This window comes from Luteococcus sediminum, assembly GCF_054783495.1.
The window spans coordinates 1-48,887 of the sequence record NZ_BAAGQL010000047.1 but is presented as its reverse complement, the minus strand read 5'-3'; the positions used below and the strand labels follow the sequence as shown (position 1 = coordinate 48,887).

The window sequence follows — 48,887 nt, the reverse complement described above, 5'->3', positions numbered from 1 at the left end:
GTGCCATCATCGGCGTCTACGGACCCCAGACCACCGCCGCGGTCAAGAAGTTCCAGAAGGACAACAAGCTCCCGGTCACCGGCGTGGTCGACAGCCGCACCAACAACCTGATCCTGAGCCGCTACAGGAACCGCAAGCCCGCCACCGGCATCGCCGCCAAGCTCGACCGCCGCTGCCTGACCGGCCGCGCCCTGTGCATCGACAAGGGCGACCGCCGCATGTACTGGGTGATCAACGGCAAGATCCAGAAGAGCTATGACGTGCGCACCGGCCGCCCGGGCCACGTGACCCGCAATGGCTCCTTCAAGGTCTACCTGAAGCACCCCAACTGGTACTCGACGCTGTACCACGTGAACATGCCCTACACGATGTTCTTCGACGGCGGCGAGGCCGTGCACTACTCCGCCGAGTTCGCCCGGATCGGCCATTCCGGCCCGGGCAGCCACGGCTGCGTCAACATGAACAAGCTCAGTGACGCCAAGTGGCTCTACAGCCAGGTGCGCGTGGGTGACAAGGTCATCGTCACCCCCTGACCAGCTTCACGATGACGACGATGCCCGGCCCGGAAGTTCCGGGGCCGGGCATCGTGGCATCCAGGACGGTCAATCGAACAGGTTCGGGACTGCACGGATGGCGCCGACGGGCTCCCCGTGACCCAGCACGGGCGCCTGGGCGAGGGCATCGAGCTGCGGGCCGCCCATCCCCAGCCGGGTCAGCAGTGCGTGGGCGATGGTGAACAGTCCGCGCGCATTGCCGTCGTCGGTCTTGATGGCGATGCCGCGACCATCGGCCAAGCCGATCGCCAGGCAGCCCTCGGCGCCGATCTTGCAGACCAGCCCGGGCACGGCCCGGTGCAGCACCACCTCCTCGCGGCGCGTGCCGGAGACCCATTCGGAATGCGTGCGGTAGGCGTCCGCCACCAGCTTCGCCTCCCCGTCCTCGGCATCGGCGAGCTGGCCGAAGGCGTGTGCCAGCCCGCGCAGGGGCATCGCGAACAACGGAGCGCCGCAGCCGTCCACGGTGTGATGACCGGCCTGCCCGGCCAGCTCGGTGATCGTGGCCGCCACGGCCAGCTGCAGCGGATGGTCCTGTTCCCGGTAGCCCTGGGTCGGCCAGCCAGCCCGCAGGCAGGTCCGCAGCATCGCGGCGTGCTTGCCCGAGCAGTTCATCGCGAGCGGCTCCTTGCCGTGCCCGGCCAGGATCCACTCGGTACGCGCCTGCTCGTCGAGCGGGAAGTCGGGCGTGCACTGAAGGTCGTCCTCGCCCAGCCCCACCTCGGCGAGGATCCTGCGGGCACCGTCCAGATGGAAGGACTCCCCCGAGTGCGAGGCCCCGGCCAGGGCCAGCAGCTCGCCGTCGAGGTCGAGTCCGCTGCGCACCATGGCCAGCGCCTGCATCGGCTTGTTGGCCGAACGCGGATAGAGCAGTGCCTCGGCATCGCCCAGGGCCAGGGCGATGCTCCCGTCGGGATCGGTGAGCACCACCCGGCCGCGGTGGACGCACTCCAGGAAGTCCTGGCGCACCACGTGGACCAGGACGGGCGAGGGTTGGCCGGTGGTCATCGTCTGCCTCCTGGCGATCAGAGCCTGGGACGAACGTGCAGTCCCACCTCGGGGTCCACCAAGGCCTCCTGGCCGGCGCTGATGTCGCCGATGAGCAGGCTGGCCTCGACGGGCACATTCCGCTTGACCAGGCCCAGGGCGATCGGGCCCAGTTCGTGGTGGCGTTGGGAGCCGCCAACGAAGCCGACCTCCCGCTCGCCGTGCACGATTGGCTGCCCCTGGGCCGGGAGCGACTCCATGGAACCGTCCAGGTGGAGCTGTACCAGGCGGCGCGGCGGACGGCCCAGGGTGTGCACCCGCGCGACGGTCTCCTGGCCGCGATAACAACCCTTCTCGAGGTGCGTGCCCAGCAGGCCGAGCTCATTGGGGATGGTCTTGTGGTCGGTGTCGATGCCGATGCGCGGCACCCCCGCCTCGATCCGCAGCGCCTCGTGTGCCCAGACGCCCACCGGGTCCGCGCCCAGGTCGGTGCCGCGCGGGACGAAGAACTCACGGCCCTCGGCGATGTCGCTGGAGCGCACGGCCACTGCCGCTTCAGGGGTGCCCTCGATTGCGGTACGTCCGGTCCAGACCAGTTCGAGGTCCTCGCGCAGGCTGACCTCGACGCGCATCATGAAGCGCATCCGGTCGAGCCAGCCGGCCAGTTCCTCGCCGCGGCCGGGTTCGGTCCAGGCCCAGAAGCTGCCGTCAAGCTCGACCCCGTGCAGCACGTGCTCGATGCGGCCATTGGGGTCCAGCACCAGGGCAGTGGCCGACTCGCCCTCGGCCAGCCCCTCCAGGTGCTGGCTGGTCAGCGAATGCAGCCAGGGCAGCCGGTCCGGTCCGCTGACCTGCAGGACGGGACGGTTGGACAGGTGCAGCTGTCCACCACCAGCCGCCATGGTGCGCTGCTCGCGCATCGGGTCGCCGTGGTGCCAGACGAGTCCCTCGTCGATGCCGGAGTCAACCAGGATGGCGTTCATGCCGGTCTCAGGCGACGCGCTGCAGGCGCGCCCACAGGTAGGGCTGCAGCTTGTGGTTGGTGGTGGCGCGGTCGAAGGTCCACAGCAGGTCGCCCTCCACCTGGCCGTAGAGGCGCGAGCCGCCGGTGTACTCCACCTCGGCGCTCTCGGTGCGCATCACGGCATCGGTGACCAGGTCGATGCGGGCGCCGTCGATGGTGCCCGTCCACACCTCGCTCCAGCCTTCGGGGGCGGTCATCACGACCTCGAGCTTCTTGTCCTCCTGGGGACGCCAGAAGCCGGTCTCCATGCTGATCGGCTCGACGGGCTGGCCAGCGTCGTCCACCTTGTAGGTCTGGCAGACGTAGTGCAGGTAGGGACCGCCATTGGTCTCGAAGTCGATCTGCATGCCGTAGGTGAACTCGCCGTGGCCGGGCCAGGTGCCGTGGCCATTGCCGCGCCAGCGACCGATCATCCAGGCCAGCGGCATCAATGCCGGGTTGAGGTCGGAGGGGATCTGGAAGGCCATCAGCTGTCTCGCTTCGTTCGTCGTGGTCGCCATCCCTCGGGCAGCAAGAGGGTGGCCAGGACTGCCAGGCACGCCAGCACCACCAGGGCGCAGGCGGCCACGAGGATGATCACATTGGTTTGGGCCACCACTGGAGTCTAACGAGCACCACCGACGCTTTCTTCCCGCTGCGCACCCCCCGGCTGCGCACCCCTAGTCTGGGAGGTATGCGAGTCGTCGTGCAGAAAGCCCTGGAGGCACAGGTCAGCGTCGCCGGGGAGGTGGTGGGCAGCCTGCCCTCCCCCGGCCTGGTGCTCCTGGTCGGCATCACCCACGAGGACGACCAGGAGGTAATGCGCCGGATGGCCGAGAAGTTGTGGGGCCTGCGCATCCTGGACGGTGAACGCTCCGCCTCCGACGAGCAGGCGCCGCTGCTGGTGGTGAGCCAGTTCACGCTCTACGCCAACTGCCGCAAGGGCCGTCGCCCGTCGTGGAGCGCCGCTGCCCCCGGTCCGGTCAGCGAGCCGCTGGTGGAGCACTTCGTCGCCTGCCTGCGCGAGCTGGGGGCCCACGTGGAGACCGGACGCTTCGGGGCCGACATGCAGGTGGGCCTGGTCAACGACGGTCCGGTGACGATCCTGCTCGACTCCGAGGAGCTCTTCGGCGCGCGCTGACGCCGGTTCGTCCGTTCACCGGGTGGCGAGGAAGCGATAGCCCACATTGCGCACGGTGACGATGTGGGCGTCGTACTCGGGTCCCAGCTTGGCCCGCAGGCGCCGGATGTGGACATCGACGGTGCGGGTGCCTCCGTAGTAGTCGTAGCCCCAGACCTCGCTGAGCAGGTGCTCGCGGGTCATCACCCGGCCGGGGTGCAGGGCAAGGTACTTCAGCAGCTCGAACTCGGTGTAGGTCAGGTCGAGGGCCTGCCCGCCCAGCGTGGCGGTGTAGGCCTGCTCGTCGATGGACACCGGGCCGCTGCGCACGAGGTGGGATGGCTCACCCTCGCGCAGCGCCATCCGGATCCGCGCCTCGAGCTCCTGGGGCCGGGCCTCGGCCAGCACGAAGTCGTCCGCGCCCCAGGAGGGCCCCAGCAGACCCAGGGCGTCGTCGTCGACCAGCAGCAGAACCGGCGCCGGCTCCTGCAGCAGCTGGAGCTGGGTGCACGCCTCCTTGGCGCCGGCCAGGTCGGCGCGGGCATCGACCAGCACCAGCACGCACCCGGCGGGAAGTTCCACGGTCGGGTCCGCGATCGCGACGACCTCGTGGTCCAACAGCCCGAAGCTGGCCGGCAGCGGAGGTGCCCCGGCGCGGTGCAGGTGGGCGATCCGCATGCTCAGCGACCCGGTTCGGGCGGGGTGGCGCCGTCCCGATCATCCGGTCGGGTGCCCAGCACCACACCATCCGGTCGGGTGCCCAGCACCACACCATCCCTACGGGTGCCCAACACCACGGTCTCGTCCTGGTGGCCATCCCGGCCGGGCGCCTGCCGTCCCCCCGCGATGCGGCTCGGGAGCACCCCGCGGGGCCCGGCAGGGTCGAAGGACTGGATGGCCCCGAAGGCGGTGGCCACGATCGTGCACAGGGCCCCGGACAGGGCCCACCAGTGGGCCTGTTCCTGGCGGGAGGTCTGTTCGATGATGCGCGAGGCCGCCAGCGGGCCGCCCAGCCCACACAGCACGCCGAGCCACCGGCCCGCCGCGGAGGGCGCCAGCAGAACCGCCAGGGACACGTCCTTGCGCCCGGTCCATTCCTTTTGTGCCTGACTCCACACGAAGAGCTGGAGCAGGCAGACCAGCAGCACCAGGATGGCGGCCAGGTTGGCGAGCATCGGCCACAGGCGGGCACTGCCCTCGAAGCGCAGCAGGGTCCGCGAGGCCATCACGTTGGCTCCCAGGCCCAGCACGGAGACGACCACGGCCAGCTGCAGCTGCAGCAACAGGCGACGGGCGCGCGCCGCGATGGCCGGCTGGGCTCGCACGCCGCCGGCCAGTGGCACCTGCTCTGCCTGGTGGCTCATGCACAGCAGACTATCGGTGCCCGACACGACCAGCGCGACAGCACGCGGGTGTGGACCAGGCCGAGGGCCAGGCGGACCACGGGGCTGCACACGGTGGTGGACAGCTGCTGCAGGGCCGCTAGCGTGGAGGATGTGAACACACACATCAGCCGTACCGGGGCATTGACGCCCGCCCAGCGCGAGGCCGTCCTGGATCTGGTCGAGCGGGCCACCACCGAGGATCGGGTCCGCCCCCTCAACGAGGCCGCCGGTTTTGCCCTGGACGGACGGGGCCACGCAGTGCACTGGCTGGCCCACTGCGGCGGGGTGCTGTCCGGCTACGCGCAGTGCGACCGGCCGAACCACCAGGTGCAGATGGTGGTGCACCCCGAGCTCCGGCGCCGCGGGGTGGCAACCTGCCTTGCCGCCGAGGTGGCCAAGGTGGAGAAGCAGCCGGTCTGGTGGGCCTTCGGCGACCTGCCCGCCGCCCGCGCCATGGCCGAGAGCCTGGGCGCGCGCAAGGTGCGCGAGCTGCTGGTGATGGAACGCAATCTCGCCGAGCGCCCGCTGGAGCCCACCGACGCCCCGCAGGGAGTGGTGCTTCGCCCCTTCAGCGAGGCCGATGCCTCCGCGCTGGTGGAGGTCAACGCCGAGGCCTTCGCCCACCACCCCGAACAGGGGCAGATGACACTGGCCGACTTCCGCTTGCGTGCCGACGAGGACTGGTTCGACCCCCAGGGCATCATCGTGGCGGCCGACGAGGAGACCGGCGCCATGCTCGGCTTCCACTGGACCAAGATCGAGCACGGCGACACCGAGCATCCCGATGAGTTGCTGGGCGAGGTCTACGTGATCGGGGTCAGCCCCGGGGCCTCGGGCCGCGGCATCGGGCGTGCCCTGCTCAATGCCGGCCTGGAACACCTTGTGGAGCGGGGCGTGGAACGGGTCCGGCTCTACGTCGAGGCATCGGAACACCGGGTGGTGAAGATGTACGAATCCGCTAGGTTTGTCGTCGTCACCCGTGACGCCAGCTACGCCTCCTGAGGAGACCCGTGAACCCCATGAACGACGCCGACGCTGCCCAGCGCGAGCCCCTGCCGGACCTGCCGTCCGACCGCTACCTCGATCGTGAGATGAGCTGGCTGGCCTTCAACAACCGGGTGCTCGACCTTGCCCGGGACAGCCTGCGCATCCCCCTGCTGGAGCGGGCCAAGTTCCTGGCCATCTTCTCGTCGAACCTGGACGAGTTCTTCATGGTGCGCGTGGCCGGCCTCAAGCGCCGCATCGATGCCGGCGTGGCCGTGCGCACCGTCACCGGGCAGATGCCGCGCGACCTGCACGACGACATCCTGGAGCGCACCCACGAGCTGGTGGCCGAGCAGGCCCGCGTCTTTGCCGAGGACGTGCGCCCGGCCCTGGCCGACAACGGCATCGTCATCCTCACCTGGGAGGAGTTGACCGCCGCCGAGAAGGACGAGATGCGCACGCTGTTCAGCGAACGCATCTTCCCGGTGCTGACCCCCCTCGCGGTGGACCCCAGCCACCCCTTCCCCTACATCAGCGGGCTGAGCATCAACCTGGCGGTGCTGCTGAAGAACCCCCTCACCGGTGCCAAGCAGTTCGCCCGGGTCAAGGTGCCCACGATCCTGGACCGCTTCGTCACCCTGGGCGGCGGGCGTTTCCTGCCGCTCGAGGAGATCATCGGACGTCACCTGGACCAGCTCTTCAGCGGCATGCAGGTGCTGGAGCACACCACCTTCCGCGTCACCCGCAACGAAGACCTCGAGGTGGAGGAGGACGACGCGGAGAACCTGCTCTTCGCGCTGGAGAAGGAGCTGCTGCGCCGCAAGGTGGGTCGTCCGCCGGTGCGCCTGGAGGTGCAGGACGACATCGACGAACCCATGCTCGAGCTCCTGATGAGCGAGCTGGACGTCAAGCCCAAGGAGGTCTTCAAGCTCCCCGCGCCGCTCGACCTGACCGGGCTGTTCAGCCTGGCCGGCGTCGACCGTGATGACCTGAAGTACCCCAACTTCCTGCCCATCACCCACCCCGACCTGGCCGAGGTGGAGACCGCCAAGCCCGCCGACATGTTCGCGGCGCTGAAGAAGCGCGAGGTGCTGCTGCACCACCCCTACGATTCCTTCGCCACCAGCGTGCAGCGCTTCGTCGAGCAGGCCGCCGCGGACCCGAAGGTGCTGGCCATCAAGCAGACGCTCTACCGCACCAGCGGTGACTCCCCCATCGTCGACGCCCTGATCGAGGCCGCCCTGGCCGGCAAGCAGGTGCTCGCGGTGGTGGAGATCAAGGCCCGCTTCGACGAGCAGAACAACATCGCCTGGGCGCGCAAGCTGGAGAAGTACGGCGTGCACGTCGTCTACGGCATGGTGGGCCTCAAGACCCACTGCAAGCTGTGCCTCGTGGTGCGCGACGATGTCGACGGCCTGCGTCGCTATGCGCACATCGGCACCGGCAACTACAACCCGAAGACGGCGCGGATGTATGAGGACATGGGCCTGCTCACGTCCAACCCGATCATCACCGACGACGTGGCGCGCATGTTCAACCACCTCTCGGGCATGACGCAGGAGACCAACTACCGGCGCCTGCTGGTCGCCCCGCACAGCATCCGCAAGGGTCTGCTGGAGCGCATCGACACCGAGATCGAGAATGCCCGCAAGGGGCTTCCGGCCGGCATCCGGATCAAGGTCAACTCCCTGGTCGACGAGAAGATCAGCGATGCCCTGTACCGGGCCAGCCAGGCGGGCGTTCCGGTGGACCTGTGGGTGCGCGGCATCTGCACCATCCGCCCCGGGGTGCCGGGCCTGAGCGAGAACATCCGCGTCCGCTCGGTACTGGGCCGCTTCCTGGAGCACTCGCGCGTCTTCTGGTTCGCCAACGGCGGCAATGCCTCGGTGGGCATCGGGTCGTCCGACCTGATGCACCGCAACCTGGACCGTCGCGTCGAGGTGATCGTGAGCCTGACCAATCCGCGCCACATCGAACAGGTGGAGCAGATGTTCGACGCCTGCTTCGACGACGGCACCGTCAGCTGGCAGCTGGTGGACCGCACCTGGGAGCCGCACACCACCGACGAGCACGGCCAGCCCCTGGTGGACCTGCAGGAGCACTACATCCTGGAGGCCTCCCGACGGCGGCACTGACCCAGGGGACCGGGAGCAGGCACGGCTGAGGAGTGGGACGCGATGGGGAGCAAGGGCAGGATCACCGCGGCAGGAGCCGTGGTGCTGCGCGGTGGCGAGGACCGTCGCGAGGTCCTGGTGGTACGCCGTGCCACCTACAAGGACTGGTCCCTGCCCAAGGGCAAGCCGAAGACCGACGAGGACCTGCCCGCCACTGCCGTGCGCGAGGTCCATGAGGAGACCGGGGTGCGCATCCACCTGGGGATGCCCGCCGGCCGGACGCGCTACCAGGTGGGCAAGAAGACCAAGGTGGTGCGCTGGTGGGTCGGCGTAGTGGACGCCGAACGTCGTCGCCGTCCTGACCGCGAAGTGGAGAAGGCGGTCTGGATGCCCATCGACAAGGCCCTGTCGAAACTCAGCTACGAGGACGAGAAGCAGGTCCTGCGCAATGCCCTGGAGCTGCCGGCCACCAGCACCCTGCTGGTGGTGCGCCACGGCAAGGCGATGTTGCGCAAGCACTGGAATGGTGACGACTGGCACCGTCCGCTGTCCTCCCGCGGCCGCCGCCAGTCCCGCCGGATGGTGGGACTGCTGACGGCCTACGGCACCACCCGCCTGGTCAGCTCCACCTCCACCCGCTGCATGCAGACCCTCATCCCCAAGGCCCGGGCCAGCGCGATGCCGATCGCCGGAGTCAGCCTGCTCAGCGAGGAGGAGGCCGAGGGCAAGAGCCGGGAGGTGCAGGACTTCGTCGCCGAACTGTGCCGCGAGACGGCCCGCAAGAATGAGGTGGTCGCGGTCTGCGGCCACCGTCCCGTACTGCCCGACATGCGTGCCGGGGCGGGGGTCAAGGATGCCGCCATGCTCACCGGCGAGGTCCTGGTGGTCCACCTCGACGACAAGGGCCGCGCCGTCGCCACAGAAACCCACAAATCTTCCGCATGAGGCGCGCTGGCGCAGGCAATTGGCGCAATGCCACGCCAACGTTCACCCTTCGTTAACCAAACCGCTCGGAACAGGACACATGACCTGCCTACCGTGACGCACAGGGAGCACAGGGCTCCCGGCGCGGCTCTGCCGCGACAGCGACACAAGGAATCACGTGACGATGAATCGCACCGGCAAGCTCGCCGCACTGGCCCTCCTCGGAACCCTCAGCCTCACCGCCTGTGGCGGTGCCCAGGAAGCTGGCAAGTCCGCCACCTCCGCAGCCGGCAGCGCTGCGTCGAAGGCGACCGACTCCGGCTCCTCCGACGCCGCTGTCGCTTCGGCCGACCTGGCCTGCTCCGCCGGCAGCCTCAAGGGCGAGGGCTCCTCCGCCCAGAAGACCGCCATGGATGAGCTGAAGAAGTCCTACCAGGACAAGTGCGGCGGCAAGGGCACCATCGAGTACAACCCCACCGGTTCCGGCAAGGGCATCACCAACTTCAACAGCAAGCTCGTCGACTGGGCCGGCTCCGACTCCGCCCTGAAGGACAAGCCGAAGGACGATGGCACCATCGAGGTCGACGCCGCCAAGGAGCGCTGCGGCGGCAACGAGGCCTGGAACCTGCCGATGGTCGTCGGCCCCATCGCCTTCGCCTACAACCTGGACGGCGTCGACGAGCTGGCCCTGACCCCGGCGCTGCTCTCGGACATCTTCGCCGGCAAGATCACCACCTGGAACGACCCGGCCATCGCCAAGGCCAATCCCGAGGCCACGCTGCCCGGTGACAAGATCACCGTCTTCTACCGCTCCGGCGAGTCCGGCACCACCGAGAACGTCACCAAGTACCTGAAGGAGGCCGCCCCGACGGCCTTCACCGCCGAGACCGGCAAGAAGTGGCCGCTGAAGGCCGGCGAGGGCAAGGACGGCTCCTCGGGCGTCGCCGAGGCCGTGAAGTCGACCAAGGGTGCCATCTCCTACATGGAGCTCAGCTACGCCCAGTCCAATGACCTGAGCATGGCCCTGATCGACAACGGTGCCGGCGCCGTCGAGCTGAACCCCGAGACGGTCGGCAAGGCCGTCGAGGGCGCCGAGATCAAGGGCAAGGGCAATGACCTCAAGCTGAGCCTCGACTACGCCATCAAGGAGGCCGACGCCTACCCGGCCATCCTGGTCACCTACGAGATCGTCTGCTCGAAGGGCCTGGCCGCCGACAAGACCGCCCTGCTGAAGGACTACCTGACCTACGCCGCCTCCGACGAGGGCCAGGGCCAGCTGGAGGATGCCGGCTACGCCCCGCTGCCGAAGTCGATGCAGACCAAGGTGCAGGACTCCATCAAGGCCATTGCCTGATCGTCTGCACCCAGCGGTGTCGACCAGCGGTCGTGACCCGAGCAGTTGACTGAGGGAGTGGCCTTCTCGCCCCGGCGAGAGGGTCGCTCCCCTCTCACTGTCCGGGGTCGGGTCCATCCCCACCCCGCCCGCCCGCGCGGACGAACCGCACCAGAGCCTCCAACAGGAACAGGGAAGAGCAATGCCAACACCAGGCAATGACCCCCGTCAGGACGTGACGCCGGCAGATGCCGACGTCTCGCCCGCCGACGTGGTCGCCACCGAACCCCACACCGAACCGCCCACGCCCACGGTGCGCCGCGCCGTGGACACCCAGCACCGGGCCGCGAGCACGCCGGATGTCGAGACCGGGCCGGTCACCCTGGCCCAGGTCAAGCGCGGCACCGACCTCGCCTTCAAGTCCGCCACCGGCATCTCCGCCGGCATGATCGTCGCAGTCGTGGGCTTCATCGCCCTCTTCCTGCTGGCGCTGGCCGTGCCCTCCCTGATGCGCAACAACGCGAACTTCCTCACCTCCAACGAATGGGACCTGGGGCAGAACTTCCGCTTCGGCATCCTGGGCCTGCTGTGGACCACGGTCTTCAGCTCGATCATCGCCATGATGATCGCCGTCCCGATCGCCATCGGCGTCGCCCTGCTGATCACCCACTACGCCCGCGGCCGCCTGGCCAATGTCGTCGGCTTCATGGTCGACCTGTTGGCCGCTGTCCCCTCGGTCGTCTACGGCCTGTGGGGCCTGCGCATCCTTGGACCGACACTGGTGCCGCTGGGCGAATTCCTCACCCGCATCCTGGGATGGATCCCCTTCTTCAAGCCCGGCCTGCTGCCCTCCCCCGGCACCGTCTTCACCGCCTCCACGGTGCTGGCCATCATGATCCTGCCGATCGTCACGTCGATCAGCCGCGACGTCTTCGCGCAGACTCCCCGTGACCACATCGAGGCCGCCTGGGCCCTGGGCGCCACCAAGACCGAGATGATCCGCACCGCCGTCATCCCCTATGGCCGCTCCGGAGTCACCGCCGCGGCCATGCTGGGCCTGGGCCGTGCCCTCGGCGAGACCGTCGCCGTGATGATCATCCTGTCCACCGTGCAGGACCTGAACTTCTCCATCTTCGACGGCGGCGAGACCTTCGCGGCCCGCATCGCCAACGGCGCGGGTGAGCTCGACAGCGCCGACAAGACCGGCGCCTACATCGCCGCCGGCCTGGTGCTGTTCGTCCTCACCTTCGTGGTGAACGCCTTCGCCCGTACCCTCGCCAATGCCGGAAAGGTCAAGGCATGAGCACCGCCGTCAACCACACCGCATCCGCCCCCAACGGGGAGTCGAAGGTGCAGCTGCGCACCCCCAGCGGCAAGCGCCAGCTGATCGACAAGGCAGCCACCGCCTTCGTCTGGCTGGCCGGCGCCCTGGCGATCATCCCGCTGCTGTGGATCCTGTCCACGGTGGCCATCAAGGGCGCCGCGCCGCTGGTCACCGCCCAGCCCGACTACGTCAAGACCTGTGCGACCAAGGACGGCGGCAAGTGGGTCCGCGTCGAGCAGTCCCAGTGCGGCGACAACCCGGCCAAGCCGCTGGACTACCGCTACACCGAGTCGGGCAGCTATGTCGCGGTCGGTGAGAGGCTCAAGGGCCTCAGCAAGTCCACCGAGCCGTCCGCCGTCTCCCGCGAGGTCGTCATCGGCGAGCCGCAGGGCACCGGCGCCGGCACCGCCCGCCACTTCAGCCTCCAGTGGTGGACCCAGGACGAGGGCCAGGCCACCCAGAACTCGTCGGTCGGTGGCGCCAAGCACGCCATCATCGGCACCCTGGAGATCGGCCTGATCACCTCGCTGATCGCGGTCCCGATCGCCGTCCTGGGTGCCATCTGGCTGGTCGAGTACGCCCGCGGCAAGAAGATCGCCAAGGTGGTCAGCTTCGCCATCGACATCCTCTCCGGCGTGCCCTCGATCGTCGCGGCCCTGTTCATCTTCGCCCTGGTGATCACCATCGGTGGCTTCGGACGCTCCACCTTCGCCGCCTCGCTGGCCCTGGTGCTGCTGATGCTGCCCACCGTGCTGCGCTCCACCGAGGAGATGCTGAAGCTGGTGCCCGACAGCCTGCGCGAGGCCTCCTACGCGCTGGGTGTGCCCAAGTGGAAGACGATCCTCAAGGTGGTGCTGCCCACCTGCAGCTCGGGCATCCTGACCGGCATCGTGCTCGGCATGGCCCGCGTGATGGGCGAGACGGCCCCGCTGCTGATCCTGGTGGCCTTCGCCACCGGCACCAATGTGAGCCCCTTCGCCTCCAACATGGGCTCGCTGCCCACGATGATCAACGAGGACCGCCGCTTCGCCGTCGGCTCCACCGGCGAGGTCCGTGCCTGGGGCGCGGCCCTGACCCTGGTGCTGCTGGTGATGATCCTCAACCTCATTGCCCGCGCAATTGCCCGTCGCGGCAAGCTCGCCGAGAAGTAAGCCCGAGAAGGAAAGAAAAGACATGGCAAAGCGCATCGAGGTCAAGGACCTCAACATCTACTACGGCAACTTCCACGCCGTCGACAGTGTCTCGTTGACCGTCGAGCCCCGCACCGTCACCGCCTTCATCGGCCCCTCGGGCTGTGGCAAGTCCACCGTGCTGCGCACCCTGAACCGCATGCACGAGGTCATCCCCGGCGCCTACTCCACCGGCGAGGTGCTGCTGGACGGCGTCAACCTCTACGGCGACGGTGTCGACCCGGTGGCCGTGCGCCGCCTGGTGGGCATGGTCTTCCAGCGCCCCAATCCCTTCCCGTCGATGAGCATCTACAACAATGTCGCGGCCGGCCTGCGCCTCAACGGCGTCACCAACAAGGCCAAGCTCGACGAGGTGGTGGAACGCTCGTTGAAGGGCGCCAACCTGTGGAACGAGGTCAAGGACCGCCTCGACAAGGCCGGTGTCGGCCTGTCCGGTGGCCAGCAGCAGCGCCTGTGCATCGCCCGCGCCATCGCGGTCGAGCCCGAGGTGCTGCTGATGGACGAGCCCTGCTCGGCCCTGGACCCCATCTCCACCCTGGCCATCGAGGACCTGATCCAGGAGCTGAAGGAGAAGTTCACCGTCGTCATCGTGACGCACAACATGCAGCAGGCCGCCCGCGTCTCCGACCAGACGGCCTTCTTCAACCTGGCCGCCACCGGCAAGCCCGGCAAGCTCGTCGAGATCGGCTACACCGACAAGATCTTCTCCAACCCGGACCAGAAGGCCACCGAGGACTACATCACCGGCCGCTTCGGCTGATCCGGTCCACGACCACCCAACCGACGCCCCCGCGAGCGATCGCGGGGGCGTCGCCCGTTCTCCCAGGGGCAACGGACCTGTCTGCTTGCCGCGCCCGCCGCATAGGGTTGGTGCCATGACGTGTTCGGATGCCTGGGTCGATGCCGCACTGCCCGCCCTCGGGACTGCGCCCGATGCCCGCTTCTGGGTGGCCCTGGAACAGCCCGGCCCGTGGGGAGCCAAAGCCTTCACCCAGTCGCATCTGGACCCCGAGCTGGGCGCCCTGTTGGAGCGCACCGCGCAGCTGGCCGGCGGGAGGATGCTGCTGGTGCGAAGCCCTCTGCACCACCCCGACCAGCCGGGCCCCCGCCGCGTGCTCGTCGCCGGCGGGCCCGTCGAGGCCCCATGGCTGGGCCGCTGCACCATTGAGGATGCCGCCGAACTACCCGGTCTGCTGGAGGGCTGGGCTGACCTGTCCGTCGCCACCACTCCCCCGCCCCCCTTGGAGCCGGCGGAGCCCGTGTTGCTGGTGTGCACCAATGGCAAGCGCGATCGCTGCTGTGCCACCAAGGGCGCACCGCTGGCGCGGAGCCTGGCCGCACGCTTCGGGGACCGGGTCTGGGAGGCCACCCACCTGGGCGGGCACCGCTTCGCCACCACCGCCCTGGCCCTGCCCGCACGCCAGATGACCGCCCGCGTGGACGAGGAGCTGGCGGTGCGGGCACTCAGGGGCCAGCTGCTGGCCCTCGACGGGCAGCACGACCGCGGCCGCACCTGCCTTCCGGCGATGGCACGCATCGCGGATGCCTGGCTGCGAGCGGCCACCGGTGAGACCGATCCCGGTGCCGTGGTCTACGAGGTCGACGGCCAGACGGTGCGGGCCAGCCACCGCGACGGGCGCACCTGGACGCTGGCCGTCGAGAAGCGCTCCAGCGACGAAACACAGGTGCCGGAGAGCTGCGGCAAGGCGCCGGTGCCCGCCACCTGGTGGAACGTCACGCAGCTCTGAGGCGCAGCACCCGGGAGCACGGGCGCAGGAATTGCAGCACATACGGCCACGGATGACATTTGAACGTGTCGTGCGCCGCCAGGGGCGCAATTGCAGCAAGCGTCGGCCGCACTGTGCCCCTGGCGGGTCGGGCGGGAATCAGGCGGGCAGCTTCTCCACCAGCCGCCAGACGGCGGCGGCGGAGCGCTCGGCCACGTCATCGATGGAGCCGCGGAAGTCATCGCCGGCGCTGGGGCCGCACAGGTCGCTGATCGCCCGCACGCAGACGAAGGGCACTCCCCTGCTCCACGCCACCTGCGCGATGGCGGTGGACTCCATGTCGGCGGCCAGCGCCTCGGGGAAGCGCTCGCGCAGCACCGGGGTGATCTCGCCGGCCACGAAGGAGTTTCCGCTGATGATCTCGCCGACGTGCACCGAGGCGTCGCTGTCGTCGGCCTCGACCAGGCTGATCAGCTGCTCACCGCCGGGATAGCTGCTCGGCATCGACGGGATCTGCCCGTGCTCATAGCCGAAGGCCGTCGCGTCGGCATCGGCATAGCGGTAGCTGCGGCCGACGATGATGTCTCCGGGCAGCACCGAGGCACCCAGACCGCCGGCCGAGCCCAGCGAGATGACCACGCGCGGCTGGTGCTCGGCGATGGCCAGCGCCGTGGCGGCGGCCGAGTTCACCAGGCCGATGCCGCAGGTGACCAGGACGACGCTGCGGCCCTCGTGCTCCAGGCGCCAGGCCTTGCCATGCGGCACCTCGAGCGCGACGGCCTGGTGGCCGGCCAGCACGGGCGCGGTCTCCTCGGCCATCGCGGCCAGCAGGAGGACGTCGATCACGCCATCACCTGGGACCACTGGTCGCGCTTGGCCAGCATCGTGCGGGCCGCCTCCTGCGCGCCCTCCAGCGTGTGGCTGGCACCCCAGCCGCACTGCACCTCGTTCGCGGCGGGCACCTGGGTGGCCTCCAGCACGTCGGCCAGGGTGGCGGCCACCAGCTCCTCGATCTCGGCCGGCTCGTGGTCGCCGACGGTGATCAGGTAGAAACCGGTCTGGCACCCCATCGGCGAGAAGTCGACGATGTAGTCGGCATGGTTGCGGAAGTTCTCGGCCATGGTGTGCTCCAGCGAGTGGATCACCGGCATCTCCAGATGGGCCTCGTTCGGCTGGCAGAAGCGCACGTCGAACTTGGTCAGCACGTCTCCGGCCGGAAGAACCTTCCGGTCCGCGAGGCGGATGTAGGGGGCGGCGACCTTGCGGTGGTCGAGGTTGAAGCTCTCCACGTTCATCTTGGGCATGGCCCCAAGGCTACCGGCCCCACAGGCACAGGGCCCGCCCCGCGACGCACGGTCACGGGGCGGGCCCGGTCGGCTGGCGGGTCGCCGGCTCAGTTGTCGATGACCACCGGGATCACGACGGGGCTGGTGCGGCGCCCACGGCGGAACCAGCTGCTGACGGTGCGCTCCACCTCCTGCTCCAGGTCCTCCTGCTCGGTGCGGCCGGTCGAGATGGCGCGGTGCAGGGCCTTCTGGATCTTCGGGGTGAGCTCCTCGAACTCGTCGGCCCCCGGCAGCGCACCCTTGCTGATGTACTCGGGGTCCTCGACGATGTCGCCATTCTTCGGGTCGATGAACAGCAGCACCGTCACCACGCCGTCCTCGGCCAGCGCACGACGGTCGGCCAGCGTCTCGTCGTTGACGACGTCCACCTGGCCGCCCTCGACGAAGACCTGACGGGCCGGCACCTGGCCGACCACCTGGATGCGCCCCTTGACCAGGTCCACCACGGCGCCGTCGCGCACCACGAGCACGTGGTCGGCGGGCACGCCGGTCTTCTTGGCGATGGTGGCCTGGGCGTCCAGGTGGCGCCACTCGCCGTGCACCGGCAGCACATTCCTCGGCTTGATGATGTTGTGGCAGTAGGCGAGCTCCCCGGCCGAGGCGTGGCCGGAGGTGTGGACCTTGGCATTGCCCTTGTGGACGACGTTCGCGCCCAGCTCGGCGAGCTGGTTGATGACGTTGTAGATGGAGCTCTCGTTGCCGGGGATCAGCGAGCTTGCCAGCAGCACCGTGTCACCGGGGCCCACCTTGATCTGGTGGTCGTTCTTCGCGATGCGCGACAGGGCGGCCATCGGCTCGCCCTGGGAGCCGGTGCAGATCAGCACCGCCTTGTTGTCGGGCATCTTGGTCAGGTCGCGGTGGTCCACGAGGATCCCCTCGGGGATGTTCAGGTAGCCCAGGTCGCGCGCGATGCCCATGTTGCGCACCATCGAGCGGCCGACGAAGGCCACCTTGCGGTTGTGCTCGTGGGCGGCGTCGATCACCTGCTGGATGCGGTGAACGTGGCTGGCGAAGCTGGAGACGATGATCCGCTTCGGCGAGGTGCGGAAAACCTCGGCGATGGCCGGGGCCAGGTCGCGCTCGCCGGTGGTGAAGCCGGGCACCTCGGCATTGGTCGAGTCGACCATGAAGACGTCCACGCCCTCCTCGCCGAAGCGGGCGAAGGCGCGCAGGTCGGTGATGCGGTCGTCGAGCGGGAACTGGTCCATCTTGAAGTCGCCGGTGTGCAGCACTGTGCCGCCGGGGGTGCGCACGAAGACGGCCAGGCCGTCGGGGATGGAGTGGTTGACGGCCGCGAACTCACAGTCGAAGGCGCCGAGCTGGATCCGGTCGCCCTCGGCCACCTGCTTGGTGACCGGCTTGATGCGGTGCTCCACCAGCTTGGCGGTGATCAGCGCCAGGGTCAGCTGGGAACCGATCAGGGGAATGTCGGGGCGCAGCTTGAGCAGGTAGGGCACGCCGCCGATGTGGTCCTCGTGGCCGTGGGTGAGCACGATGCCCTCGATGGCGTCCAGACGGTCGGCGATGGGCTCGAAGTCGGGCAGGATGACGTCGATGCCGGGCTGGTCGGGATCGGGGAACAGGACGCCGCAGTCGATGACCAGCAGGCGACCGTCGAACTCCAGGACGGCCATGTTGCGGCCGACCTCGCCGAGCCCGCCGAGCGGCAGGATGCGCAGGGTTCCCTGCTGGGCCTGCTCGAGGCCCTTCTTCTGGTTCGAGCGGCCGCGTCCGCGTCCGCGGCTCCGGGTGGGGCTCATGGGTGCTCCTTCGTTCGGGGTTGGTGTGCGGGTCCGTCGGGCATCGCCACAGGGGGGCCGACGGGGAAGTCTCTGTTCCAGATTAGACAGTTGACGGCGATATGGCTTGTCGGCGAGGCCGTCCGGGCTCCCGACCGAGGCACTCAGCCCCAGTCCAGGCGCATTCCGCGGACCTGGTAGCCGGCCACCAGCTCGTCCCAGGCAACCGTGGGCTCGGCCACCAGACGTGGCCCCTGGACGAGGATGCGGCTCACCAGCACCTCGGTCTCGAGCATCGCCAGCGCCTGGCCCGGGCACTTGTGGGCACCGTCACCGAAGGCAAGTCCGGCCGCAGTGACGCCACGGGCCGTGGTGCGTCCGGGGCACAGCCCCAGCGGCTCGTCGCCCACCGCCGCCGGGTCCGCATTGGCCGCCCGCACGTCGATGTCCACCAGGCATCCCGCCTCCAGCACCTGCTCGCGGCCGTCCGCCAGCACGGTGACGGGGGCGGTGGTGCGCCGGTAGAGGTGTCCGACGACGGGTTCCAGCCGGATCACCTCGTACAGCACCGCCAAGCGGTGTTCGCGGTCCCCGGCCAGGTAGTCGTCGCGCAGGTCGTCGTCGCTCAGCAGGTGCCACAGCGCCATGCAGATGAACTCGCGGGTGGTCACCATGCCCGCCGTTCCATAGGTGACGGCCTCCACCAGCAGGTTGGGGGCGCTCCATCCCAGGCCGATCAGGTGGCTCATCACGTCCTCGCGGGGCCGACGGCGACGCTCGGCCAGTGCCGGGCGGACGTCACTCCACCAGAACTTGAGGATCGGCAGCAGTGCCCGCCGTGCCGCCTGCGCCCATTGGCGACGGGTCCGGCCCAGGTCGTCGCGGGTGATGTCGAAGGGCGGCTGGTCGAAGAAGGACTCCAGCCGTGCCGACATCCGCGCCAGGCGCCGCTCGCGTCCGGCCGGATCCTCGCCGGGACGCTCGTGGGTGAGCCCGACCACCTCGGCGGTCACCTCGACGGCGTAGTGCAGGGCCAGTTCGTCGACGGCCAGCCCCCGCGTGCCCATGGCCTGGGCGACGCGGCGCGCAGCCACCCGTTCCATCAGCTCGAGGTAGCGCTCCTGTACGACGGTGGGGGCGAAGAAGCGCGCCACCCCACTGCGCTGCTCGTCGTGCAGGGGGCCGTCGCTGATCAGGATGGGCCGGTGCTCCAGGCCGATCCAGGAGGTGTCAGCGGGGATCTTCTCCGCCGTGAAGCCGGCCTGTGTCGTCTGGTGCCGGGCGCGCAGCACCTGTCTGGCCGCGGACAGCGACCGGATCCGCCACAGCCCGTCGGTCTGCTGAATGGTGGGCCGGCCATCGGTGCCGGTGCCGGCGGCGGGCACCGGGACCTCGCCCGGGTGGCGGGCGCGTCTGCGATCGATGCCCCTTCGTGCTCGATCAGTCATCCATCGCTCCGGGTGGCAGGCCCGGCCCAGGCCTGCCCGGCACGGGAGCGGACACGCGGGCGCAGGCGCCAGGGGCCGAATGCCGTGGCGCGCACCAGGGCAGGCCGCGACGGGCCCATCCGACACCACTGCCCCGCCATGGCCGACAGCACCGCGGAGGTGGGGGCGGCGGGGTCGAGGACGGCTTGCTGGGCACGTCGCGGCAATCGGCTGAATGCCTCGAAGAGGTCGACGGTCTCGTCGCCCGTGAGCCCCAGCACGGCGCCGAGGGCCAGGCGCCGGACCAGGCGGCTGCCCCGCGGGGCTTTGGGAACGGTGCCGTGCTGCAGCAGGTGGCGGGCGGCGGCATCGGCCTGGGCCAGGCTCGCGAACAGGCTGTAGCCGCTGATCGGGTTGAGCTGTGCCCCGGCCGTCCCGAAGCGTGGCAGCCGCTGCCCCGACTGCTGGGGCAGCATGGGGATCCACACCAGCTCCGTCGCGGTCGCATCGTCGGGGGTGATGCCGTGGGCCGCCAACCGCACCCGCAGCCGGCGGGCCAGTTCGTCGACCCCCACCGGGGGGAGGGCCGCCAGGACGGTCTCCTCGACCAGCACCTGGCCGTCGGGCATCGGGATGGTGTAGCAGAAGCTCGCCGGACGGTCCCCCCAGCTCGGGGCACCGTCGAAGCAACGCCAGTCCATCAGGACGGCCCCGTCGCGGGCACCGTCGCTGCCAGTCAGCAGGGCCGTCGCCTGTTCGGGACGCAGCATCATCCCGAAGGCCGTCTGCACCGCAACGTCGGCGTGTGGGCCGTCGAGCAGGGGCCGCGAACCCCTGGCATCGACGACCACTGGCGCCAGTGCCGCCAGCTCCCGGTCGGCAACGCGCTCCCGCCGGATCCTTGCCCCGTCCAGTGAGAGGGCCTGCTGCAGCCGGGCGGTGTCGAGTACCACGTACTCGTCGTGCAGTGGCCGACGGCCGTGGGCCTGGAGCACGGTGCGGGGCGCGCGGGCCCCGACCACGTCCTCGGGAAGCCAGTCGGGCAACTGCCCGGCCCAGCCACCGAAGGTCTGCTGCCAGGCCCGGTCGGGTTCCGGGTCGACCGCCAGCACGCGAGCCCCGTGGGCGAGCAGCCGGTGCGCCAGGGCGCGACCGGCCGGGCCCAGGCCCACCACCGCGACGTCCACCCCGCTGGCAGAGGTATGCCCGCCCGGGCGTGTCGCGGCGCTACGGGCCCGACGCGATGACTGGGCGACCATCACGGCTTCTCGCGCGGGACGCGCACCAGTCCACCCAGGGCCATCGCAGCCTTGCGCCAGGTGGGGATTCGCAGGCGCTCGCCGAACACGTCGTAGTCATTGGCCTCCACCAGGTCGAGGATGCGGGCGTAGAGCACCTGGGCGGTGGCCACGCAGCGCGCCGACGGTCCTGGCAGCAGGGTGATCCCCGCGCGCGCCTGGCGGTAGAGCTCGCGGTTGCGCTCCACCTCGAAGGCCATGAGTGCCTTCCACGGCTCGTCGGCGACCCGACGCCACGGGTCGGCCCCGAAGCGACGCAGGTCCTCCTGAGGGATGTAGACCCGGCCACGGTCCAGGTCCTCGCCGACGTCACGCAGGAAGTTGGTGAGCTGGAAGGCGAAGCCGAGCGCCCGCGCCGGCTCACGTGCCGCCGCCGAGCGGGGCCGCAGCACTGGAAGCATCATCTCGCCGATCACCGCGGCGGAGCCCTCCATGTAGTCCAGCAGGTCCTCCCAGGTCTCATAGCTCTCCGTGTCCAGGTCCATGCTCATGGCGTCGAAGAAGCGGTCGAAGCACTCCATGTCGATCCCCGCCGCCGCAACCGAGGTGGCCACCGCCGCCAAGACCGGTTCGGCGGCGGCGGGATCGTCAGTGGCGGCGTGGAAGCGGGCACGGAATTCCTCGAGCGCGGCGCGGGTGGTGGGCACCCGGTCGGCATCGCTCGTGGCGCGGGGGGCGTCGACGATGTCATCGGCCATTCGGCACAGCGCGTAGACGGCGTAGACATGTCGGCGTTGGGCCCGCGGCAGCAAGACCGCTCCCCAGAAGTAGGTGGTGCCGTGCTCCCAGGTGATCCTGCGGCACTCGCGGTAGCCGACGCGCAGTTTCTGGTCCAGTTCGCTGCTCATCGGCGACCTCCCAGGTAGGTCCCGACGCGCTCGGCGGCGAGCTTGCCGCTGATCAGCACCATGGGCACCCCCACACCGGGAGTCGTCGAGGAGCCTGCGAAGAACAGCCCGGGCACCCGTGGCTCGTGGTTGGCCGGACGGAAGGGGCCCGTCTGGCGGAACAGGTGCGCCAGCGCGAAGGGAGTGCCGCCGCCCATGCCCAGCTCGGCCCACTCCCGCGGGGTGACCAGGCGCTCGGCCACCACGTCGCTCGGGTAGTGGTTGTCCTGCAGGAACTGATGCAGCCGCTCGCGCATCGGCCCCGATTCCGTGGCCCAGTTCACCCGGCCGTCGAGGTTGGGGGTGGGTTCCAGCACGTACAGGGTGTGGGCACCGTCGGGGGCCAGCTGCGGTTCGCCGATGGTCTGGATGGTGACCAGCCGCGCCGGGTCGCTCATCAGTTCACCCCGTGTGACGAGCTCGTCGAAGCAGTCCTCCCAGGCCTCGCCGAAGTGGATGTTGTGGTGGGCGGCTCGCTCGGGCAGTTGTCCCCGCACGCCCACGTGCCAGACCGCCGCCGAGGGCGAGTACACGGGCCGTCGCAGCGAGCGCGGCAGGGACAGCTCGGGCAGCAGCCACCGGTAGGCGACGGGGGTGTCGATGGTGCACACCACGGCATCGGCGGCCACCGGACCGTCGCCGGTGGCAACGCCCGTGACCTTCCCCGCCGAGTCGCGCAACAGGCCGGTGACGGTGGTGCCGTAGCCGATCTCGACGTGTGGGGCCAGCGCCGCGGCCATGCCCTGCGGGATCGCTCCCATGCCGCCCTCGGGCAGGTACACGCCGCGATAGGTGTCCATGTAGGTGATCACCGCGTAGACGCCGAGCGCGTCGGTGGGTGAAAGTCCGGCGTAGAGGGCCTGGAAGGACAGCATCCGCCGCAGGCGTTGGTCGCCGATGCGGGAGTCGATGATGCGCGACAGGGAACCGAAGGCACCCATGCGCACCAGCTTCAGCCCTGCGACGGGATTGTGCAGCAGGCCGAGCACCGAGTCGAAGTTGTGGTCGATGAAGTTGGGCAGTTCGGTGCGGTAGAGCTCGGCCAGGAAGGGCTCCAGCTCGCGAAAGGCACGGGCGTCCTCGGGCCCGCACAGCCTCTCCACCTCGCGGGCGGTGGCCTCGGTGGAGCCGCGCATCAGCAGCTCACTGCCGTCGGCGAAGACCCCCCGGTAGGCGGGGTCCAGACGACGCATCGGCACGGCCCGGGCCTGTGAGGAGCCGATGGCCCGCAACGGCTCGTCGAGCAGTTCGGGCATCGTCATGACGGTGGGGCCCAGGTCGAAGGTGAAGCCGGCCTGTTCCACCCGCAGGCCGCGGCCGCCAGGGGTGTCCTCCCGCTCCAGCACCACCACCCGGTGGCCCTGGCCGGCCAGGTGGCAGGCTGCCGACAGGCCGGACAGGCCGGCCCCGATCACGATGACGGTGCTCATGAACTCCTCCAGGCGATCCTGCGGATCTCGTTGGTCAGGTGGGCAATCCCCTCGGGGCTGACGACCTTGGTGTCCAGTGCTGCGCAGGCCAGCTCCACTTCGCGCACCACCAGCTGTTCGGCCTCCTCACGCACCCCCTGGTCGATCATCATGGCTGCCAGCTCGGACAGTTGCTGCCGATCGAGGCTGCCGGTGCCGGTGGCGCGCAGCAGCATCCGGCCCCTCTCGTCGAGGCGTTGGTCAGCCAGGGCCAGCAGCACGGTTGCCTTGCCGGCCTCAAGGTCGTCGAAGCTCGACTTGCCGGTGGTCTCGGGCTGGCCGAAGGTGCCCAGCAGGTCATCGCGCAGCCCGAAGGCCTTGCCGGCGTGGTCGCCGTAACGCAGCAGGCACTCGACGAGTTCGTCGCCGGCACCTGCGAGCTGGGCGCCCATCTGCAGCGGACGCTGGATGGTGTAGGTGCCGGTCTTGAGCCGGGCCACCTCCATCGCCTGGGTGATGTCTCGGCGTCCCATTGCCGCGCCGGTGAGGTCGAGCCGCTGGCCCAGCACCAGTTCGACGACCATGGTGCGCCAGGTCTCGCACACCGGCGCCGGCAGGCCTGCCACCAGCAGGGTGGCCTCGGAGTGCAGCAGGTCTCCGACCAGTACCGCCATGTTCTTGCCGAATTCCTCGGACGAACCCTGCGCAGGGCTGGCCCGGTGCAGGTCGCGGCTGCGGGCATGGACGCTGGGCTGGCCCCGGCGCAGCTCGGAGTGGTCCATCACGTCGTCCTGCACCAGCGCGAAGACGTGCACCAGCTCGAGTGCCGCACCCAGCTGGACCACCTGTGGATGGGGGCCTGCGGGGGCACCTGCGGCCACCCAGCCCCAGTGCACCATGGCAGGCCGCATCCGCTTGCCGCCGACAGCGGCCTCGCGGGCCAGTCGCGGCAGGTCCTGTTCGCCCAGCACGTCGGCCCGCCGGCCGGCCACGGCGCGCCAGTCGGCATCCAGCCGTTCCAGGGTTTGTTCCAACAGCTCGTCGACGGCCCGCAGCGTGTCGCCCAGTCCCCCACCGTGAGCTGCTGTCAGCCCCGCCTGCACAGGACGCCACGACGTGGCACTGCCAGGGGGGTTCACGGCCGGCCCCACAGCTGGTGGCCGTCGTCCTCGAGTTCGGCCAGGCCCCGGATCTGCAGCACGCTCCACGGGCTGAGCAGCACGGGCATCTGTTCGGCGGTGCGGCGCAGGTCGGCCCATTCCACCCAGGCGTGCTCGGCGACCTCCTCGGGGTCAGGGTCGACGGCCCCGGCATCCACCCAGCCGGTCATCACCGGGCACAGCTCGTTCTCCACCAGGCCCGACGCGTCGACGGCGCGGTAGCGGAAGTCGGGCAGCACCGTCGAGAGCCCGCGGGGTGCCGTGCCCAGCTCCTCGGGCACCCGACGCAGCGCAGCCTGTTCGTGGCTCTCTCCGGGCCTCAGATGGCCACAGGCAGCATTGGTCCACACCCCAGGCCACGTGGCCTTGTGCAGCGCGCGACGGGTGATCAGCACCCGGCCGGTTTCATCACGAAGGTAGGTGGAGAAGGCCCGGTGGCGCGGTGTGGCGTTGCCGTGCACCTCGAGCCTGTGGGCGGTGCCGGTGTCGTGACCGTCCTCGTCGCTGAGCACGACCAGGTCGTCGTCCTGCAGCACTGCCTGACCGTGCAGCCGTCGCAGCAATGAAAGCAACTGCTGGTGCTGTCTTGAGCTGAGCCGGTCCGCACCGACCTGCTGCACCCGCGGCCAGGTGACCGCGAGCAGGTCGACGCCGGCCGGCTCGATCCGGATCCGGGTGCGCAACCCTCGGCCGCGTCGCCCGATGCGGGCGATCAGCCCCCACCCCTCGGCGCGGTCCAGCAGCCCGGCCAGGTGCTGTGCAGAGAAACCGCAGGCCCGGGCGAGTTCGGCCGGGGAACAGTCCGGCTCCTGGTAGACCTGCGCGAGCAGCAGGAAGAGCTCCACCGAGGCGCCGGCCTCGTGCAGTTCGGGAGCGGCCTCGGCCGTCAGACGGCGGGCACTGTGCACCACGGCACAGAAGGTGGAATCGCGGGCCACCTCGAGGGCGCGCTGGTACTGGGCGTCAGCCCGAGACGGGTGTCCTGCCGCCTGCCTACCGATCTGGTCCCCTGTCATGCGTACAAGGTATCAAGATCTTCATTCCACTGGGGCGGAACTCAGAATCCGACGCAATCCCTTGCGCAGCGGGGATGTGATGGCAAAACGTGGCTTCGTCGGAGCGGTCCAGATGTCACTGCCCGCCACACCCCACCCCGCCAGCAACACGTTGGCGGCCAGCACGCCCGTCGTGGCCGCCCGCTCCATCAGTGCCACCGGGTAGTCGCACCGGATCCCGTCCCCAGCCAGCACCACGCGCTCGTCGGGCGTCTCGACCCCCGGACGCTGGCCCCACGGAGAGGTGTCTACCAGGGCGCAGTCGTCGAGCAGCAGCCACTGCTCGGCCAGCTGCTCGGCACCGGCCAGCTCGGGGTGCAGCACGTCCTGCTGCCGGGCCAGTTCGACCTTCAGCTCGTCGGGGTCGGCATCATCGGGCACGGCATAGGCGTGCAACTCCACGACGCTGCCGCCGTGCTCGTCGGTCCACGCCCGTGCGGAGCGCTCGAACTGGTGGACCATCGAGACATTGTCGAGCGGGCCATAGCCGCTGGTGCCCAAGAAGTCGGGGGTGCCGTCGGCGGGGCGGGCCGCCAACCAGCGTCGCCAGACCGCGAAACGTGGTGCCCTGCGCAGCCCCGCCACCCGGGAGCGCCACGGTCCGTCACCCAGGCCGTCGCTGGCCTCGACGATGCGCTGCAGCGGGGCGATGTCGGTGGCGAGCACCACGGCGTCGGCCCGCAGCTCGCCAGCGTCGGTGTGGACCACGACCCCGCTCTGGTCACTGTCGATGCGCTGCGCGCTGCAGCCGGTGTGGATGGTGACGCCCAACCGTCGCAGGTACTGCGCCAGCGGATCCCACAGCACGGTGGTGAAGTCGTCGGCGGCGACGTCGAAGAGCAGCCCTTCGGCGGAGCCGACGAAGTAGGTGTGGAACATCGCGACCAGCTCACCACCGCTGAAGTCCCTGGGATCGGCGAAGAAGCTGCGCGCGAAGACCTCCAACGCCAGGTGCCGCGCGCTGTGAGGGAAGCGCAGCCGGTCCAGCACATCGGCCGCACTCACCCCGTCGTGGTCGGTGTAGGTCTGCGGGAAGCGCACGGCCAGCAGACCCATCGCCTCGTCGATGTCGACCTGGGCCAGCGCCGTGACGGGAAAGCTCGGCGACTGCAGCACGAAGCCCAGCAGGTTGAACGGGGGCGTGCGGGGCACCCGGGCGAAGGAGTCACGCGGACCGTCCTTGAGCACCAGCGGGTAGTCATCGACCGCGCGTAGGCAGCGCAGCTGCGGATCGACGCGTCGCAGCAGGGCACGTAGTTGGTAGTACTGGCGGAAGAAGGCGTGGAAGCCGCGGCTCATGGTGGTGGGGCTGCCCGCCGCCTCCACCGGCCAGGACCCGACGCGGCCACCCAGCTGCCGTTCTCGCTCCACGAGAGTCACCTGCACGCCGCGCTCGGCCAGTTCGGTGGCGGCCGACAGACCCGCGATCCCCCCACCCACAACGACCACGCTGCGGCCGTGCGCGCGAGGAGTTCCCTTGGGACCGGGGTGGCATTGCGCGCGGGTGTCGCGCCCGGGACGCCAGGTCAGTGAATCGCGGTCACGGCTCAGGATGCGCATCATGGTTCGACACTACCCATCCCGGCGACGTCGCGCCGCCCGCGCCCTTTGGCGGTCAGGGGTGGTTCTTGCGGGAGTGGCCGCACCGGGCGCTCAGCTCACGAGCTTCGGCAGGTACTGGGCTGCAGTGGCCAGGCCGACGAGCACGAGCATTGCGATGAAGCCAATCCGCAGTCTCCGCTGGTCGAAATGGCTCGACAGGCGCCCGCCCAGGAGCGTGCCGAGGACCGTGGCCATCGCGAAGGGGCCGATGAGGTCCAGTCGACATCGAGTCCGTGTGCAGCCCTTCCAGCCAGGGCGACGGCGGAGTTGATGGCGATCACCAGCAGCGATGTCCCCACTGCCTGGGACATTGACAGGCCGACCACGTGCGTCAGTGCTGGCACGACGACGAAGCCACCGCCGATCCCGAAGAAACCGGTGAGAAGCCCGACGGCGGTCGCGGCGAGCGTACGCACGGTCCATCCGCGCTCGCCCGCACCAACCGGAGCTGGAGACCGCATCTTGAGCGCCATGATGGTGGCCACGGCCAGCAGCAGCCCCGCAAACAGGGCCATCAGCAGGTCCTCGGGGGGCCCGTGCGGACAGGCGTGACCCGATGAGCGATCCTGCCACGCCCAATGCGGCGAACAGGAGGCCATCGGCCACTCGGACCCGGCCCTGCCGAAGCAGCGGCACGACACCCACGATGGATGCCAGGCCGATGATGACGAGTGATCCCGTGGCCGCCTGGTGGGCGTCCTGGCCGATGAGCGTGGTGGGGACCGGCACGGTGAGGATCGCTCCCCCACCCCCGAGGAGACCGAGCAGGGTGCCGATTGCCAGCGCCAGGGGGAGCAGCCACCATGCCATCACGAAACACACACTGCCACGGGTTCGGGGCCATGATGCCGAGGCGCCCCCTCGCTCCCCGGGAAGTCGACCATGGCCGCCTGATGCCCCAGGGGTATTCATGGTCACGTGTCGCCACCTGACCCGGTCGTCGGTCACAGAAGGGTCACGCTCCGCCACCGCCGGGAACCACGCTGCCCCGTCCGACGACTTCTGACAGGACACAGGGAACTCACCCCAAGGAAACACCATGACCACCCGACGCACCCTCCTCGCCACTCTCGCGCTGCTCCCAGTGGCCGCCTGCGGCACCACGCCGAGCGCTCCCGTCCAGGACGGCAGCAGCTCGCCGTCCACCGCGCCCGAGCTCACCGTCTTCGCCCCCGGGGCACTCGCGGCCCACACCCAGGCCCTGACCGCCGCGTACACGGCGGAGGGTCTGGGCACAGTCGTCTTCGAGGTGGGACACACCCCGGTCCAGCGGGAGCAGCTCGCCAAGGGCGCCGCCCCCGACGTGTGGATCTCCGCAAGCCCGACGGACATGGCTGCCGCGGCCCAGGAGAACCTCGTGGCGGCCCAGGAGAACCTCGTGGCGGCCAAGGCCGTCACCCCCGTGGCCACCACGCGACTCGTGGTGCTCACCGCCCCCGGCAACCCGGCCCGGATCGACTCCGTCGAGGACCTGGCCGGCAAGGACGTCACGGTGCTGCTCGCCGCCGAGACCCTGCCCATCTGGAAGACCACGGCCAAGACCTTTGCCCGCATCGACGCCGCGCACCCAGGTTTCTCCCAGAAGGTCCTGGCCAACACCGTCTCCCGGGAGATGGGGGTCCAGGCCATCGTCAGCAAGGTGCGGATGGGCGAGGCCGATGCGGGCATCGTCTTCGTCACCGACGTCCCCAAGTACTCCACCGACATTGACACCGTAGAGATCCCGGAGAACCTCAACACCTCCCTGGCACTGTCGGCCGCCCCGTGACTGCCGGCCGCCAGCAGGATGCCGCCAAGGCCTTCGTCGACTGGCTCGCCACGGGCCGCGGCCACGCCGTCCTGACCGACGCGGGCTACCAGTCCGCGTGACCTGCCCACGCACCCGACCGGCGGGCACACTGTTCCTGTGGCTCGCCGTCCCCCTGGTCGCCCTGCTCGTCCTGCCCGTGGCCACCCTGGCCTAGGGTAGGACTGACTGACACACCACTGGAGGCCCTGTGCGACCCCGACGTCGGCAGGGCCATCCGGCTGTCCCTGCAGACCAGCACCCTCTCGATGGTCCTGGTCCTCGCCACCGGCACGCCACTGGCCGCACTGGGCATCACGGTGCCCTTCTCCACGACCGTCGTGGTACTCGCCCAGGTCTTCGTGGCAGGCCCCTTCTTCGTGCGCGCCGCCCGCGTCGGCTTCGCCGCGCTCGACCCGGCCGTGCGGGAGGCCGCCTTCGTCGACGGCGCCACGGAGGGGCACCTGTTCCGCCACATCGCACTGCCCTGCACGGCGCGAGCCCTGGGCGCCGGCCTGGTCCTGGCCTGGGCTCGCGCACTGGGCGAGTTCGGCGCCACCATCTTCTTCGCCGGTAACCGCGAGGGCGTCACCCAGACCATGCCCCTGGCCATCTTCGTCGGCTTCGAGAGCAACCTCGACGTGGCCGTGGCGTTGTCACTGGCACTCCTGGGTGCCAGCGTCGTGGTGCTGCTGGCTGTCGGCAGGGTGGGTGCGGAACGTGCCGCCTGACCCGTTGCCGGGCCGCATCGTGTGCAACAGTGGGGCCGACCCCAGGAGGACGTGTGACACCTACCAACCAGCCCCTCACCCGCGACGACCTGTCCGGTGGCTTCGACGAGGCCTCCACCCACTACGACCTGATGGTGGCCCTCAACCCCGGGTACCGCAGGCACCTGCGCGCCGCCGCCGAGGCCTTGCTGGACGGCATCGACGATCCGCTGCCCACCCTGCTGGACCTCGGGTGCGGGTCTGGCCTGTCCACCCGCGCGCTGTTGCGCGCCGCCCGCCGCCGGGGCATCACCCCGCGCATCATCGGCGTCGACGCCTCGGCCGGGATGCTCGCGCGAGCGCGCTCCCGGCGCTGGCCCGAGGGTGTCACCTTCGTCCATGGACGCGGTGAGCGACTCGAGGACCTTGGTCTGCCACCTGCCCACGGGGCACTGACCTGCTATCTGCTGCGCAATGTCACCGACCTGGACGCCACTCTGGTCGGCATCCAGGCGGCACTGCTTCCCGATGGTGTCCTGGTTGCCGAGGACTATTCGGTCCGCGGGTCGGTGGCGGCCCGCCGCCGATGGGGCCTGGTGAACCGTCACATCATCCTGCCGCTGGCCGGCATCATCACCGGCGATCGCAGCCTGTACGAGTATCTTCACGGCTCGGTCGACGACTTCTGCACCATGCCGGAGCTGGCCGAGCACCTGCACCGGGCAGGTTTCCATGACGTGGCCTCCCGCACGGTCGGCGGCTGGCAGCGCGACATCCTGCACCTGGTGCGGGCCCGGGCCTGATCGATGCGCTGCACGCTGGTCTCGATCGGTTCTCGGGGCGACGTGGTCCCCTTCGTCGGACTGGGCCAGGAGCTCGCCTCCCGTGGCAACAGGGTGCGGGTCGTGGTCCTCGAATCCGGTGCTCCGCTGGTGCGCGAGGCCGGGCTGGAAGCCTGCCCGGTGCCTCGCGGCACCGAGGCGCTCTGGCCGGACAGCCCCGGGATGCGGCGCCTGGCCCTGGCCCAGCCAGGGGCGATGTGGGGCCAGATGACCGGCCGGGTCACGCTGGCCGCGGGCGCTATCCTGGACACCCTCACCGACGCCCTGGACGACGCCGACCTGGTGGTCTCGGGCATCCTCACCCACGACGCCACCCGACTGCTTGCGGCCCGCCGCGGCACCACGTCGGCCGGTCTGCTGCTCGGGCCGATCCTTCCTTCCGGCAGCGCCGCCAGCACCGTGCTCGCCCCTGCGTACCTGCCGGCACCGGTGACCCTGGGGGTCTCCACGGTCGGCTGGCAGATGATGCGCTCGATGGGAGCAGCGATCACCGCCCGCGCCTTGGCACGCGTGGGTCGCCAGGCCGCACGAGCATCACGAGCACGCCCTGGCCCACTGCTGCTGGCTACCGAGCCGGTGCTCTGCACACCCGATCCGTCGTGGGCCCACGGTGTCGGCGCACTGGAGGTTCATCAGACCGGACGCATCGCGCCGCGCCTGGACAGCACCGTGCCCGCCTGGCTCGACCAGTGGTTGGAGGCTCACCCCGGCGCGGTACTGATGGGCTTCGGCACCTGCCCGGTGGCCGATGAGCGCGCCGACCTGCACCTCTTCGAGGTCGCCGCGCGTCGCCTCGGCCGACCTCTGCTGGTGCAGACCTCACTGCTGCCCACCGGGCCGGCGGGTTCGACAGTGGCCAATGCCCCCGGCGTCGACCATCGGCTGCTGCTCGCCAGGCTGGCGGCCGTCGTCCACCACGGCGGGGCGGGCACGACGGCCACGGCGCTGTCCTCGGGAAGGCCCCAAGTGGTCATCCCCCACCTGGGCGACCAGGCGTGGCATGCCCGACGGGTCCGGGAGCTCGGTGCCGGCACCAGCCCCGGTCCTCGCTGGCGGCTACGGGAGGACGCCCTCGTCTGGGCCCTGCAGGGGGCGTTGGCCACGCCGACCGTCCGACGAGCGGCACAGGTGGCACAGATGGCATCCAGCCCGGAAGATGATGGCGCCCGACGGGCGGCCGACCACCTGGTGGGCACCCCTGCTCATCCGAGCAGCTCTTGCACCCGCTGCGCCGCTGCCTGACCCGAGGCCGCGGCCCCGTCCAGGGAGGCATTGCCGTACTGGTCACCGCAGGCCACCAGCCGCCCCTTCACCTCGGTGCGGTGACGCGGACGGTAGGGCGCTTCGAGCGCCGGCAGGGTAGCCGGAATGTCATGGCTGGCAAGCAGTCGCCAGCCGACGGCGTCCACCCCGTAGAGGTGGGCGCAGTGCTCACGCACCGACTGCTCGTCGGGCGCGTCGACACTGAGGCACAGCGCGGCCACCAGGTGCTGACCGGCCGGGGCGTACTCCGGCGCGGCGTGGCTCACAACGGTGGTGGTGGCCACCGGACCCCGGCCCGAACCGTCGACATGGATCGCAGCGGTGTCACTGGGGGCGGTGTCGGTGGCAAACCAGAAGGTTCGGGTGCCGTGCACGGAAGGGGCCGGTTCGTCCGCCAGCCTCGGGGTGGACTCCAGACCGGCAGCCACGACGACGGCACCGGCACCGAACTGCCCGCGCGCAGTGCGCACGAGACCTGACTTGGGGTCAACCTCCGCCACGGGGCTGTCGAGGACCACCTGGAGTTCCTCGGACATCACCCGGGGCAGGGTCCGCATGCCACCGCTGGGCAGGCCGGGGGTTCCGGCCGCGAACATGGCCAGCAGCCAGGCCGTGAATCGGGAGGAGGTGCTGCCGTCGCGTTCGCAGACCACACCCGCCAGGAAGGGGTCCACCACCTGGCGACGAAGGCTCGAGGTGAATCCTGCCCGGTCGAAGGCCATGCCGCGAGGTTCATCGGTGAGGGCGGCACGTCCGGCCACGACGGCCAACGAGGCGTCCCGGGGCGTGACGAGTCCGGTGCGCAGCGTGGCGGGTAGCCGGTCGGGGCGGCGGCTCGGATCCACCACCTCCTGGAGGCCATCTTCCGTGCGCACCCGCACCGCCCGCGGGAATCCGCGCAGTCCGAGACGACGCAGGTCGACAGCCTGCGCCAAGTGGGGGTAGGCGGGGTTGAGCACCTGGAAGCCGCGGTCCACCAGGAAGCCGTCCACCTCGTCAGTGGTCACCCGGCCGCCCACCCTGCCGCCGGCCTCCAGCACCAGCACGTCGAGTCCCTGCTGGTGCAGTCGTGCTGCGCAGCTCAGGCCGGTGACTCCCGCTCCGACAACGATCACGTCATGGTTGCTCATCAAGTTCTCCTGGGGTCGAGGTGGTCATTATTGTGCGCGCCTGGGCCTGATTGTGTACGCCTGGGCCTGGGGCACCACCGCGCCCGGGGTGGTGCGTACCTGCACAGGTCAGCGGGCTCGAGAGGCGCTCACCTGTCGCCCGGCGACGGCCACGAAGGCCATGGTCCACAGCAGGCAGTTCATCACGGCCATCCCCAGCTGGTCAGAGGGCTCGCCCAGCAGTGGTGACTGGCCGCCGGTCGCCGGCCACCGGGCCAGCGTGACGTAGCCGTACAGAGGCGTCCAGCGCCCCAGTGACAGCAGCTGGCCGGTCAGCGGAAGGTAGACCCCGCCCATGAAGCTGAACAGCACCAGCCCTCCCGAGGCGATGGCCAGCGCCGACTGGCTGCGACCGGTGAGCCCGACCGCCAGTCCATAGCCCGCCCACATCGCTGAACCGGTGGCCAGCACCAGCGCAGATCCGCACCAGCCCCACCACGGCAGCCGCACCCCGGTGGCGGCACCGGCGGCGAAGGTGAGGCCGATGGGCAGGCAGGCAACGACGCTGGCCACCACCGCCTTGGCCGTCGCATAGCCGGTGTCCCCGGCAGGGGTCAGTGCCAGCTGGCGCCCCCAGCCCTGCAATCGTTCGACCGCCGCCTGGCCGGTGATCGTGGCAGCCGCCGTCGCCGCGCCGTAGCCGGCCAGGCCGACCATCAGGCTGGTGTTCAGCAAGCCGCCGTCGACACCCGGCAGGGAGTCCAGCGGAAGAACTGCACCGAAGCCCAGGTAGCAGACCAGCGGCAGCACCACCACGAAGAAGAGGAGCACCGGGTCGCGCCAAGCCCGTCTCAGCTCAAGACGCACGAGTGGCGCCATCAGTCGGGCGTTCAGGCTCCGCGGTCGGCTCATAGTCACTGCCCCGCGCGTCGGGCGAGTCCGTCGAAGAAGCGCCCGTCCCCGGCGGCGGTCAGCTCGCCCGGGCCGGCGTCGACCACCAGCCGGCCACCCGACAACAGCAGCACCCGGTCGGCAATGGCCTCCACCTCGTCGGCGTAGTGGCTGCTGTAGAGCACCGTGCACCCGCGACGGGTCAGCGCCCGTACCTGTTCCCAGAACTCGTGGCGTCCCAGCCAGTCCATCCCGGCCGTCGGCTCGTCGAGCACCAGAAGGTCTGGGTCCGAGGCGCGGGCGATCGCCCAGCGCAGCCGCTGCTGCTCGCCGCCCGAGCACGCCCCGACCCGCCTGTCTCGCAGGGCCGCGAGCCCCACCTCGTCGAGCAGGCCATCGCGGTCCACCCGGTGGTCGAAGAGTTCGACGAACAGCCCCAAGGTCTCCCCCACGTTCAGGTCTGGCAACAGGCCACCGCTCTGCAGCATCGCACCCACCCGGCCGGTGCGGACGGCAGTGTGGGCATCGGTGCCGTCCACGCGCACCCACCCGGCGCGGGGGCGGGTGAGGCCGCAGACCAGGTCGAGCAGGGTGGACTTGCCTGCTCCATTGGCACCCATCAGGGCGACGGTGCTGCCCCGGGCCACCGTCAGGTCGATCCGGTCCAGGACGGTGCGGTCACCGAAGCCCTGCACGACCCCCACGAGTTCCAGCACTGACCCACTCATGGACGGCCACCAGCCAGGGCGATGATCTGTCTGGCGCTGATCTCCCGAGCATCGAGGACGGCGAAGTCGGCGGCCATCCGTGCCGAGGCCTGCCGACGCTGGGGGTCGTCCAGCACCCTGCGCGCCAGCCGGGCCACCCACCAGTGCGGCGGGCGGGTCAGCCGTAGCGACGCACCAACCCCGGTGTGACGGATCCGGGCGCCGATGTCGGCCTTCTCCTCCGTGGCCCCGCACTGCAGCACGCCCACCCCGGCGGCCAGTGCCAGCGTGACCGTCGTCCACCCGCCGTTTGTCACCAGCAGGTCGGCCTCGCTCAGGGCGTCGGGCAGGTCCACCGCGGCCATGCCGGTCGTCCCAGGAACCCGCTCCGCGACAGTGACGGCCCCACGGCCCAGCACCAGGACGTCGAATCCCTCGCGTCGCAGGGCCGTGGCGGCGGGCAGCGCAAGCTCGGTGGCATCGGGCCGCAGGGTGCCCTGGGTGACCACCGCCAGCGGCTGGGTGCGAGTGGCGCGGCGCAGCGGTTCGGGCAGTGGCGGCGCGAACCCGGGCCCCGGCCCCAGCGCCCCGACGAAGTGGACGAAGCCCGGTCTTCGGCTACTGGGGTACTCGAAACCGGAAGCGCATCCTTGCAGATGCAGCTGTCGCGACACCGCGGCCGTGAGCAGGTCGGCCACCGGCCACAGCCCGTGCCGGCCACGAGCGAGGTTCAGCTCGGCCAACGCGGGAGCAAAGACCGTGGAGTCCACGACATGGCGCACGGTGCGGTTGCGGTGCCGCCCGGGTGCGCCCGCCAGAAGGGGCAACCCGGTCCCGAAAGGTGGCAGGTCTGGGTCGGGCCATTGCAGCGGACCGTCACCGAGGCTTGCCCATGCGATGCCCTCGGCCTCGGCCGCGATTCCCGCTGCCAGCATCAGGCTGTCGGCAACCAGCACGTCCACGCCGTGGCGATGCACTAGTGCGCGCAGCTGCGCCGCCTGGTCGCCGGCGGGGGCGGCCAGCGCGTCGCGGTACATCGAGCGCACCCGCACCAAGGCGTCGGCTGCCCCACGCGAGGTCCACCGGCTGGGCTCCGCGCGTAACGGGTCGGGGTGCAGGGGCGGCATCACCTGGGCGCCACAGGCACGGGCATGCTCCGCAAAGCGTTCGGGCAGGCACCACAGCACCCTGGCCCCGCGCTCCACCAGCCCCTGGACCGGAAGGGTGGCGTTGAGCACGTGGGCGTCGATGGAGGTGCTCACCACGAGCACCACCACCGCACCAGCCCTCACGACGGCGTCCGCATCGTCAGAGGGGAACCACGTTGACCAGCTTTGGCTCGCGCACGATCACGGTGCGCACGCCGTTCTCGGTGGCGGCCACTGCCTTGGGATGGGCCAGTGCCATCTCCTTCAGCTCGTCGGCCGAGATGCTGGCCGGCACCTCCAGGGTGGCACGCACCTTGCCCTTGATCTGCAGCACGCAGGTGACGGTGTCCTCCACCAGCTGCGCCGGGTCGGCCTGCGGGAAGGGCACATAGGCGATGGTCTGGTCGTGGCCCAGCCGCTTCCACAGCTCCTCGGCGATGTGCGGCGCGACCGGGGCCACCATCTGCACCAGCACCTCGGCCGCCTCACGCGGCACCGCGTCCAGCTTGGTGAGCGCATTGTTGAACTCGATCAGGCGGGCGATGGCGGTGTTGAAGCCCAGCGCCCGGTAGTCGCGCCCGACCGCGTCGATCGTCTTGTGCATGACCCGCAGCGTGGCCTCGTCGGCGGGCTCGTCGACCACGGTCACCTCGCCGGTGGCCTCGTCGACGATGTTGCGCCACAGACGCTGCAGGAAGCGCTGCGAGCCAACCACGGCACGGGTCTCCCACGGGCGGCTGATCTCGAGCGGGCCCATGCTCATCTCGTAGACGCGCATCGTGTCAGCACCGTAGAGCTCGTACATCTCGTCGGGGCTGACGGCATTCTTGAGGCTCTTGCCCATCTTGCCGGCGCGGCGCTCGACGGGGGCGTCCTTGTACCAGTAGGTGGCCTGCTTGCCCTCGCCACGTTCCTCCACCTCCGCGGCGGGCACGTAGACCTCGCGCTCGTCGAGGTAGGCGTAGGCCTGGATCATGCCCTGGGCAAAGTACTTGCGGAAGGGCTCCTCGGAGCTGACGTGGCCCAGGTCGAAGAGCACCTTGTGCCAGAAACGCGCGTAGAGCAGGTGCAGCACGGCATGCTCCTGGCCGCCGACATACAGGTCGACGCCACCCGGGTCGGTGGTGCCCTCGGGGGCACCGGCGACGGGCTGGTCGTGCTTGCCCATCCAGTACTGCTCCACCTCGGGGTCGACGAAGCTCTGGTCATTGGCCGGGTCGAGGTAGCGCAGGTAGTACCAGCAGGAGCCGGCCCACTGGGGCATGGTGTTGGTCTCACGGCGGTACTTCTTGGGTCCGTCACCCAGGTCCAGGGTGACCTCGACCCACTCGGTGGCGCGCGCCAGCGGCGCCTCGGGGCGGGAGTCCTTGTCGTCGGGCGCGAAGGTGCGCGGTGAGTAGTCGTCCACCTCCGGCAGCTCCAGCGGCAGCATCGACTCCGGCAGGGCATGCGGCGCACCGTGCTCGTCGTAGACGATCGGGAAGGGCTCGCCCCAGTAGCGCTGGCGGCTGAACAGCCAGTCGCGCATGCGGTAGTTGACGGTCCCCTCCCCGGCACCCTTGGCCTCGAGGAAGGCGATCATCTGCTGCTTGGACTGCTCGACGGGCAGGCCGTTGAGGTCGAGTCCATCGGTGGCGGAGTTGACCAGGACCCCGGCGCCGGTGAAGGCGGCATCGCTGGCGACGGTGCCCGGCCAGTCGACCAGCGGCCTGCCATCGGCATCGGCGGGGCTGATGACGTCGATGATGTCCAGGTCGAAGGCCTTGGCGAACTCGAAGTCACGCTCGTCGCCCGAGGGCACGGCCATGATGGCGCCGGTGCCGTAGCCCATCAGCACGTAGTCGGCGACGAAGACCGGCACGGGGGCTCCGTTGACCGGGTTGGTGGCCCAGGCGCCGGTGAAGACACCGGTCTTGGTCTTGTCGTCCATCTGGCGCTCGACGTCGCTCTTGCGCCCGGCCTCGCGGCGGTAGTCCTCGACGGCCTCGCGCGGGCTCGCCTTGCCGCCGGTCCAGGCCTCGCGGGTGCCCTCGGGCCAGCTGGAGCCGTCACCCAACAGCGATTCCACCAGCGGATGCTCGGGGGCCAGCGCCATGAAGGAGGCACCGAAGAGGGTGTCGGGGCGGGTCGTGAAGACCTCGATGTCCTCGCCGTGGGGGCCGGTGAAGTGCACGCGGGCACCGTGGCTCTTGCCGATCCAGTTGCGCTGCAGCGACTTGATGTTCTCGGGCCACTCGACGCGGTCCAGGTCCTCGGCGAGACGGTCGGCGTAGGCGGTGATGCGCATCTTCCACTGGCGCAGGTTGGCCTTGAAGACGGGGAAGTTGCCGCGCTCGGAGCGGCCGTCGTTGGTGACCTCCTCGTTGGCCAGCACGGTGCCCAGGCCGGGCGCCCAGTTCACGGGCGCCTCGTCGGCATAGGTCAGGCGGTACTGGTCCAGGACGTCGGCCTGCTGCTTGGCGTCCAGCTCGCCCCAGGCCTTGCCGGCGAAGGGCTTGGGCAGTTCACGGCGGCCGGCGGCGAACTGCTCGACAAGCTCGCTGATGGGACGTGCCTTGCCCTTGCCGCCGTCGGCGCGGGTGGCCTCGGGGTCGTACCAGGCGTTGAAGATCTGGGTGAAGATCCACTGCGTCCACTTGTAGTAGCCCGGGTCGATGGTGCGGATGGTGCGGCGGTCGTCGTGGGCCAGGCCGAGGCGGCGCAGCTGCCGGATGTAGGTGGCGATGTTCTTCTCGGTGGTGGCCAGCGGGTGTGTCCCGGTCTCGATGGCGTACTGCTCGGCGGGCAGGCCGAAGGCGTCGTAGCCCATGGCGTGCAGCACGTTCTTGCCCAGCATGCGCTGGTAGCGGCTGAACACGTCGGTGGCGATGTAGCCCAGCGGGTGGCCGACGTGCAGGCCTGACCCGGACGGGTAGGGGAACATGTCGAGCACGAGCAATTTCTCGCATCCGGCGACCTTGTCGGGCTCGGCCCAGGGGCCGGCGGGGTTGGGGGCGCGGAAGGTGCCCTCGGACTCCCAGCGGTCCTGCCATGCGGTCTCGATCTGGCCAGCCAGTTCGGCGGTGTAACGGTGCTGCGGCTCGTTCATGCATCCCTCGAAAGCTCGTCGGAAGTCGTCTCGCGACGTACCCGTCGAGGTTATCCCACTCCTCACCCGGCACTGGTCGGCGCACAGGTGCTGGTCCCCTGCCCCAGACCCTGGCCTCCGGCACCTGGTCCGCAGCGATTGCAATGCCGGCGGCTCATGACACGTTCCAATTGCCTCGGTGGCCGTATGTGCTGCGATCGCTGCGCCGTATCGGCCTCACCCGAGCCCTTCGAGCACCTTTCGGAGCTCCCGCGCACTGCCCACCCGCAGCACCAGCGGCCCGTCCGGAGCGGCCTCCATGGCACGCATCCGTCGCTGCTTGTTGTCGAAGGAGCGAAAGTGCCAGCAGAGGATGGAATCGCGGGACAGCAGCTTGCGCCAGGTCTCGACATTGCCATTGCACTGTTCCTGGCGGGTGAGCACCCGGTGCAGTGAGCGCCGCACCAGCCGTGCCAGGGAGAGCCAGCGCGGCAGGTCGAGGGCGAGCACCACTTCGCTTCGGGGAAGGACGAGGTCGCGCCAGTGGCCGTAGGCCGAGTCGAGGACCCAACGGTCACCGGCCACCAGCCGGGCGGCGATCTCGCGCTGTTCGGGCACGGACCTCTCGACCCAGCCCGGCAACCAGCCGATCTCGTCGTCCACCAGGTGCACGGGCAGGCCGAGCCTGCCTCCCAGCTCCCGGGCGGCGGTCGACTTGCCGGCGCCCGTCACGCCGTAGCAGAGCACCCGTTGGGCAGTTCGCAGGTCGTCGACGGTGGCAATGGGCATGACGGCACGCTACTGCCCCCGCCGACTGCCTTGGCTGATCGCCGGAGCGGCCGGCTCAGGGCGTGCAGTCGACCAGTCCGACCTCGGACTTCAGCGCCAGCACCCTCGCGGCGTGTGTGCCCAGGGCGGCCTCGAACTTAGGGTCCTGTTCGGCGCGCTCGGTGACGCCGCCGACCATCTCGGCCAGGCTGGCGGGGTCGGCGTCGATCACCAGGTCCCCACCGGCGGCGATGAAGCGCACTCCCCGCTCGGCAACGGGCACGTCGGCGACCGCGGCCGCCGCGCCCAGGTCATCGCTGATCACGACCTTGTCCCAGCCGTGCGTGCTGCGCAGGCCATCGGTGATCAACTTGGAGCTGAAGACGGCCGGCACTCCCGGATCGATCCTGGAGTAGATGGTGGAGCTGATCATCACCGAGCTGGCTCCGGCCTTCATCGGGGCGAGGAAGGGCTTGGCATCGGCCAGCGTGGTGACCGCATCGGTGGCCACGCCATGGTCGGTGTTGACCGCGGCCCTGCCCAGGCCCGGGTAGTGCTTGAGGCTCGAGGCGATCTCGGCCTTCTGCAGTCCCTTGACCACAGCCGTGGTCTTGTTGGCGACGGTGGCGGGGTCGGTGGCGTAGTGGCGCCCCAGGGCCCCGATGGCGGCATTGCCCTGTTCCTTGCCGGCGGTGGGGACGTCGGCGACGGGCGCCAAGGCGTACAGGACCCCGGCCGCCTTGAGTTCCTGGCCCCAGCGGGCCCACTGGGCGCTGAGTTCGGCGTTGGTGAGCCGGCCCTGCTCGACGGCAGGCGGGATGTCGCTGAAGCCCTCGCCCTGCAGCCGCTGCACCTCGCCTCCCTCCTGGTCGGTGGCGACCAGGACGGGGATGTCCTCACGGGTGCTGAAGCCGGACAGTTCATGGGACAGCGAGGCGGTCTTGGCCAGCGGGCGGGGGTCGCTGCCGAGCAGGATCACCGAACCCACCTTGTGCTCGCGCACGAGCCCTTCCAGGCTGGTGCTCTCACCCGAGGTGGTGCCCACCATGAACAGCTGCCCGATCTTCTCGGCGGTGTCGAGTTCGCCGGCCAGCGCGCTGCAGGTCTTCGCAGCCGTGCTGGCCGACGGTGTGCCGCTCGGCGATGCCACTGTGCTGGCAGCCGGTGTCGAGGCCGGCGCGGAGACGGCCGGGGAGGCCTCGCTGGCGACGGGGCTCGCCTCGGGGGCGGCGGCCTGCTGACCGGCGGAACATCCGGCCATGGCCAGTGCCGCGGCCAGGGCGACGACAGCGGTGCGGCTCCTGCGCTGCTCAGGCATCAGTGGCCTCCTGGCTCTGCCCAGCCTGCTCGACGAGCCCCAGCAGGGCGTTCTCGACCACCTCGGTCAGCGCCGGGTGGATCCAGTACTGGCCGCGCGCCATCTCCTCGATGCCCAGCCCGAAGCTCATCGCCTGCACCAGCGGCTGCAGCAGGGTGGAGGCCTGGGGTCCGATGACGTGGGCCCCCAGCAGCTGCTTGGCCTCGGGATCACTGAGCAGCTTCACGAAGTGGTGCTGGTCCTCCATCGCCCAGCCGTAGGCGACATCGCCATAGGCCTGCACCTTGGACAGGTAGGGGGTCCCGGCCTGGCGCAGTTCCTGCTCGGTGGCGCCGACCGAGGCGATCTGCGGGTCGGTGAAGATGGCGTGCGGGACGAAGCGGTGGTCGGAGCTGCGCAGCTCCCCGGTGCCCTGGATCTCATGCAGCAGGTTGTGCTGGACCACACGCATCTCGTGGTTGGCGACGTGCTTGAGCTGCCAGGGTGAGCTGACATCGCCCAGGGCCCAGATGTTCTCGCGGCTGGTGCGCTGGTGCTCGTCGACCATCACATAGCCCTTGTCGTCCATCTCGACGCCGGTGCGCTCGAGTTCCAGCCCGTCACCGTTGGGGATGCGGCCCGTGGCGACCAGGACCACCTCGGCCGGGTAGCTGTACTCGATGCCATTGGGGTCCTGGGTGACCACCAGGACCCCATCCTCGTGCGCCTCGAGGCGGGTGGTCTTCTGGTTGAGCTTGAGCTGGACCCGTTCGGCGATCCGTTCGGTGAAGCGGGCGGCGACCTCGTCGTCCTCGCGGCGCAGCAGCCGTTCGCTGCGGTTCACCAGGGTCACCTCGGTGCCGTAGGCGCTGAAGACGTGGGCGAACTCGGCCGCGATGTAGCCGCCGCCGACCACCACCATCGACTTCGGGAGCGCCGGAAGCCTCATGATCGTGTCGGAGGTGTGCACCCGCGGGGCGACGGCCGGGTCATTGGCGCCGGGGACGTCGAGCAGCTGCGCCCGGGAGCCGGCGGCGATCACGAAGCGGTCGGCGCTGACGCGCACCGGCTCGTCCTCGCCCTGGAGGCTGATCTCGAGCACGTCGGTGTCGACGAAGCGGGCATTGCCGGTGAAGACCGTGGCATTGTCCGACTGCTCACGCCACTGCTTGCCCCCGGAGCTGATCGGGTCGATGCGGCCGAAGATGCGGTCGCGGATCTCGTCGAAGCGCACGTCCTGGAGCTCGAGGTCGACTCCCAGGCGCCCTGCCTCCTCGGGGGAGACGGCGTGGTCGGCGGGCAGGACGAACATCTTGGTGGGGATGCAGCCCACGTTCAGGCAGGTCCCGCCGAAGATGCCGCGTTCCACCATGGCCACGCGCAGGTCGGCGAATCGTTCGTCAACGATCGAGTTGCCCGAGCCGGAACCGATGATGACCAGGTCGAAGTGCTCCATGACAGCCACCGTACCGGCACCCACCGACGGTCATCGCGCGACGGGCCGCGGAGGCTGCCCGACGAGGTCAGTCCACCTCGCCGTCGAGGTAGACCCAGCGACCGGCCCGACGCACGAAGAAGCTGCGCTCGCTGAGCACCCCGAGCGCCTTGCCGTGCTGGTATCGCGCGACGAAACGGACCTCGCCGGCCTGGTCCTCGGCTCCCCCGTCGACGGTCTCGACGATCGTCAGGTCGAGCCACTGCTGGCCGGGGTCGGGGGCGATGTCAGCCGGCCGCTTGGCGGGGTGCCAGGTGCGCCACAGGTGGTCGGCGGCCGCGGGATGACGGCCGGCCAGTGCGAAAGCCGTGTAGCGTGAGCGCATCAGGGCCTCGGCGGTGGTGGCGCGGTGCCCGTCGAGCAGTGGCCCGCAGCAGCTGCCGAAGTCGTCGCCGCTGCCGCAGGGGCAGTCGATGCCGTCCAGGACGCTCACTGGTCCGGGCGCACCACGCGCCGAGCCACGGGGACCGCGATCCGGGCCGGGGAGAACTTGGCCACCTGCCCCTGCAGCGCATTGAACACGCCGTCGGTGACGCTGGGAGCCCTGCGTTCCAGCGCCGTGAAGGTGCTGGTGACCACCTGCTCGGGGGTGCGACGGCGTGAGAGCACCTTGTCGTCGCCGGCGGTGTCGAAGAAGGGGGTCTTCGTGGCACCGGGGCAGACGGCGATGACGCGCACCGGGGTGCGACGCGTCTCCTCCCACAGGGCCTGGCTGAGGCTCAGCACGAAGGACTTGGTGGCGGCGTAGACGGCCATGGTGGGGATGGGCTGGAAGGCGGCGGTGCTGGCGACGTTGATGACGGTGCCGCGCCCCCGCTCCAGCATGGCGGGCAGGAAGAGCCGCGACAGGTGGGCGACGGCCGCACAGTTGAGGGCGATCTCGTCGTTCATCCGCTCCACGTCGGCCTCGGCGAAGTCGCCGATGGTGCCGAAGCCGGCATTGTTCACCAGCACGCCGACCTCGACGCCGCGATCCTCCAGCTCGGCGGCGAGCCGGTCGCGCTCCGACTGCTGGGCCAGGTCGACGCCCAGCACCAGCGTCTCGACGTGGTGGCGCTGGCGCAGCCCCTCGGCGATCTGCTCCATCTGCTCGGTGCGGCGGCTCACCAGGACGATGTCGTGGCCCTGGGCTGCGAGATGGTCGCAGTAGGCCTGGCCGAGGCCGCCGGATGCTCCGGTCACGAGTGCATGCATGGCACCCAGCCTAGACGGCCGGGTCGGTCGCGCTGTCCGTCCAGCGCGACCGGCCCCACAGACGGGCCATTGAGCGAGAATCAGATGCCGGCGTAGGAGTGCAGGCCGCTGACCAGCAGGTTGATGCCGACGAAGTTGAACCAGAAGCTGATCACGCCGACGATCGCGATGACTGCGGCCGGGCGGCCCCGCCAGCCGGCGGTGGCCCGGGCGTGCAGGTACATGGCGTAGACGACCCAGGTGACCAGGCTCCAGGTCTCCTTCGGATCCCAGCCCCAGAAGCGACCCCAGGCGTATTCGGCCCAGATGGACCCGGCGGCGATGGTGAAGGTCCAGATGGGGAAGCCGAAGGCGTGGGCGCGGTAGGCGAAGGTGTCCATCTGACGGGCGGTGGGCAGCTTGGCCAGGTAGCCGGTGCGGGGCTGGCCGGTCTCCTGCGCCCGACGCTCGGCGCGCGACTGGAAGAGGTAGATGACCGAGGCCATGCCGCCCAGGTTGAAGGCGGCACCTCCGATGCAGGCCGCCACGATGTGGATCAGGAACCACACCGAGTGCAGGGCCGGCACCAACGGGGCAACCGCGACGTAGAAGACCGTGGCGGCCAGACCGTTGGCGATGGCCAGCAGCAGCGTGATGGGCAGGCCCAGCCAACGCATGTTGCGGGTGACGGCCAGCACCAGGTAGGCGATGACGATGAACAGGGTCGACGAGATGGTGAACTCGTACATGTTGCCCCAGGGGGCACGCCCGGCCGAGACCCCGCGCAGCACCGTGCCGAGCAGGTGGCAGGCGGCGGCCACGAAGGTGAGCCCCAGGCCCATCCGGCCCCAGGTGTCGATCCGCAGCAGTGCCTTCTCGCGGTCGGCATCGAGCTGCTCTCCCCCGGCCAGTACGGGCAGGCCGCGCGCGGAGGCCCATTCTGCGGCGTGGGCCATGAAGGCGACGAGGTAGACGACCGCCGCGGTGACGATGCCCAGCGACGAGAGTTCCTGGATGTTCACTGCTTCTCCTTGGTTGCTGCTGCCGCGGTGCTTCCTGATGCCCTTGGGGCGCGGCCGGTGGCGGCGGTGGTGAGTGCCTCGACGTCCTCGGGCAGGCCGGTACGGGCGTCGGCCCGGTCGAGTCCGCCCACCTCGACCAGATGCTGTCCGCCGACCTGCCGGGTGCGCACCCACAGCCGGCGGGGCCGCACGAACAGGCTGAGGAAGAGCCCGAGCACGCAGGCGGCGGTGGAGGCGAAGGTCATGGGCAGGCCGGGCGAGCGGCTGATCTGCACCTTGGTCCAGCGCGACCAGCCGTCGAAGACGACGCTGCCCTTCCCGCCGGGCAGGTCATAGCCCTCTCCCGGCTTGAGGACGAAGCGCAGGACGTCGTCGCCCTCCGTGAACTGCGTCATGCCGGCGGTGTCGAGGCCGTAGACGTTCTCGGGCTTGCCCGTCTCGGCCTTCGGCGGGCCGTACCAGGCGTTGAGGAAGAGCTTGGGGTTGATCGCGTCGGGGAACAGTGAGTGGCCCATCATGCCCTTCTCGGGGGCGGTGGGCAGGAAGATGCCCTGCAGGGCGAGCCGTTCGGGGCGCCCGTCGGGTGCCTTGATGACGCCCGAGGAGGTGAAGTTGCCGTCCTGGGGCAGGAAGACGACCGGGCCCGACCAGGCCTTGTCACCATTGCCGTCGAGGACGGTGACGTGGGCGGCGTAGCCGTGGCCGATCAGGTGGATCCGGTTGCCGTCGACGGTGACGGGGTGGTTCACCCGCACGGTCTGCTGGGAGCTCTCCCCTTCGGCCGTGGTGACGTCGAGGCGGCCCTGGAAGTCACGTGCGGCGCCGCGCTGCACCTCGCCGGTCTCGAAGCGCACGACGAACTTGTTGAGCTTGAGCATGAAGGGCGGCAGGTTGTCGGTGTCCACCCAGGATCCCGCGCGGTACTCGTCGTACTGGGTGATGGCATTGCTGAAGCCCTGGCCTTCGACCATGATCGAGGAGCCCTTGAAGCCGAGCAGGTTGTTCCACGCGATCCCGATGAGCACCAGGACCAGGCTGGTGTGGAAGAGCAGGTTGCCGAACTCGCGCAGGTAGCCGCGTTCGGCACTGATGGCCTGGCTGCCGTCGGGCAGGGTCTGGCGTTCGGTGCGGAAGTGCTTGCGCTTGAGCCACTGCTCGGCGGAGTCCATGGCCAGGGTCGTGTCGGACTCCAGCGGGGCGCTGCGGTGCTCGGGCAGTCGGTCGAGTCGTGCGGGCAGGCGCGGCGGCCGTCCCTTGACGGCGCGCCAGTAGACCTTGATGCGGGGCAGGATGCAGCCGATGAGGCTGACGAAGAGCAGCAGGTAGATGGCGCTGAACCAGGCCGAGGTGTAGACGTCGTACATGCCCAGCGGCTGGTAGAACTTGTCCAGCCCGGGGTTGCGCTCGGCGAACTCGCGCACCTTGAGGGCGGACTGGCTGCGCTGCGGGATGAGTGATCCGGGGATGGCGCCCAGCGCGAGCAGGAAGAGCAGGGCCAGGGCGGTGCGCATGCTGGTCAGCTGCGTCCAGCCCCACCGCAGCATCTCGACGGGACCGAGGGCCTGCGGCGATGGGCGGCCCGAGGGGGGCGTGGCGGCGGTGCTCCCGCTGGACGACGGGGTGCCAGCTGTGCCCCCAGTCGCTCCTGGCGCGCTCGGTGTACTCATCGTGTCCTCTCGCCGGTGACCCGGGGTGGTGCAGGTGGTGGACCGCGGGGGTCCTGGTGGTGCTCGTTACTGGATCAGATGGGTGCGCCGTAGGCCAGCGTCCACTGGCGGATGACGGCCATCAGTTGGTCCCAGGCGCCAGTGACCAGCAGTAGTCCGACAAGCACCATGAGGGCCCCGCCCACTCGCTGCACGGCCTGCTGGTGGCGACGGACGAAGCCGATCGCGGTGGCCAGCCGGCCCATGGCAAGCCCCGCGATGATGAAGGGTACCCCGAGCCCGAGGGCATAGCAGAAGGCGAGCAGTGCGCCTCGCTGACTGGAGCCCTCGTTGAGCGCCAGACCCATCACGACGCCGAGTGTGGGGCCCATGCAGGGCGTCCATCCCAGGCCGAAGACGATGCCGAGCAGGGGTGCGGCCACCAGGCCCAGGCGCGGTACGCGGTGCAGGCGGATGTCGCGCTGGCCCAGGGGGACCAGGCCCATGAAGATCCCGCCGAGCAGCATGGTCACCACTCCGATGCCGATGCTCAGGCCCCGCTGGTGTTCCAGCATGAGGGTGCCGAGGGTTCCCATCAGGGCGCCGGTGAGCATGAAGACGGCGGCGAAGCCGAGCACGAACAGGCTGGTGCCTGCCAGCATCCGGCGCCGGTTGCCGCCCTCGGCGACCTCGGCGGCGCTCATGCCCGTGGCGAAGCTGAGGTATCCGGGCAGCAGGGGCACCACGCACGGGGAGAAGAAGCTCAACAGCCCGGCGAGGGCCGCGACGGGGATCGCGACGAGCATGGAACCGCCCAGGGCCTCGGTGGCCCAGGTGGTCTGCAGCGGAACCATCAGGGCCGCGGTGGGATCGACTGTCATCGGCTCACTTGCCTGCCGCGATGTCCTCGACGGACCCGATGATGGTGGAGGCGGTGGTCTGTCCCAGGATGCGCCCGGCGATGCGTCCCTCGCGGTCGATGATGATCGTGCTGGGGATTGCCTTGGCCGGAACCGCACCGAACTTGAGCAGCAGCTTGCCGTCGGGATCGTAGATGTTGGGGAAGTTGATCTTGAAGGAGCGGACGAAGGCCTGTGCCTGGGCCTGGTCGAGGTCACGGGTGTTCAGCCCGACGAACTGGGCCTTGCCCTTGGTGCGCGTGGCCGCCTTCACCAGCTCGGAGGCCTCGGCCCGGCACGGCGGGCACCACGATCCCCACACGTTGAGCACCACGACAGACCCCTTGTAGTCGGACAGGGCGAGCTTCTTGCCGTCGAGCGTCGTCCCGGACAGTTCTGGGACGGCGGTGCGCTTGTCGACGGGGATGCGGGTGTAGCTGCCGTCACCCACGGCATAGCCGTCCTCCTCGCTGGCGCCCGTTGCGTCGGAGCACCCGACGAGGGTGGCCAACGGGAGCCCGAGACCGGCCGTGATCAGGGCACGGCGCGAGGCAGCCATGGTCACAGTGCCTTCCTTGCGGCGGCAGCGGCCTTGGGCAGGGCCTCGACGACGCGCTCGATCGCCGCATCGTCGTGTGCCGCCGACAGGAACCAGCACTCATAGCCCGACGGCGGGAGGTAGACGCCCTGGTCGAGCATGGAATGGAAGAAGGCTGCGAAGGCATCGGAGCTCTGCTGCTGCGCCTGCTCGTAGTTGGTCACCGGCCCCTCGGTGCCCAGGAAGACGCTGAACATGGAGTTGGCGGTGTTGATCGTGTGAGGGACGCCGAAGGCACCCAGGGCCGTGTGCACGGCGCGCTGCAGGGTGGCCGAGACTTCGTCCAGGTGTGCGTAGACCTCGTCGGTGCACAGCCGCAGGGTCGTGGCGCCGGCGGTCGAGGCGACGGGGTTGCCGCTGAGCGTGCCTGCCTGGTAGACGCCCCCGACCGGTGAGAGGTTGAGCATCAGTTCCTGGCGGCCGCCGAAGGCTGCGGTCGGGAAGCCGCCGCCCATCACCTTGCCGAAGGTCATCAGGTCGGGCTCGACGCCGTCCTTGCCGAACTGTCCGCTGCGGGTGACCCGGAATCCGGTCATCACCTCGTCACTGACGAACAGGGCGCCGTTCTCATGGGCGATGCGCTTGAGGAAGGCATTGAAATGCTCGCCGTCTTCCACCCCCGGCTCGATGACGCCCATGTTGCCGGGGCTGGCCTCGGTGATGATGCAGGCGATCTCGCTGCCGTGTTCGGCGAAGATCTGCTCGACGGCTGCGCGGTCATTGTAGGGGGCAACGAGTGTGTCTGCCGCAACGACCTCCGGGACGCCGGGGCTTGCCGGGATGGCGCGGCTCTCGGCATCTCCCAGGGTCGCCAGGCCTGAGCCCGCGGCGACGAGCAGGGAGTCGACGTGGCCGTGGTAGCAGCCGGCGAACTTGAGGATCTTGCTGCGGCCGGTGATGCCACGGGCCAGGCGCAGCACGCTCATGGTGGCCTCGGTGCCGGAGTTGACCAGGCGCACCTGCTCGATGGGGGTGCGCTCGACGATCAGCTCGGCCAGCTCCACCTCGGCCTGGGTGGGGGCACCAAAGGACGTGCCACGCGCTGCGGTGGCCTGGACCGCATCCAGCACCTGAGGATGGGCGTGCCCGAGGATCATCGGACCCCAGGATCCGACGAGGTCGACCAGCTCATTGCCGTCCGCGTCGGTGACATGGGCGCCCTTGGCGCTGGTGATGAAGCGCGGCACCCCACCCACTGCCCGGTAGGCGCGTACCGGGGAGTTCACGCCGCCGGGGATGACCTCCTGGGCGCGATCGAAGAGTTCACTGGACACGGGAACATTCTGCATACCTGCCAGCCTATGTGGCCTTCAACCGGGGGCCGAATCTGGTTTCGCAGACCGGCCCTCAACCATTGAGCCGCGCCACTCCTGGCCGCTGGGTCGCTGCCGGGATGGTCACGATGGAACCTGCGCGGGCCCGACCGCCCCTGCCGCCCCGTGATCGGAGCCATCACCGACGACTGTCTCCATGTCGACTTTCAAACGAGGATGGGTTCCGGCCCATCGATGTCCGAGGCCCTCGCCCCTGGCCACACCACGCAGCGGTCACTGGGATTGCTGGCAAGGAGTTCCGCCGGCTTTCTGTCATGGACCCCTTCAGCAGGCTTCAGGGAGCAAATGGTCGAGGCTGGGCTGCCGCGCAACCAGGTGCTGCGGATGATTCGCATCGTGCAACCGTGACTGCCCCGTCCCGGAACAGGCGGGTGAGCACACCCCACCCCAACAGCACCACCCCGCACTGCCACTGTCGTTTGCGGACACACCGCCGCGAGTGGACATACCGCCGCCCGCGGGCACCCGTTCTCGGGCATGGAAATACCCCCTGCCAGGAACCCATGAAGAGTCCCGACAGGGGGTATGTATAAGTCCGGCGGCGTCCTAGTCTCCCACAGGATC

At 70.0% G+C, this 48,887-nt stretch carries 46 protein-coding genes and 1 pseudogene; 14 read left to right on the top strand and 33 right to left on the bottom strand.

The window, feature by feature from the left end:
• The coding region (locus tag ACYVKA_RS14785; RefSeq protein WP_460706571.1) for a L,D-transpeptidase family protein at positions 1-533 on the top strand (533 nt) is incomplete at its 5' end.
• Between the two features lie 69 nt (positions 534-602).
• Here the strand turns inward: ACYVKA_RS14785 and ACYVKA_RS14780 are convergent.
• The 4 genes from ACYVKA_RS14780 to ACYVKA_RS14765 are packed head-to-tail and all read right to left on the bottom strand — an operon-like array spanning position 603 to position 3,160.
• Positions 603-1,562 (bottom strand): asparaginase, encoded by a 960-nt coding sequence (locus ACYVKA_RS14780; RefSeq protein WP_460706569.1) that lies wholly within the window; start codon positions 1,560-1,562, stop codon positions 603-605.
• A 17-nt stretch (positions 1,563-1,579) separates the two neighbouring features.
• A complete protein-coding gene (ygfZ, locus tag ACYVKA_RS14775) occupies positions 1,580-2,524 on the bottom strand; it encodes a CAF17-like 4Fe-4S cluster assembly/insertion protein YgfZ (RefSeq protein ID WP_460706567.1) in 945 nt (314 codons plus the stop codon).
• A 7-nt stretch (positions 2,525-2,531) separates the two neighbouring features.
• Entirely contained in the window at positions 2,532-3,032 is a 501-nt protein-coding gene (locus ACYVKA_RS14770; protein ID WP_460706565.1) for a heme-binding beta-barrel domain-containing protein, read from the bottom strand.
• Positions 3,032-3,160, bottom strand: a complete 129-nt coding sequence (locus ACYVKA_RS14765) for a hypothetical protein (RefSeq protein ID WP_460706563.1) — start codon at positions 3,158-3,160, stop codon at positions 3,032-3,034. The genes ACYVKA_RS14770 and ACYVKA_RS14765 overlap by 1 nt, the downstream gene beginning before the upstream one ends.
• Before the next feature lie 78 nt (positions 3,161-3,238).
• On the opposite strand from ACYVKA_RS14765, the gene dtd reads away from it, so the two are divergent.
• Positions 3,239-3,685, top strand: coding sequence for a D-aminoacyl-tRNA deacylase (gene dtd / locus ACYVKA_RS14760; protein WP_460706561.1), 447 nt, complete (start codon positions 3,239-3,241; stop codon positions 3,683-3,685).
• Between the two features lie 15 nt (positions 3,686-3,700).
• Here the strand turns inward: dtd and ACYVKA_RS14755 are convergent, their stop codons facing one another.
• Both ACYVKA_RS14755 and ACYVKA_RS14750 read right to left on the bottom strand, forming a co-directional pair.
• The gene (locus tag ACYVKA_RS14755) at positions 3,701-4,342 is read right to left on the bottom strand and encodes a winged helix-turn-helix domain-containing protein (RefSeq protein ID WP_394275775.1); all 642 of its coding nucleotides are present in this window, start codon (positions 4,340-4,342) and stop codon (positions 3,701-3,703) included.
• 2 nt (positions 4,343-4,344) lie between these two features.
• The gene (locus tag ACYVKA_RS14750) at positions 4,345-5,028 is read right to left on the bottom strand and encodes a hypothetical protein (protein ID WP_460706559.1); all 684 of its coding nucleotides are present in this window, start codon (positions 5,026-5,028) and stop codon (positions 4,345-4,347) included.
• A gap of 132 nt (positions 5,029-5,160) precedes the next feature.
• Here ACYVKA_RS14750 and mshD point away from each other — a divergent pair, with 132 nt between their 5' ends.
• The 8 genes from mshD (at position 5,161) to ACYVKA_RS14710 (ending at position 14,666) form a co-directional block, all read left to right on the top strand.
• Positions 5,161-6,051: a mycothiol synthase gene (gene mshD / locus ACYVKA_RS14745; RefSeq protein ID WP_460706557.1), complete on the top strand. Its 891-nt coding sequence runs from the start codon at positions 5,161-5,163 to the stop codon at positions 6,049-6,051.
• A 17-nt stretch (positions 6,052-6,068) separates the two neighbouring features.
• Positions 6,069-8,168, top strand: coding sequence for an RNA degradosome polyphosphate kinase (locus tag ACYVKA_RS14740; RefSeq protein WP_460706579.1), 2,100 nt, complete (start codon positions 6,069-6,071; stop codon positions 8,166-8,168).
• 42 nt (positions 8,169-8,210) lie between these two features.
• Entirely contained in the window at positions 8,211-9,092 is an 882-nt protein-coding gene (locus tag ACYVKA_RS14735) for an NUDIX hydrolase (protein WP_394275772.1), read from the top strand.
• Positions 9,093-9,255: 163 nt separating this feature from the next.
• Positions 9,256-10,425 (top strand): phosphate ABC transporter substrate-binding protein PstS, encoded by a 1,170-nt coding sequence (gene pstS, locus ACYVKA_RS14730; RefSeq protein WP_460706577.1) that lies wholly within the window; start codon positions 9,256-9,258, stop codon positions 10,423-10,425.
• A gap of 361 nt (positions 10,426-10,786) precedes the next feature.
• On the top strand, positions 10,787-11,707 hold the full coding sequence (pstC, locus tag ACYVKA_RS14725; RefSeq protein WP_460706575.1) for a phosphate ABC transporter permease subunit PstC: 921 nt from the start codon (positions 10,787-10,789) through the stop codon (positions 11,705-11,707).
• The gene (gene pstA, locus ACYVKA_RS14720; RefSeq protein WP_460706555.1) at positions 11,704-12,879 is read left to right on the top strand and encodes a phosphate ABC transporter permease PstA; all 1,176 of its coding nucleotides are present in this window, start codon (positions 11,704-11,706) and stop codon (positions 12,877-12,879) included. The genes pstC and pstA overlap by 4 nt, the downstream gene beginning before the upstream one ends.
• Before the next feature lie 22 nt (positions 12,880-12,901).
• Positions 12,902-13,678, top strand: a complete 777-nt coding sequence (gene pstB, locus ACYVKA_RS14715; RefSeq protein WP_460706553.1) for a phosphate ABC transporter ATP-binding protein PstB — start codon at positions 12,902-12,904, stop codon at positions 13,676-13,678.
• A gap of 115 nt (positions 13,679-13,793) precedes the next feature.
• Positions 13,794-14,666, top strand: coding sequence for a sucrase ferredoxin (locus tag ACYVKA_RS14710; RefSeq protein ID WP_460706551.1), 873 nt, complete (start codon positions 13,794-13,796; stop codon positions 14,664-14,666).
• A 138-nt stretch (positions 14,667-14,804) separates the two neighbouring features.
• On the opposite strand, the gene mtnN is transcribed toward ACYVKA_RS14710, so the two are convergent.
• From mtnN to ACYVKA_RS14650, 12 genes and pseudogenes are all read right to left on the bottom strand, one after another.
• Positions 14,805-15,491, bottom strand: a complete 687-nt coding sequence (gene mtnN / locus ACYVKA_RS14705; RefSeq protein ID WP_460706549.1) for a 5'-methylthioadenosine/S-adenosylhomocysteine nucleosidase — start codon at positions 15,489-15,491, stop codon at positions 14,805-14,807.
• Complete coding sequence (locus ACYVKA_RS14700; RefSeq protein WP_394275766.1) at positions 15,488-15,949, bottom strand: S-ribosylhomocysteine lyase; 462 nt, start codon at positions 15,947-15,949, stop codon at positions 15,488-15,490. Before ACYVKA_RS14700 ends, mtnN begins: the two co-directional genes overlap by 4 nt.
• Before the next feature lie 89 nt (positions 15,950-16,038).
• A complete protein-coding gene (locus ACYVKA_RS14695; protein WP_394275765.1) occupies positions 16,039-17,751 on the bottom strand; it encodes a ribonuclease J in 1,713 nt (570 codons plus the stop codon).
• A gap of 143 nt (positions 17,752-17,894) precedes the next feature.
• Positions 17,895-19,178 carry a cytochrome P450 gene (locus tag ACYVKA_RS14690; RefSeq protein ID WP_460706547.1) on the bottom strand — a complete coding sequence of 428 codons (1,284 nt, stop codon included), beginning with the start codon at positions 19,176-19,178 and terminating at the stop codon, positions 17,895-17,897.
• Entirely contained in the window at positions 19,175-20,416 is a 1,242-nt protein-coding gene (locus tag ACYVKA_RS14685; protein WP_460706545.1) for a lycopene cyclase family protein, read from the bottom strand. Before ACYVKA_RS14685 ends, ACYVKA_RS14690 begins: the two co-directional genes overlap by 4 nt.
• The gene (locus ACYVKA_RS14680; RefSeq protein WP_460706543.1) at positions 20,416-21,303 is read right to left on the bottom strand and encodes a phytoene/squalene synthase family protein; all 888 of its coding nucleotides are present in this window, start codon (positions 21,301-21,303) and stop codon (positions 20,416-20,418) included. The genes ACYVKA_RS14685 and ACYVKA_RS14680 overlap by 1 nt, the downstream gene beginning before the upstream one ends.
• Positions 21,300-22,772: a phytoene desaturase family protein gene (locus ACYVKA_RS14675; RefSeq protein ID WP_460706541.1), complete on the bottom strand. Its 1,473-nt coding sequence runs from the start codon at positions 22,770-22,772 to the stop codon at positions 21,300-21,302. Before ACYVKA_RS14675 ends, ACYVKA_RS14680 begins: the two co-directional genes overlap by 4 nt.
• Complete coding sequence (locus ACYVKA_RS14670) at positions 22,769-23,890, bottom strand: polyprenyl synthetase family protein (protein ID WP_394275760.1); 1,122 nt, start codon at positions 23,888-23,890, stop codon at positions 22,769-22,771. Before ACYVKA_RS14670 ends, ACYVKA_RS14675 begins: the two co-directional genes overlap by 4 nt.
• Positions 23,887-24,483, bottom strand: coding sequence for an isopentenyl-diphosphate Delta-isomerase (idi, locus tag ACYVKA_RS14665; protein WP_460706573.1), 597 nt, complete (start codon positions 24,481-24,483; stop codon positions 23,887-23,889). The genes ACYVKA_RS14670 and idi overlap by 4 nt, the downstream gene beginning before the upstream one ends.
• Before the next feature lie 465 nt (positions 24,484-24,948).
• Positions 24,949-26,529: an FAD-dependent oxidoreductase gene (locus ACYVKA_RS14660; protein WP_460706539.1), complete on the bottom strand. Its 1,581-nt coding sequence runs from the start codon at positions 26,527-26,529 to the stop codon at positions 24,949-24,951.
• A 95-nt stretch (positions 26,530-26,624) separates the two neighbouring features.
• Positions 26,625-27,167 carry a TSUP family transporter gene (locus ACYVKA_RS14655; RefSeq protein ID WP_460706537.1) on the bottom strand — a complete coding sequence of 181 codons (543 nt, stop codon included), beginning with the start codon at positions 27,165-27,167 and terminating at the stop codon, positions 26,625-26,627.
• Positions 27,112-27,378 (bottom strand): annotated as a pseudogene (locus tag ACYVKA_RS14650) (TSUP family transporter); the annotation flags it as partial. The gene ACYVKA_RS14655 and the pseudogene ACYVKA_RS14650, both read right to left, overlap by 56 nt.
• Before the next feature lie 229 nt (positions 27,379-27,607).
• Between ACYVKA_RS14650 and ACYVKA_RS14645 the strand changes: the two are divergent.
• The 4 genes from ACYVKA_RS14645 (at position 27,608) to ACYVKA_RS14630 (ending at position 31,148) form a co-directional block, all read left to right on the top strand.
• The gene (locus tag ACYVKA_RS14645; RefSeq protein WP_460706535.1) at positions 27,608-28,336 is read left to right on the top strand and encodes a substrate-binding domain-containing protein; all 729 of its coding nucleotides are present in this window, start codon (positions 27,608-27,610) and stop codon (positions 28,334-28,336) included.
• Between the two features lie 287 nt (positions 28,337-28,623).
• Positions 28,624-29,085, top strand: a complete 462-nt coding sequence (locus ACYVKA_RS14640; protein ID WP_460706533.1) for a molybdate ABC transporter permease subunit — start codon at positions 28,624-28,626, stop codon at positions 29,083-29,085.
• A 53-nt stretch (positions 29,086-29,138) separates the two neighbouring features.
• On the top strand, positions 29,139-29,867 hold the full coding sequence (locus tag ACYVKA_RS14635) for a class I SAM-dependent methyltransferase (RefSeq protein WP_460706531.1): 729 nt from the start codon (positions 29,139-29,141) through the stop codon (positions 29,865-29,867).
• Between the two features lie 3 nt (positions 29,868-29,870).
• Positions 29,871-31,148 carry a glycosyltransferase gene (locus tag ACYVKA_RS14630; RefSeq protein WP_460706529.1) on the top strand — a complete coding sequence of 426 codons (1,278 nt, stop codon included), beginning with the start codon at positions 29,871-29,873 and terminating at the stop codon, positions 31,146-31,148.
• On the opposite strand, the gene ACYVKA_RS14625 is transcribed toward ACYVKA_RS14630, so the two are convergent.
• The 15 genes from ACYVKA_RS14625 to hemL form a co-directional block, all read right to left on the bottom strand.
• Positions 31,109-32,299, bottom strand: a complete 1,191-nt coding sequence (locus ACYVKA_RS14625) for an FAD-dependent oxidoreductase (RefSeq protein WP_460706527.1) — start codon at positions 32,297-32,299, stop codon at positions 31,109-31,111. The two genes, ACYVKA_RS14630 and ACYVKA_RS14625, sit on opposite strands and share 40 nt — an antisense overlap.
• A gap of 108 nt (positions 32,300-32,407) precedes the next feature.
• On the bottom strand, positions 32,408-33,157 hold the full coding sequence (locus tag ACYVKA_RS14620; RefSeq protein ID WP_460706525.1) for an ABC transporter permease: 750 nt from the start codon (positions 33,155-33,157) through the stop codon (positions 32,408-32,410).
• Positions 33,158-33,192: 35 nt separating this feature from the next.
• Positions 33,193-33,897 carry an ABC transporter ATP-binding protein gene (locus ACYVKA_RS14615; RefSeq protein WP_460706524.1) on the bottom strand — a complete coding sequence of 235 codons (705 nt, stop codon included), beginning with the start codon at positions 33,895-33,897 and terminating at the stop codon, positions 33,193-33,195.
• Complete coding sequence (locus ACYVKA_RS14610; RefSeq protein ID WP_394275751.1) at positions 33,894-35,138, bottom strand: glycosyltransferase; 1,245 nt, start codon at positions 35,136-35,138, stop codon at positions 33,894-33,896. Before ACYVKA_RS14610 ends, ACYVKA_RS14615 begins: the two co-directional genes overlap by 4 nt.
• Positions 35,139-35,184: 46 nt before the next feature.
• Positions 35,185-38,112 (bottom strand): leucine--tRNA ligase, encoded by a 2,928-nt coding sequence (gene leuS, locus ACYVKA_RS14605; protein ID WP_460706522.1) that lies wholly within the window; start codon positions 38,110-38,112, stop codon positions 35,185-35,187.
• A gap of 216 nt (positions 38,113-38,328) precedes the next feature.
• Positions 38,329-38,880: a P-loop NTPase family protein gene (locus ACYVKA_RS14600; RefSeq protein WP_460706520.1), complete on the bottom strand. Its 552-nt coding sequence runs from the start codon at positions 38,878-38,880 to the stop codon at positions 38,329-38,331.
• 55 nt (positions 38,881-38,935) lie between these two features.
• Complete coding sequence (locus ACYVKA_RS14595; RefSeq protein ID WP_394275748.1) at positions 38,936-40,177, bottom strand: glycoside hydrolase family 3 N-terminal domain-containing protein; 1,242 nt, start codon at positions 40,175-40,177, stop codon at positions 38,936-38,938.
• The gene (locus tag ACYVKA_RS14590) at positions 40,170-41,612 is read right to left on the bottom strand and encodes a mycothione reductase (protein WP_460706518.1); all 1,443 of its coding nucleotides are present in this window, start codon (positions 41,610-41,612) and stop codon (positions 40,170-40,172) included. The genes ACYVKA_RS14595 and ACYVKA_RS14590 overlap by 8 nt, the downstream gene beginning before the upstream one ends.
• Positions 41,613-41,679: 67 nt before the next feature.
• Positions 41,680-42,084 carry a YchJ family protein gene (locus tag ACYVKA_RS14585; RefSeq protein ID WP_460706516.1) on the bottom strand — a complete coding sequence of 135 codons (405 nt, stop codon included), beginning with the start codon at positions 42,082-42,084 and terminating at the stop codon, positions 41,680-41,682.
• Positions 42,081-42,845, bottom strand: coding sequence for an SDR family NAD(P)-dependent oxidoreductase (locus ACYVKA_RS14580; protein WP_394275745.1), 765 nt, complete (start codon positions 42,843-42,845; stop codon positions 42,081-42,083). The genes ACYVKA_RS14585 and ACYVKA_RS14580 overlap by 4 nt, the downstream gene beginning before the upstream one ends.
• Before the next feature lie 80 nt (positions 42,846-42,925).
• Positions 42,926-43,846, bottom strand: a complete 921-nt coding sequence (gene ccsB / locus ACYVKA_RS14575) for a c-type cytochrome biogenesis protein CcsB (protein WP_460706514.1) — start codon at positions 43,844-43,846, stop codon at positions 42,926-42,928.
• A complete protein-coding gene (gene resB / locus ACYVKA_RS14570; protein WP_460706512.1) occupies positions 43,843-45,513 on the bottom strand; it encodes a cytochrome c biogenesis protein ResB in 1,671 nt (556 codons plus the stop codon). Before resB ends, ccsB begins: the two co-directional genes overlap by 4 nt.
• A 74-nt stretch (positions 45,514-45,587) precedes the next feature.
• Positions 45,588-46,298: a cytochrome c biogenesis CcdA family protein gene (locus ACYVKA_RS14565; RefSeq protein WP_394275788.1), complete on the bottom strand. Its 711-nt coding sequence runs from the start codon at positions 46,296-46,298 to the stop codon at positions 45,588-45,590.
• Between the two features lie 79 nt (positions 46,299-46,377).
• Entirely contained in the window at positions 46,378-46,950 is a 573-nt protein-coding gene (locus tag ACYVKA_RS14560) for a TlpA family protein disulfide reductase (RefSeq protein WP_394275742.1), read from the bottom strand.
• A gap of 2 nt (positions 46,951-46,952) precedes the next feature.
• Positions 46,953-48,278 (bottom strand): glutamate-1-semialdehyde 2,1-aminomutase, encoded by a 1,326-nt coding sequence (gene hemL, locus ACYVKA_RS14555; protein ID WP_460706510.1) that lies wholly within the window; start codon positions 48,276-48,278, stop codon positions 46,953-46,955.
• Positions 48,279-48,887: the final 609 nt, after the last annotated feature.

What these genes read in the sequence shown, in the direction of transcription:
- ACYVKA_RS14700 (WP_394275766.1), bottom strand. Translation starts at nt 15,949, where the DNA reads ATGCCCAAGATGAACGTGGAGAGCTTCAACCTCGACCACCGCAAGGTC.
- pstB (WP_460706553.1), top strand. Translation starts at nt 12,902, where the DNA reads ATGGCAAAGCGCATCGAGGTCAAGGACCTCAACATCTACTACGGCAAC.
- ACYVKA_RS14680 (WP_460706543.1), bottom strand. Translation starts at nt 21,303, where the DNA reads ATGAGCAGCGAACTGGACCAGAAACTGCGCGTCGGCTACCGCGAGTGC.
- leuS (WP_460706522.1), bottom strand. Translation starts at nt 38,112, where the DNA reads ATGAACGAGCCGCAGCACCGTTACACCGCCGAACTGGCTGGCCAGATC.
- dtd (WP_460706561.1), top strand. Translation starts at nt 3,239, where the DNA reads ATGCGAGTCGTCGTGCAGAAAGCCCTGGAGGCACAGGTCAGCGTCGCC.
- ACYVKA_RS14695 (WP_394275765.1), bottom strand. Translation starts at nt 17,751, where the DNA reads ATGAGCCCCACCCGGAGCCGCGGACGCGGACGCGGCCGCTCGAACCAG.
- ACYVKA_RS14630 (WP_460706529.1), top strand. Translation starts at nt 29,871, where the DNA reads ATGCGCTGCACGCTGGTCTCGATCGGTTCTCGGGGCGACGTGGTCCCC.
- hemL (WP_460706510.1), bottom strand. Translation starts at nt 48,278, where the DNA reads ATGCAGAATGTTCCCGTGTCCAGTGAACTCTTCGATCGCGCCCAGGAG.
- ACYVKA_RS14780 (WP_460706569.1), bottom strand. Translation starts at nt 1,562, where the DNA reads ATGACCACCGGCCAACCCTCGCCCGTCCTGGTCCACGTGGTGCGCCAG.
- ACYVKA_RS14740 (WP_460706579.1), top strand. Translation starts at nt 6,069, where the DNA reads ATGAACGACGCCGACGCTGCCCAGCGCGAGCCCCTGCCGGACCTGCCG.
- ACYVKA_RS14685 (WP_460706545.1), bottom strand. Translation starts at nt 20,416, where the DNA reads ATGGTCGCCCAGTCATCGCGTCGGGCCCGTAGCGCCGCGACACGCCCG.
- ACYVKA_RS14625 (WP_460706527.1), bottom strand. Translation starts at nt 32,299, where the DNA reads ATGAGCAACCATGACGTGATCGTTGTCGGAGCGGGAGTCACCGGCCTG.
- ACYVKA_RS14560 (WP_394275742.1), bottom strand. Translation starts at nt 46,950, where the DNA reads ATGGCTGCCTCGCGCCGTGCCCTGATCACGGCCGGTCTCGGGCTCCCG.
- ACYVKA_RS14645 (WP_460706535.1), top strand. Translation starts at nt 27,608, where the DNA reads ATGACCACCCGACGCACCCTCCTCGCCACTCTCGCGCTGCTCCCAGTG.
- ACYVKA_RS14565 (WP_394275788.1), bottom strand. Translation starts at nt 46,298, where the DNA reads ATGCTCGTCGCGATCCCCGTCGCGGCCCTCGCCGGGCTGTTGAGCTTC.
- resB (WP_460706512.1), bottom strand. Translation starts at nt 45,513, where the DNA reads ATGAGTACACCGAGCGCGCCAGGAGCGACTGGGGGCACAGCTGGCACC.
- ACYVKA_RS14620 (WP_460706525.1), bottom strand. Translation starts at nt 33,157, where the DNA reads ATGGCGCCACTCGTGCGTCTTGAGCTGAGACGGGCTTGGCGCGACCCG.
- ygfZ (WP_460706567.1), bottom strand. Translation starts at nt 2,524, where the DNA reads ATGAACGCCATCCTGGTTGACTCCGGCATCGACGAGGGACTCGTCTGG.
- ACYVKA_RS14710 (WP_460706551.1), top strand. Translation starts at nt 13,794, where the DNA reads ATGACGTGTTCGGATGCCTGGGTCGATGCCGCACTGCCCGCCCTCGGG.
- ACYVKA_RS14690 (WP_460706547.1), bottom strand. Translation starts at nt 19,178, where the DNA reads ATGACTGATCGAGCACGAAGGGGCATCGATCGCAGACGCGCCCGCCAC.
- pstA (WP_460706555.1), top strand. Translation starts at nt 11,704, where the DNA reads ATGAGCACCGCCGTCAACCACACCGCATCCGCCCCCAACGGGGAGTCG.
- ACYVKA_RS14590 (WP_460706518.1), bottom strand. Translation starts at nt 41,612, where the DNA reads ATGGAGCACTTCGACCTGGTCATCATCGGTTCCGGCTCGGGCAACTCG.
- ACYVKA_RS14600 (WP_460706520.1), bottom strand. Translation starts at nt 38,880, where the DNA reads ATGCCCATTGCCACCGTCGACGACCTGCGAACTGCCCAACGGGTGCTC.
- ACYVKA_RS14580 (WP_394275745.1), bottom strand. Translation starts at nt 42,845, where the DNA reads ATGCATGCACTCGTGACCGGAGCATCCGGCGGCCTCGGCCAGGCCTAC.
- ACYVKA_RS14660 (WP_460706539.1), bottom strand. Translation starts at nt 26,529, where the DNA reads ATGATGCGCATCCTGAGCCGTGACCGCGATTCACTGACCTGGCGTCCC.
- ACYVKA_RS14640 (WP_460706533.1), top strand. Translation starts at nt 28,624, where the DNA reads ATGGTCCTGGTCCTCGCCACCGGCACGCCACTGGCCGCACTGGGCATC.
- pstS (WP_460706577.1), top strand. Translation starts at nt 9,256, where the DNA reads ATGAATCGCACCGGCAAGCTCGCCGCACTGGCCCTCCTCGGAACCCTC.
- ACYVKA_RS14615 (WP_460706524.1), bottom strand. Translation starts at nt 33,897, where the DNA reads ATGAGTGGGTCAGTGCTGGAACTCGTGGGGGTCGTGCAGGGCTTCGGT.
- ACYVKA_RS14770 (WP_460706565.1), bottom strand. Translation starts at nt 3,032, where the DNA reads ATGGCCTTCCAGATCCCCTCCGACCTCAACCCGGCATTGATGCCGCTG.
- ACYVKA_RS14655 (WP_460706537.1), bottom strand. Translation starts at nt 27,167, where the DNA reads ATGGCCTCCTGTTCGCCGCATTGGGCGTGGCAGGATCGCTCATCGGGT.
- ACYVKA_RS14750 (WP_460706559.1), bottom strand. Translation starts at nt 5,028, where the DNA reads ATGAGCCACCAGGCAGAGCAGGTGCCACTGGCCGGCGGCGTGCGAGCC.
- ACYVKA_RS14595 (WP_394275748.1), bottom strand. Translation starts at nt 40,177, where the DNA reads ATGCCTGAGCAGCGCAGGAGCCGCACCGCTGTCGTCGCCCTGGCCGCG.
- ACYVKA_RS14735 (WP_394275772.1), top strand. Translation starts at nt 8,211, where the DNA reads ATGGGGAGCAAGGGCAGGATCACCGCGGCAGGAGCCGTGGTGCTGCGC.
- ACYVKA_RS14675 (WP_460706541.1), bottom strand. Translation starts at nt 22,772, where the DNA reads ATGAGCACCGTCATCGTGATCGGGGCCGGCCTGTCCGGCCTGTCGGCA.
- ACYVKA_RS14755 (WP_394275775.1), bottom strand. Translation starts at nt 4,342, where the DNA reads ATGCGGATCGCCCACCTGCACCGCGCCGGGGCACCTCCGCTGCCGGCC.